The organism is Nocardioides luteus (genome assembly GCF_014648595.1).
GTDB classification, from domain to species: domain Bacteria; phylum Actinomycetota; class Actinomycetes; order Propionibacteriales; family Nocardioidaceae; genus Nocardioides; species Nocardioides luteus.
On record NZ_BMRK01000013.1, the window covers coordinates 56,241 to 112,751 of the forward strand.

Sequence of the window (56,511 nt, forward strand, 5' to 3'; positions counted from 1 at the left end):
TCCCCCGGCTCACCCCCGACGGCTCCGCCGACGTGGTCACGGTCCTCGGCAACCTGGTCGACAACGCCGTCGACGCGGCGGCGCTGGTCGGGCCGCTCGACGGCCGGGTCGGCGTACTGCTGACCGCGGAGCGTCAGACCGTGACCGTCCGCGTCTCCGACACCGGCGGTGGGGTGCCGGCCGAGCGCATGCCGGAGATCTTCCGGCGCGGCTTCAGCACCAAGCCGCGCGATGCCAGCGGCCGCGGGGTCGGGCTCGCGCTGGTGCAGCTGGTGTGCCGTGCGCGCGGCGGCGAGGTCGAGGTGGAGAATACCGGCTCGGCGGAGCGGCCCGGAGCGGTCTTCGTCGCGACCCTGCCGGGCGCCGCGCCGCTCTCGCCGCCCGCCGCCGCTGCCCCTGATCCTGATCCTGCCACTGAGGAGTACCGATGACGCCGACGCCCGAGCTCACCGTGCTCGTGGTCGAGGACGACTTCATGGTCGCCTCGATCCACACCCGGTTCGTGGAGCGGGTCGACGGGTTCCGGGTCGTCGGCGTGGCCGCGACCGGCTCCCAGGCGCTCGACGAGGTCGCCCGCCTCTCCCCCGACGTGCTGCTGCTCGACGTGCACCTGCCCGACTTCAGCGGCATCGAGCTGCTCCGCCGCCTGCGCGGCCGAGGGGACGACGCCGACGTCATCGTGATCACCGCGGCCCGCGAGGCCGACACGGTGCGCGCGGCTGCCGCCGGCGGTGCCGCCCACTACGTGGTCAAGCCATTCCCGTTCGAGGACCTCGCCGCCCGGCTCGAGGACGTACGTCGCTCCCGCGAGGCGCTCGCCCGCATCGACGAGCGCGGCGACGGCGTCGAGCACCGCGACCGGGTCCAGGCGGGCATCGACGAGGTGTTCAACCACCAGGCCAGCGGCCGGGAGGCACGCGAGCGGCTGCCGAAGGGGCTGAGCGCCGAGACCGCCCGCGCCGTGCTCGCCGCACTCGAGTCGGCCGGTGAGCTCAGCGCCACCGAGTGCGCCGACGCTGTCGGCGTCTCCCGGGTCAGCGCCCGGCGCTACCTCGAGCACTTCGCGAGCACCGGCCGGATCGGCGTACGCCTCAACTACGGCACCGCCGGCCGCCCCGAGCGCCGCTACCGCGGATAACCCCACCCCGACCCGTCGAAAATCGACGCCGAGAGGTCAGAAATCGCCACCGAGACGTCACTTCTCGGCGCACTCGCTCCCGATATTCGACCTCTCGCCGTCGAGTTTTGACCACTCGGAGGGGTTTGAGATCGGCCGGGCGGCCTTCAGGCCGAGTCGCGGACCACCAGGGTCGTGGGGAGGACCACGGCGGGCTCGACCTCCTCCCCCGCCACCAGGCGGAGGATCTGCTCGGCGAGGCGGGTGCCGATCTCGTGGATCGGCTGGTGGACGGTGGTCAGCGGCGGGTCGGTGAACCGGGCCGTTTCGACGTCGTCGAAGCCGATCACCGCCACGTCGTCGGGCACCCGGCGGCCGAGCCGTCGCAGCGTACGCAAGGCACCGTCGGCCATCAGGTCGGAGGCAGCGAAGACGGCGTCGATGTCGGGTTCGCGCTCGAGCAGCCGCTCCATCGCCTCCATGCCCGACTGGCGCATGAAGTCGCCTTCCTCGACCAGCGGCGCGGCGCCTTCGAGTTCTTCCAGCCCGGCGAGGTAGCCGGCCAGCCGCTCCCGTCCGGCGACCATGTCCTGCGGACCGGAGATGGTCGCGATCCGGCGGCGGCCGAGGCCGATGAGGTGGCGCATCGCCGCCTCGACCCCGCTGGCGTGCTCGACGTCGATGTAGGGCACGGTGGCCTCGCCGAGCGGTCGGCCGCTCGTGACGACGGAGACGCCCGCGAGGCGCAGCTCCTCGGGAAGGGTGTCGGCGCCGTGCATCGAGGCGAGCACGACACCGTCGACGGTGCGGCCGTGGACGTACCGGAGGATCCGGTCGTGGCTCGACCTGGTCGAGGCGAGCAGCAGCACCAGCTGCTTGTCGGCCTTCTCCAGCGCCTCGCCGACGCCGCGGATCACGCCCGGGAAGAAGGCGTCGTCGGAGAAGACCCGGGTCGCCGACTCCGGCAGGATCAGCGCGATGGAGTCCGTACGCTGCGTCACCAGGCTCCGCGCCGCCGGGTTGGGCACGTAGCCGAGCTCGGCGATGGCCCGGCGGATCCGTTCCTCGATGTCCGGTCGCACGGTGGTGGAGCCGTTGACGACGCGGGAGACGGTCGCTCGCGAGGCCCCGGCCGCCCGCGCCACTGTCTCCAGCGTCGGCCGGCCGGCCGGGGTCTGCTTCATGAGTGGAACCTATCGCCTCCCGCTCATCGGGAGAACGTGAACCAGTTGATGTTGACGAAGTCGGCCGGCTGGCCGCTGGTGAACCTGAGGTAGACCGTGTGCGTGCCGGTCACGTCGCTGATGGCGCCGGGGACCGTACGCCAGCTCTGCCAGCCGCCGGTGTTCGCGACCGAGAAGCTGCCGACCGGGGTGCTGTTGACGTCGTCGAGGCGTACCTCGACCAGACCGCTGACCCCGCTCGGAGCCCCGGAGGCGACGCGGGCCGAGAACGTGTGCGCCGCGCTGGATCCGAAGTTCACCCCGTCGTAGCGGAGCCAGTCACCGTTGGAGAGGAACCCCACGTCCTGGCCGCCGCCGGCGTCGCTGGTCGTCTCCGTCTGGGTGCCGCTCTGGGCGTCGTAGGACTCGGCCTGGATGGTGGAGTAGGCGTCGCGGTTGCCGGGTTCCGGCGGGTCGGTCGGGTCCGGCGGGTCCGTCGGATCGCTGCCGCCGCCCTTGGAGTAGACCGCGACGTAGTCGACCAGCATCGGTACGCCGGAAGCGGTCGACGCCGTCGGGCTGCCCGGCCAGCCGCCGCCGATCGCGACGTTGAGGATGATGAAGAAGCCGTGGTCGGTCGCGTTGTTCCAGGTCGTCGCGTCGACCTGGTCGGAGCGGACCGTGTGGTAGAGCACGTCGTCGACGTAGAAGCGCAGCTGCTGCGGGCTGGTGCTGCGGTCCCACTCCATCGCGTACGTGTGGAACGACGACTGGCAGCTCGAGCCGGGGCAGCCCTGGATCGTGCCGCCGATGCCGGTGGTCTCGTTGCACGGGCCGCCGGGCGAGGTGCCGCAGTGCAGCGTCGCCCAGACCTGGTTGGCGCCGTTGACGTTCTCCATGATGTCGATCTCGCCGATGCCCGGCCAGTTCCAGTAGTTGCCGCGGAACGGCTCGCCCAGCATCCAGAACGCCGGCCAGATCCCCTGCGCCGCCGCGCCGGTCACGTTCGGCATCTGGATACGGCTCTCCACCCGGAGCACACCGCCCGACGGCGGCTGGAAGTCGCTCCGCGTGGTCTCGATGCGCCCGGAGGTCCAGTTGCCGGAGCCGTCGCGGATCGGCTTGATCGCGAGGTTGCCGTTGCCGTCCTGGTAGACGTTCTGGGTGCTGTCGGTGTGGTACGCGATCTCGCCGGTCCCCCAGTTGGGCGCGCCGCCCGGGTAGGAGTGACCGATGTCGTAGATCCAGTCGTCGGTGTTGATCCGCGACCCGGCCGACCCGGTGAAGTCGTCGCTCCACACCTTGGTCCACCCCGCCGGCGTACCGGGCTCCGACGCCTGCGACGCCTGCCCTATCGAGCTCAGCGGGATCGCCAGAGCGACCACCCCGACCGCGACGACCGCGGCCCCTAATGCCTTGAGACTTCTCATGTTGACTCGCTTTCCGAATGAACGAGCGGTGAGTCCCTGCGACTCGTGAGAGCGCTCTCTCGAGGACACATGATGTCAGCACGATGTGACCCACGTCACCCGTTGAGCAAACTCTTAACCCACCCATGCATCGCCGAGTCGGCGCATCTGCCCCAGAATTTCGTGCCCAGTCGGCGCGTCTGCCCCACGTACGGACGCCCAGTCGGCGCAACTGCCCCGCCCAGGAGCGTCGAGCCGGCGCATCTGCCCCAGAAGTCGAGGCAGATGCACGAAGCGGGCGCCCGATGTCGGGGCAGATGCGCCGACTGGGCGCGTACGAGCGAGGCAGATGCGCCGACTGGGCGCTCAGATTCGGGGCAGATGCGCCGACTCGGCACGTATGCGTGAGGCAGACGCGCCGACTCGGCGACTTCAGATGGGGCAGATGCGCCGACTCGGCGGGGTGGGGGTCAGTTCGTCGTGTAGGTGCGCTGGGCGGGCTCGCCGGTCTTGCCAAGGGCGCGGGCCTTGCCGTCGCCGACGGAGACCTTGAGGGAGCCGTCGGAGGTCTGTACGCGCAGGGGCGGGGTGACCTGGAGCTGCTTGGACTCGCCGAAGGCGAGGTCGCCGCTGAAGACGACCTTGCCGCGGGAGTCGCGTACGACGACGTGGGCACCGCCGCCGGCAGCGGAGATGGTGACGGACACCGGCGTGGACTTGCCGTAGGGGCTGTCGGTGCCGGCGGAGCCGTCGAGCTGGATCGCTCCGGCCTCGGGCTCGCGCTGGGTGCCGTCGATGACCAGTCGGGCGACCGACCAGACGAGGATGACCGCCATCACGGCGGCGACCAGGACGGACCATGAGGGGCCGCCGCGCATCCGCCGCACGGGGCGTACGGCTGCGCTGTGAGCCAGTTCGGCCTCGAAGACGGCGCGCGGACTGACCGGGCCGGAGGCGAACTTCTCGTCATAGGTGCGCAGCAACGGCGCGACCTCGATGCCGAGGACGCGCGCCAGGGTGCGCAGGTGACCGCGGGCGTAGAAGTCACCACCGCACGGACCGAAGTCGTCGACCTCGATCGCCTCGATGACGTGGGGACGGATCCGCGTCCACTCGGCCAGACCCTCGATGTCGAGGGCGAGCCGGCGGCGGGCCGCCGCGATCTCGGCACCGATCTCTGGAGCCTTGGGCGGCATCTGCTCGGTGACCTCGTCGTCGATCCCGTCGATCGAGATCACGCCGGACGCATCCTCGGTCTCGCCGATCGCCCGCACGCCCTCGTCTTCGTCCTCGAAGTCGTCGAAGGTCTCGAAGACGGGCTCGAGCCCGGCGACCTGGGTCTGGTCCGAGACGTCCTCGGCGCCGAGTTCGGTCTCGATCGGGTCGAGCCGGAGGGCGTTCGAGCCCTGTACGGCGACGGTCTCCTGCGGTTCCTCGGGCACGTAACGTACGTCCACCCGGACAGCCGACGACGGCTCCCGCAACGGCGCGACCGGCTCACTCTTCTCCGAGGCCCGTGCGTCGGCCTCGTCGGCGGTGGTCACCTCGGTCTCGGGGTCGGTCTCGAGCGTCTTCTCGTCCTGCTCCGTGTCCCGGTCCACCTGGTCCTGCTCCGCCTCGTCCACCACGTCCGCGGCATTGATATCAGGCTCGTCCAAGACCCTGAGCATGCGGGGGTTGGTGTCACCGGCGCGCCCGGACAGCGGCGGTCGGATCGCGGTGTCGCCGTCGTCGTCGGAGGGGATCTCGGCGACGCCGTCGTCGGTGTCCTCGTCGACGCCATCCGGCTCCGGATCCGGCTCCTCGGCGGCGACCCCGGGGTCGATCTCGACGACCTCGACACCGTCGGCGGCGACGTACGCGATCGCCTCGGTGACATCGTCACCGGCACCGAGGACACGGGTCGAGAGGCCGAGCGGGATCGAGAACGGCAGACCGTAGAGCCGCTCGGTCAGCATCGCCTGGCGACGAGCGGTCGGCGAGAGCTGATCGAGCACCTCGTCCTCGTCGTGGAGCAGTACGCCGATGCGACCGTCCTTCCAGAACCGCTCGAAGCCCGCCGGACGCGGGGTGTGCTCGACGGACTCGATCTTGGACCACGGGATGCCCTGCCAGGTCGCCCCGAAGCGCAGGCGTACGCCCTGCTCGTCGACGAGCAGCAGCGGCAGCCGGGAGTCCCAGGCCGTCCAGCCCTGCACCGCCGCGACGGCGATCAGGATCAGGCCGACGAGGTAGCCCTCGATGCCGCCGCGCAGCACGAAGGCGACGCCGACCAGCAGCGAGGCGAGGGCGACGACCAGCGCGAGGCGGCCGTTGCGGCGTACCTCGACGACGTCCACCTCGGCGGTCTCGCCGGCGCCGGCGGTCTCGAGATTCGTGGCAGCCTCGACGTCCCGATCGGTCTCGGCAGGGTCGACGGTCTCCACCGCCGGTGACTTCTCGCTCACATCTCCCCCTGGATCGTTGCGATGACGCCGTCGACCTCGTCCGGCTTGACGAGTACGTCGCGCGCCTTGGAGCCTTCGGAGGGGCCGACCACGCCGCGGGACTCGAGGATGTCCATGAGACGGCCGGCCTTGGCGAACCCGACGCGGAGCTTGCGCTGCAGCATCGAGGTCGAGCCGAACTGCGTGGAGACGACCAGCTCGACCGCCTGCACGACCAGATCCATGTCGTCGCCGATGTCGTCGTCGAGCACCCGCTTCGACTCCGCCGGCGCCGTGACATCCTCGCGGTAGACCGGCTCCAGCTGGCCCTTGACCGACTTCACGACGGCGTTGACCTCCGACTCGGAGACCCAGGAGCCCTGCACACGGATCGGCTTGGAAGAGCCCATCGGCAGGAACAGACCGTCACCCTGACCGACCAGCTTCTCCGCACCCGGCTGGTCGAGGATGACGCGGGAGTCGGCCAGCGACGAGGTCGCGAAGGCGAGCCGCGAGGGCACGTTGGCCTTGATCAGACCGGTGACGACGTCGACCGAGGGCCGCTGGGTGGCCAGCACCAGGTGGATGCCGGCGGCGCGCGCCAGCTGGGTGATGCGTACGACCGCGTCCTCGACGTCGCGCGGGGCGACCATCATCAGGTCGGCGAGCTCGTCGACGATGACCAGCAGGTAGGGGTAGGGCGAGAGCACCCGCTCGGAGTCGGGCGGCAGCTGCACCTTCCCCGCGCGGACGGCCTTGTTGAAGTCGTCGACGTGGCGGAAGCCGAAGTTGGCCAGGTCGTCGTAGCGCATGTCCATCTCGCGCACGACCCAGGCCAGCGCCTCGGCGGCCTTCTTCGGGTTGGTGATGATCGGCGTGATCAGGTGCGGCACGCCTTCGTAGCTGTTCAGCTCGACCCGCTTGGGGTCGACCATGATCATCCGCACCTCATCAGGCGTGGCCCGCATCAGGATCGAGGTGATCATCGAGTTGATGAACGACGACTTACCCGAGCCGGTCGCACCCGCGACCAGCAGGTGGGGCATCTTCGCCATGTTGGCGACGACGAAGCCGCCCTCGACGTCCTTGCCGATGCCGGTGATCATCGGGTGGTGGTCGCCACGCGCGGCGTTGGAGCGCAGCACGTCGCCGAGGGTGACCGTCTCCTTGTCGGAGTTCGGGATCTCGACGCCCACGGCTGACTTGCCGGGGATCGGCGAGAGGATGCGTACGTCGGCGGAGGCGACCGCGTAGGCGATGTTCTTCTGGATGCCGGTGATCTTCTCGACCTTGACGCCGGCGCCGAGCTCGACGATGTAGCGGGTGACCGTCGGTCCGCGGGTGTAGCCGGTCACGGCGGCGTCGATGTTGAACTCCTCGAGCACCGCCTGGAGCCGGTTGACGATGTCGTCGGAGGCCTTCGAGCGGGCCTTGTGGGGCGAGCCCGGCTTGAGCAGGTCGCTGGAGGGCAGCGTGTAGGCGACGTCGCCGGCGAGCGTGAGCTGCTCGACGCGCTGGGGCAGCTCGGCGTGCGGAGGCGGCTCGAGCTCGCCCTTCTGGTCACGCTTCTGTCCGGGCCTCGGCCCGGTCTCGGAGACCGCCGGCATGAGCCCCGCGGCGTCGCTGGGCGCGGCCTCGTCGGGCTGGGTGTCGGCGTCGTCGTCGAGGGCGAGCGCGATGTCGAGCCCGTCCTTCTTCCGCTTCTTCTTCGGCTTCTCCTCCTCGAGCAGCGGCGTCTCGTACGGCTCGAAGCCCTCGCGGTCGAAGGTGTCCTCGTCGGCGAAGAGCTTGCCGCCGCGGCGCACCCGGCGGATGTTGGTGCCGCTGTCGCTCATCTCCTCGGGCGGGGTCAGACCGAGCGCCCGGTCGCGCAGCTCCACGAGCCGGCGCGGCACCTGGTAGAGCGGGGTGCCGGTGATGACCAGGATCCCGAAGACGACCATGAGCGAGAGGAGTACGACCACCACGGCCGTCGAACGCAGCACGTCGAGGAGCAGGCTGGCCACGACGTAGCCGATCGCGCCGCCGGCCCACTGGAGCTCGCTGCTGTCGCCGGAGGTGGGCTGCGGGTTGCCGTTGGCGATCTGCACGATGCCGAGCGTCGCCATCAGGAACGCGGTCCAGCCGATCGCGACACGGCCGACCGGAGCGGCGTTGACCGGGTCGCGCATCAGCCGCGCGCCGGCGACGACGAGACCGACCGGCACCAGCCAGCCGACCTTGCCGACCACACCGGCCACCGCGATGCGGACGATGTCGAAGAACTGGCCGCCGAGCTGGAACCAGACGCCGGCGGCGACCAGCACGGAGAGGCCGATCAGGAAGAGGCCGGCGCCATCACGGCGGTGCTCCGGCTCGAGCTCGCTGGCCGCCTGGCCGCTGACCCGGAAGATGGCCGCCACGGCCCCGGCGATCGCCAGCCACAGGCTCGCGATGGTCGAGAAGACGGCGTCGAAGAGGACTGCGATCGGGCTGGGCCCGTTGCGTACGGCACGCGGTGGCGTGCGGTTCGCCGGCCTCCGGTTGGGAGACTTTGCGGCGGGACGGCGCTTGTTCTGGCCCTTGTTCGGCGCTGCCTTGGAGCGGGCCCGGCTCGTGGCCGTTGCTCGCTTTGTCGTGGTCGTACTCCGGGGACGGGTGCTCTTGCTGGTGGTCGAGCTCCGCGAACCCGGCGGGGAAGACGTACGGGTCGCCATACAAGCAGGGTATTTGACCAGGGGCTTCACCTCCGGGACCCCGTGGGGGTGTGTTGCACCGGTGTAGTTTGCCGCCATGCTGAGCCTGACAGTGTTGGTCGCCGTTCTCACCGCCGCCGATGCCGTGGCGGACTGGGCCTGCGTGTGGTTCGGCAGGCGACGGATCCACTACCTGACCAAACCGCTGGTGATGGTGGGGCTGATCGCGCTCACCCTGCTCGTCGGCGACGGCGAGCGTGCCGCCTGGTGGCTGGTCGTCGCGCTCTTCTTCGGCATGCTCGGCGACATCTCGATGATCGGCTCCTCGCCCCGCAGGTTCCTCGGCGGCGTGGCCCTCTTCTTCGTCGGCCACCTGGCGTACGCGGCGACCTTCCTCGCCCTCGGCCTCGACGCCCGCACGTGGTCCTGGGCAGGCTTCGCGGTCGCGGTGGTGCTCGCGATCCCGATGGGGCGGGTGCTCCGGGGCGCCCGCCAGATGGGTGGGCCGCCGATGGCAGTGGCCCTGGCTGCGTACGCGCTGGTGATCGCGACCATGCTGGTGCTCGGCTGGCTGACCGGGAGCGTGTGGATCGCTGTCGGTGCGCTGGTCTTCGTGGTCAGCGACACCCTGATCGGCCTCAACCTGGCCGAGCACGGCAACGCGCCGCCGCGCCTGACCAACGTGCAGATCATGGTGACCTATCACGTCGGCCAGGCGCTGATCACGGCTGGCGTGCTGCTTGCCCTGGTCTAGGCCTCGATGACGACCGGGATGATCATCGGCCGGCGGCGGTGGGTGCTGGAGACCCAGCGCCCGAACGTACGCCGGATGGCCTGCTGCAGCTGGTAGGTGTCGGTCGCGCCCTCGGAGATGGCGCGGTTGACGGCCTTGACGATCGGCTGCTTGATCGGGTCGAACGCGTTGTCGGGCCAAGCGTGGCCGCGGGCGTGGATCTCGGGCCCGCTGGCGACCGTGCCGTTGACCGAGTCGACGACCACGATGATCGAGACGAAGCCCTCCTCGCCCAGGATGCGGCGGTCCTTGAGCTCGGACTCGGTGACATCACCGACGGTGGTGCCGTCGACGAACACGTAGCCGCACTCGACCTTGCCCGCGATCTCGGCCTTGCCGTCGATGAGATCGACGACGACACCGTCCTCGGCGTAGACGACGCTCTCGACGCCGGTCTGGCGGGCCAGGTCGCCGTTGGCGAGCAGGTGGCGCACCTCGCCGTGGACCGGCATCACGTTGCGTGGGCGGACGATATTGTAGCAGTAGAGCAGCTCGCCGGCGCTCGCGTGGCCGGAGACGTGGACGAGGGCGTTGCCCTTGTGGACCACGTTGGCACCGAGGCGGGCGAGGCCGTTGATCACCCGGTAGACCGAGTTCTCGTTGCCGGGGATCAGGCTGCTGGCGAGGAGGACGGTGTCGCCGGGCTCGATGTGCACGAAGTTGTGGGTGCCGTTGGCGATCCGCGACAGCGCCGACATCGGCTCGCCCTGCGAGCCGGTCGAGACCATGACGACCTTCTCCGGCGGCAGCTCGGCGAGCTCCTTGGCGTCGACGATGACGTCCTCGGGCACGTGCAGGTAGCCCAGGTCGGAGGCGATCTGCATGTTGCGGACCATCGAGCGACCGACGTACGCCACCTTGCGCCCGTGCGCGACCGCACTGTCCAGCACCTGCTGGACGCGGTGCACGTGGGAGGCGAAGCAGGCCACGATGATGCGCTGGTCGGACTCGCGGAAGACCTGCTCGATCGCAGGCGAGATCTTCTTCTCGGCGGTCGTGAAGCCGGGGACCTCGGCGTTGGTGGAGTCGGTGAGGAAGAGGTCCACGCCCTCCTCGCCGAGCCGGGCGAACGCACGCAGGTCGGTGATCCGACCGTCGAGCGGCAGCTGGTCCATCTTGAAGTCACCGGTGTGCAGCACGAGACCGGCGCCGGTGCGGATCGCGACCGCGAGCGCGTCCGGGATGGAGTGGTTGACGGCGACGAACTCGAGCTCGAACGGCCCGAAGGAGATCGTGTCGCCCTCGCGTACCTTGTGCTGGACGGTCTCGCGCAGGCGGTGCTCGCGCAGCTTGGAGCCGAGCAGCGCCAGGGTCAGCTCGGAGCCGACCAGCGGGATGTCCTGGCGCTCGCGGAGGAGGTAGGGCGTCGCGCCGATGTGGTCCTCGTGACCGTGGGTCAGGACCAGCGCCTCGACGTCGCCGAGACGGTCACGGATCGGGCCGAAGTCGGGCAGGATCAGGTCGACACCGGGCTGCTGCTCCTCGGGGAAGAGGACGCCGCAGTCGACGATCAGCAGCCGACCGTCGTACTCGAAGACGGTCATGTTGCGGCCGACCTCGCCGAGGCCCCCGAGCGGGGTGACGCGCAGGCCGCCCTTCGGGAGCTTGCCGGGTTCGGTCAGCTCCGGGTGTGGGTGAGACAAAGGCATTCCTTCTAGAGAAGGCCAGAGGCCTCCAGCCCGGCTCGCAGCGCCTCGACCTCGTCGTCGTCGAGCGCCGCCAGGGGCCCTCGCACATTGCGGTTGTCGATCACGCCGGTCAGCTCGAGAGCGGCCTTGGCAGTGGTGGCTCCGTAGTTCGGGACGCCCATGATGGCGTCGATCGCGGGGAGCATCCGCGCATAGGTCTTTCGGGCGGTCTCGATGTCGCTCGCCGCGAAGGCGTCGATCATCGTCCGCGTCTGGTCGCCGAGCACATGGGCGGCCACGCTGATCACGCCGACGGCGCCGTGCGCCAGCCAGGCGAGGGTGAGGGCGTCGTCGCCGGAGTAGATCGCGTAGCCGAGGTCGAGCAGCTTGGTGCCGCGCGCGAAGTCGCCCGCGGCCTCCTTGACGGCCACGACGGTGTCCCAGGTGATCGCCTCGCGGTAGGTCTCGAGGCTGATCGGGGAGGCGGTGCGGCCGGGGACGTCGTAGAGCATCAGCGGCAGGTCGCTGGTGGAGGCGACGGTGCGGAAGTGTTCGCGGATCCCGCGCTCGCCCGGCTTGCTGTAGTAAGGCGTCACCAGCAGCACGCCGTCGGCGCCGATGGACGCGGCCTGCTTGGCGAGATGCACGGTGGTGCGGGTGTCGTTGGTGCCGATGCCTGCGACGATCTTGGCGCGGTCGCCGACCGCGTCCTTGACCGCCGCCAGGATCTCGCCGTCCTCGTCCGGAGTCGTGGTCGGCGACTCCCCCGTGGTGCCGGAGACGACGAGGCCGTCGTGGCCGTGTTCGACCAGGTGCTTGGCGACTTTCTGGGTCTGCTCCAGATCGACCGAACCGTCATCGTTGAAGATGGTGACCAGTGCTGAGAGCACGGTGCCGAATGGAGCATCAGTCATGGCGTACAGACTATCCTCAGACGCGCGCCATGACCTCCTCGGCCACGAGCGCGAGATGGTCGAGGTCCCTCAGGTCGAGCACCTGGAGGTAGATGCGGCTCGCGCCCGCGTCCTCGAGCCTCTTGATCTTGGCGACCACCTCGTCCGGGGTGCCGGCCAGGCCGTTCTCGCGCAGCTCGTCGGGCTCGCGTCCGATCGCCTGCGCGCGCCGGGCGATCTCGTCCTCGTCGCGGCCGACGCAGAGCACCTGCGCCGCGGAGTAGATGATCGAGTCGTCGCGCCCGGCGGCCTCGACGAAGCGTCCGACGTTCTCGAAGAGCGTCTGGGACTCCTCCACCGAGACGAACGCAGCGTTGAACTCGTCGGCGAAGGTCGCGGCCAGCGTCGGGGTGCGCTTCTTGCCGCCACCGCCGACGATCACCGGGATCGATCCGGCGTGACCACGGGTCTGCACCGGCTTCGGCAGCCCCGGGCTCTCCTTGATCGTGTAGTGCTTGCCCTCGAAGCTGAAGGTCTCCCCCGGCTCGGTCGCCCACAGCCCGGTGATGATCTCGAGCTGCTCCTCGAGCCGGTCGAACCGCTCACCCAGCGCCGGGAACGGGATCCCGTACGCCTCGTGCTCCTCTGCGAACCACCCCGCACCCAGTCCGAGCTCGACGCGGCCGTCGGACATGTCGTCGACGTTGGCGGCCTGGATGGCCAGCACTCCGGGGAGCCGGAAGGTCGCGGAGGTGACCAGCGTGCCGAGGCGGATCGTGCTGGTGTCACGGGCGAGGCCGGCGAGCGTCGTCCAGGCGTCGCTCGGACCGGGCAGACCGTCGACCGACCCCATCTTCAGGTAGTGGTCAGATCGGAAGAACGCCCCGAACCCGAGCTCCTCGGCCTTCTGGGCGACACCGAGGATGTCGGCGTAGGACGCCCCCTGCTGGGGTTCGGTGAAGATGCGCAGCTCCATGGTGTTTACCTTAGAGGGATCCCTCCCCTACTCGCGCGTCAGGGAGCGAAGATGGCCCACTGAGGCCATCTTCCGCCGCCTGCGCTCGTCTGCGGCCTCTGCCTGGTAGTTCGCGCTCAAGGGGTCTGCACGCAGCGGCGTCGTCACCGGCGCTCCCCACAACGTCCAGACCGGTCCGTTGCCGATCGGCAGCCAGGTGTCGGTGAACTCGGCTGCCCACTTCCCCGGCGGCTCGAGCCTTAGGTCTGCCCGGTCGAGGCCGACGAGGTCGGCGGTGAAGACCGCCCAGGCTCCGAGAGTTGCCACGAACGGGACGGGCTTGCGAGCGTCGATCCGGAACGCGGTGAGAAGTGGGAGGTGCCAGGCTGGTGCCATCACAACGGCCTGTTCCTCCCACGGGGCGTCCAGGTCGATCGGTCGCTGTCGGCCGACCCGGGCGATGAACGGCTGCCATCGATCCAATGTCTGCTGAGCGCACCGTGGCCGCGCGAGCAGCTTCTCGAACTGCTCCGCGTCGTAGAAGTTCGCCGATCCTGCTCGGTGTGGAGCGCCGGCCAAGCCTGCGCGCAGCACGCGCTTGGCCTGGTTCTCGCCGAGGAGATGGATGTCGGCGAGCCTGGCTACGGCTTCGGTCGTGGAGATCCACATGGGATGAAACTAGGCGGGAGCACCGACATGTCTTGGGTGACTCTCGACAAGCTCGACCTCCGCCCCGCTCGCTATGACCGAGGGTCCGACCTTGTGAACGCTTCACAAGCTCGGACCCTCGGTCATAGCGAGCGCTTACCCATCACCACGTTCTCGGTGCCTGGGACCTGCGCGAGCGGGCGCCAGCCTTCGCTGAGGTAGAGGCGGTGGGCTGGGGTGGGGTCGTCGTCGGGGTCGGCGGCTAGGGGACCTCAGGCGCGGGTGAGGAAGACACGGTCGTACGCCTCGTGGGGCTCGCGCTTCGTCTCGACCCACTCGGACGGGTCGAAGGATGGGTAGAGGACGTCGCCGTCGGGGGTCAGGTGGACGTAGGTGATCACCTGGTCGGTGGCGTGCGGGAGGGCGGCGGCGTAGACCTGGGCACCGCCGGCGATGATCGTGTCGCCCTGCTCCTTCTCAGCCAGGGCGAGGGCGGTGTCGATGTCGTGAGCGACCAGGACGCCCTCGTACGACCAGGTCTGGTCCCGGGTCAGGACGACGGTGGTGCGGCCCGGGAGGGGGCGGCCGATGGAGTCGAAGGTGGTGCGGCCCATCACGAGGGTGTGACCCATCGTGATCGCCTTGAACTCGGCCTGCTCGCCGGGGATCTTCCACGGGATGTCGGGGCCGTCGCCGATCACGCCGTTGTCGGCCATCGCGGCGACCATGACGATGCGCCGTCCGTGGTGGTCGAGCTTGTCGAGACCCTCAGACGGCAACGGGAGCCTTGATTCCGGGCGCCGGGTCGTAGCCCTCGACGGTGATGTCGTCGAGGTCGAAGGCGTCGATGTCCTTGACGTCGGGGTTGAGGCGGAGGCGCGGTAGCGGCCGCGGCTCCCGGGTGAGCTGGAGGCGGGCCTGCTCGATGTGGTTGCTGTAGAGGTGCGCGTCGCCGAGGGTGTGCACGAAGTAGCCCACCTCGAGGCCGGTCACCTGGGCGACCATGTGGGTGAGGAGGGCGTAGGAGGCGATGTTGAACGGTACGCCGAGGAAGACGTCCGCCGAACGCTGGTAGAGCTGCAGGCTCAGCTTGCCGTCGGCGACGTAGAACTGGCACAGCGTGTGGCACGGCGGCAGCGCCATGTCGTCGATGTCGGCCGGGTTCCAGGCCGTGATCACGTGGCGGCGGCTGTCGGGATCCTGCTTGATCTGGTCGATGATCCGAGCGATCTGGTCGACGTGACGACCGTCGGGGGTCGGCCAGGAGCGCCACTGGTAGCCGTAGACCGGGCCCAGGTCGCCGTTCTCGTCGGCCCACTCGTCCCAGATCGAGATGCCGCGCTCCTGCAGCCAGCGCACGTTGGTGTCGCCGCGCAGGAACCACAGCAGCTCGCCGAAGACCGACCGCGTGTGCACCTTCTTCGTGGTCAGCAGCGGAAAGCCCTCCGCCAGGTCGTAGCGGGTCTGGTGACCGAAGACGCTGATCGTGCCCGTCCCGGTGCGGTCGGACTTCTCCACTCCCTCGTCGAGGATGCGGTTCAACAGATCAAGATAGGACTGCACAGCCCCAGCCTAGGTCAGATCTCCCGGCTAGATCTCGACGGTGCCACGGATGGTCGTCAACGTGTCCCCGCCCACCCACACGGTCCGCCCGGTGGTCGAGCCTGTCGAGACCTCTTCAGAAGCCACATGCACCCGCCCCCGCCGCTTCAGGACGGTCCCCTGCGAGGCGACGTACGACTCGGGCAGTTGCCGTCCTGCCAACCACTGCCCCAGCGCCGCGTTGAGCGAGCCGGTGACCGGGTCCTCGAAGGCGACACCGTCGGCCGGGAAGAAGGCGCGCACCTCGACCGCGCACTCGCTGCCTTCCGGGTAGCGGCCGACCAGACCGACCTTGTGATCCCCGAGCACGCCATGGTCCGGAACAACCGCCAGCACCGCCTCGGCGTCGGCGAGCATCACCCCGATCCAGCCCGGCCCGTTGTCGCACCACTGGGCGTCCAAGATGGCCTCGCGCTCGATCCGCAGCCCCTTCGCGATGGCGACGAGTGACTCCTCCTCGACCGAGCCGCCGCGGATCAGCTCGGGCGCGCCGAACGCGATCCGGTCTTGGTGACGGAGCTCGACCAGGCCGACACCGCACTCCTGCACGAGACGATCACCGCGAGGCTTGCCGCCGGCCTCGAGCCAGGCGTGCGCCGACCCGATCGTCGGATGACCTGCGAAGGGCAGCTCACCGCTGACCGTGAAGATCCGCAGCCGGTAGTCGGCGGCCGGGTCCGTGGGCTCCAGCAGGAAGGTGGTCTCCGAGAGATTGGTCCACCGCGCGAACGCGGCCATCTGCTCGTCGCTCAGACCGTCGGCACCGTGGACCACGGCGACCGGGTTGCCCTTGAGGGGCTCGGAGCTGAAGACATCGACCTGGCGGAACTCGAACGCAGTCACACGCCGACCCTATCCGGGCCCAGCCGGGCACAGACCTCAGGAGGCGGAGAGCTTCATCGGGCCGTAGACCTGCCGGTCGTGCTCGTAGAGCACCACCGCGGCCACGCCCACGTCGAGGAGGTCCTGCCAGACCTCGCCCACCCACGACTCGGCGTCGCTCTGGTTGGCGAACCGCTGGCCGGCGAGGTCGCCGTCGACCGGCACCTCGGCTCCGGAGGCGTCGACGAGCTGCCACCACCACGGCCGGTCGGCGGCCGTGGGCTGCTTGAAGACGGACGGTACGTCGGGGATGCCCATCAGCCCTCCCGAACGTGCGACGGGACGAAGGGCGGCTTGGTGAGCTGGAAGATCTCACGCCGGCCGCGTACGTCGATGCCGATCTCGGCCTCGGGGTTGACCGTGGTCGAGACGAGCACCAGGCCGACGCCCTTCTTCAGCGTCGGCGAGAAGGTGCCGGAGGTGACCTCACCGACGGGTACGTCGGCGGTCAGCGACGCGGTCATGTGCGGGCGCGGGATGCCGCGACCGACTGCGACGATGCCGCGCAGGGCGCGCTTGGCCCCGGCCTCCTTCTCCGCGACCAGCTTCTCGCGGCCCCAGAACGCCTCCTTCTTCCAGCCGACGGCCCAGCCGAGGCCGGCCTCGTTGGGGGTGACGTCGATGGTGATGTCCTGGCCGTGGAGGGGGTAGCCCATCTCGGTGCGCAGGGTGTCGCGGGAACCGAGGCCGCAGGGCATCACGCCGAGATCTTCACCGCGCGAGAGGAGCGCGTCCCAGAGCGCGCCGGCGGCCTCGTTGGCGACGATCAGCTCGTAGCCTCGCTCGCCCGAGTAGCCCGAGCGGCACACCACGACACCGATCTCCTCACCGAGCACGTCGGGGGCGGCGGCCTCGACGAAGGACATGTACTCGTGGCCGGCCGGCAGCCCGACCGCCTCGAGCAGCTCGTCGGACTTCGGCCCCTGGACCGCGAGCACCGCGTAGTCGCGGTGGTGGTCGGAGAGGGTGATCCCCTCGGGGGCGGCGGCCTCGAGGCGGCGTACGACCTCGGGGGTGTTGGCGGCGTTGGGGACGATCAGGACGTGCTCGGCGTCGCGGTAGTAGGCGATCAGGTCGTCGACGATGCCGCCGGTCTCGTCGTCGCAGCAAAGCGTGTACTGCGCCTTGCCGGGCTTGATCCGGTTGAGGTCGTTGGTGAAGGAGGCGTTGACGAAGTCGGCAGCACCCTCGCCACTGATCATGACCTTGCCCAGGTGGCTGACGTCGAAGACACCGACGGCCTCGCGGACCGCGGTGTGCTCCTTGACGACGCCGGCGTACTCCAGCGGCATCGACCAGCCGCCGAACTCGCCGAACTTCGCACCGAGTCCCTGGTGCTTTTCGTGCAGGGGGGACTGGAGCAGCTCCGACCCGCCCCCCATGGAGGTCTCATCAGCCATGCTGCGAACTTATCGCACCGGGCCGACACAGCCAGGTCCGCGCCCCCTCCGGGCGTGCCACACCTACACTGCACTGCGTGACCCTGCCTGACATCGCTTACACCCTGCGTACCGCTTCTCCTGCCAAGACTCGTGCCGAGGCGGTCGTCGTCGGTATCGGTCAGGGCCGCAAGGACGTGGAGCTCGCCACGGGCGCCGAGGACGTCAAGGCCGCCTATGGACGCAGATGGCGCGGGCTGCTCGCCACCCTCGGCGTCACCGGCAAGGCCGGCGAGGTCACCCGTCTGCCCGCGGGCTCCGAGCTCGGCGCCCAGCTCCTGGTGCTGGCCGGCCTCGGCAAGGCCGACGCGGACGGCAACCACTCCACCGATGCGGTACGCCGCGCCGCCGGCGCCGCCGCCCGCGCGGTGCCCAACGCGACCTCCGTCGCCGTGGCCCTCCCGGCCGACACCCCCGAGCTCGTGCGAGCGGTCACCGAGGGCTACCTCCTCGGCGGCTACACCTACACGGCCTACAAGTCCGGCGGGGACAAGAAGGAGGACAAGGGTCCGAGCGACGTCGCCTTCTTGAGCCCGATCGCGCGGCGCGACGACGCGGTGACCGCCTTCGAGGAGGCGCAGGTCGTCGCCCAGGCGGTGGCCGGCACCCGCGAGTGGGTCAACGTCCCGCCCGCCGACCTGACTCCCCCGGCCTTCGCCGAGGCCATCACCCACGTCGCCGACCTCGTCGACGGCGTCGAGGCCACCGTCCTCGACGAGAAGCAGCTCGCCGAGCTCGGCTGCGGCGGCATCCTCGCCGTCGGGATGGGCTCGGCCGCGATGCCGCGCCTGGTCGAGCTGACCTACTCCCCCGAGGACGCGCGCGGCCACATCGCGCTCGTCGGCAAGGGCATCACCTTCGACTCCGGCGGTCTCACGATCAAGCCCGGCGGCTCGATGTCCACGATGAAGTCCGACATGGCCGGAGCCGCCGCCGTCGCCCAGGCGACCTTCGCGATCGCCCGGCTGGGGCTTCCGGTCAAGGTCTCCGCGTTCGTGCCGATGGCGGAGAACATGGTCTCCGGCTCGGCCTACCGGCCCGGCGACGTCGTCACCCACTACGGCGGCAAGACCGTCGAGGTCTCCAACATGGACGCCGAGGGCCGGATGATCCTCGCCGACGCCCTGGTGCGGGCGACCGAGGTCTCTCCTGATGTGATCCTCGACGTCGCCACCCTCACCGGCCACATGGTGATGGCGCTGGGTGACAAGGTCAGTGGAGTGCTCGGTTCCGAGGAGATCGTCGACAGCGTCCTCGCCGCCGCGAAGGTGGCCGGCGAGCAGATGTGGCCGATGCCCATCCCGGAATGGATGGAGGAGCGGATCCGTTCCTCCAAGGTGGCCGACCTCAACCAGCACGACTGGATCCGCTGGGGCGGCGGACTGTACGCGGCAGCGTTCCTGCGGGAGTTCACCAACGGCCTCCCCTGGGCCCATCTCGACATCGCCGGGCCCTCGTTCAACAGCGGCGGTGCCGCCGGTCACCTCACGCCCGGAGGCACGGGTGTGGCGGTGGCAACACTGGTGGACTACGTACGCAACATGGCTACCGATCAGTAATGGTCCGGTTGACACAGTCTTCTGGGGGTAGTGACAAGATGGGCAGCGTGATCGACGCCCTTGGCCGCTCTTCCGGCGGCATCATGAGTGCGTCGGGCAGGTGTCGGCTCAGACCGACGCGCCTCTCTCTTCTCACAGAGTCTTCTCGGCGGGCCGTCGTGCCTCGTCGTGGCGGCGCGCGTGTCCGGACATACAAGTAGAGCAACGAACAGACGTAGAACGAAGGAACCCATGGCCACCGAAGTAACTCTCCCGGCACTCGGCGAGTCCGTCACCGAGGGCACCGTCACCCGCTGGCTCAAGCAGGTCGGCGACACCGTTGCGGTCGACGAGGCCCTGCTGGAGGTCTCCACCGACAAGGTCGACACCGAGATCCCCTCGCCGGTCGCCGGCACCGTGCTCGAGATCAAGGCGGCCGAGGACGACACCGTCGAGGTCGGTGGCCTGCTCGCCATCGTCGGCGCGGACGACGAGGCCGGCGCCTCTCCGGCCCCGGAGCCCGAGCCTGCGCAGGACGAGGCCGCTCCGGCCGCTGAGCCCGAGGCCCCGGCCGAGCCCGAGGCTCCCGCCGAGCCCGAGGCCCCCGCCGAGTCGAGCGCTCCCGCCGAGCAGGCCCCGGCCTCAGGCGGCGGTGGCAACTCCACCGAGGTCGTGCTCCCCGCGCTGGGCGAGTCGGTCACCGAGGGCACCGTCACCCGCTGGCTCAAGCAGGTCGGCGACGAGGTGGCCGTCGACGACGCGCTGCTCGAGGTCTCCACCGACAAGGTCGACACCGAGATCCCCTCGCCCGTGGCCGGCACCCTGCTCGAGATCAAGGTCGAGGAGGACGAGACCGTCGAGGTCGGCGCCGTGCTCGCGGTCGTCGGTGACGCCGGTGCCGCCCCGTCCGGCGACTCCGCTCCCGCCGAGCCCGAGGCCCCGAAGGCCGAGGCCGAGCCCACGCCCGAGCCGGCCCCGGAGCCCGAGCCGGAGCCCGAGCCCGCACAGGAGCCCACCCCCAAGGCGGAGACCTCCGCTCCCGCGGCCGAGAAGCCGGCGGAGAAGCCCGCCGAGGAGAAGCCCGCTGAGAAGCCGGCCGAGGCCGCCCCGGCCCACGCCGCTCCGTCCACGGAGAGCTCGCCCGCGATCCAGCCCGGTGGCTACGTCACCCCGCTGGTGCGCAAGCTCGCCGCCCAGCACAACGTCGACCTCGACTCCGTCAAGGGCTCGGGCGTCGGTGGCCGCATCCGCAAGGAGGACGTCCTCCAGGCGGCCGCCGCCAAGGCGGCTCCGGCCCAGGAGGCCCCGGCTGCTCAGGCTGCCCCGGCTCCCGCCTCGTCGGCCTCGTCGGCTCCCGCCGCCCCCGCGTCGCCGTCGCCGCTGCGTGGCACCACCGAGAAGATCTCGCGCCTGCGCAAGGTGATCGCCCAGCGGATGACCGAGTCGCTGCAGACCTCGGCCCAGCTGACCCAGGTCATGGAGGTCGATGTCACCAACATCGCCCGCCTCCGTGAGGCCAACAAGGCCGGCTTCCAGCAGCGTGAGGGCGTCAAGCTGACGTACCTGCCGTTCTTCGCCAAGGCCGCCATCGACACGCTCAAGGTGCACCCGAAGCTCAACGCCGGGATCGACACCGAGGCCGGCACGGTCAGCTACTACGACCGCGAGAACATCGCCTTCGCCGTGGACACCGAGAAGGGTCTGATCACCCCGGTCGTCAAGGACGCCGGTGACCTCTCGATCGCGGGTCTCGCCAAGAAGATCGCCGACGTGGCCGACCGCACCCGCAACAACAAGATCAGCCCCGACGAGCTCTCCGGTGGCACCTTCACGATCACCAACCTGGGATCGTTCGGCGCGCTCTTCGACACCCCGATCATCAACCAGCCGCAGGTCGCCATCCTCGGCCCGGGTGCCGTGGTGAAGCGTCCGGTCGTCATCGACGACCCCGACCTCGGCGAGACGATCGCGGTGCGCTACATGGTCAACATCGCGCTGACCTACGACCACCGCCTGGTCGACGGCGCCGACGCCGGTCGCTTCCTCCAGGACGTGAAGAAGCGCCTCGAGGCCGGTCAGTTCGAGATCTGATCTCGTTCTCCGCCAGGTGCCCCGGACCCATCGCGGTCCGGGGCACCTGCCATGTCTGCCGAGCTTGACGGGCACTTCATGGACTTGACGGGTGTTCCAGTGCCCGTCAAGTCCATGAATACCCGGTCGACCGGGTATCCCACACCCGGCGAGGCGTACGATCACAGCTGTGACTGAGCTGCGCTTCGTTGAGGTCGGGACGATCGACTACCTGGACGCCTGGGAGCTGCAGAAGCAGATCCACCAGCGCGTCGTGGACCGTGAGGAACCCGACACCGTGCTGCTGCTCGAGCACCCACCGACCTACACCGCCGGGAAGCGTACGAAGCCGGAGGACCGCCCTGCCGACCCCGGCGGCGCGCCGGTGATCGACGTCGACCGGGGTGGCGAGGTGACCTTCCACGGGCCGGGCCAGATCGTCGCCTACCCGATCGTGCGGCTGCCGGAGAAGGTCAAGGTCGTCGACTTCGTACGCCGCCTCGAGCAGGCGATGATCCGCACCTGCGCCGAGTTCGGCGTCACCGCCTACCGGGTCCCCGGCCGCAGCGGCGTGTGGCTGCCCGAGGGCGAGACCCCCGACGGCGTACGCCGCCTGGAGCGCAAGGTCGGCGCGATCGGGCTGCGGGTCAGCCAGCACGTGACGATGCACGGCATCGCGCTCAACTGCGACGTCGACCTGGGGTGGTACGAGCGGTTCGTCCCCTGCGGGATCTCCGACGCCGGGGTCACCACGCTCTCCTTGGAGACCGGTCGCCGGATCACCAACGAGGAGGCGATGCCGGTGCTCCACGAGCAGGTCGCCGAGATGCTCTCCTGGCGCGACTACGAGCCCGGCCCGAGCCTGGAGCCCAAGCCGGACCCCGCCAAGACTCCGCGGGTCCCGCTGCTCTCCCCCAGCCTGGGGTGAGCCGGCACGGGTGACCGGCGAGTAACCGCCTGGCTTCGAGGATCTCCCCGCCCCGGCGTACGCTAATGGGGTGACTCAAGCTCCTGCCCCCGAAGGTCGCAAGCTCCTCCGTCTCGAGGTCCGCAACGCGCAGACTCCGATCGAACGCAAACCGGAGTGGATCAAGACCAAAGCGAAGATGGGGCCGGAATACAAGGAGCTCACCGCGCTGGTGAAGTCCGAGGGTCTCCACACGGTGTGCCAGGAGGCCGGCTGCCCCAACATCTTCGAGTGCTGGGAGGACCGCGAGGCCACCTTCCTCATCGGTGGCGACCAGTGCACCCGGCGCTGCGACTTCTGCCAGATCGACACCGGCAAGCCGACTGCTCTCGACCGTGACGAGCCGCGCCGCGTGGCCGAGTCCGTGCAGACCATGGGCCTGAAGTACGCCACCATCACCGGCGTCGCCCGCGACGACCTCGCCGACGGCGGCGCCTGGCTCTACGCCGAGACGGTCAAGCAGATCCACGAGCTCAACCCCGAGACCGGCGTCGAGAACCTGATCCCCGACTTCAACGGCATCCCCGAGCTCCTCACCGAGGTCTTCGAGTCCCGTCCCGAGGTGCTCGCCCACAACGTCGAGACCGTGCCGCGGATCTTCAAGCGCATCCGCCCGGCCTTCCGCTACGAGCGGAGCCTCGACGTGATCACCCAGGCGCGCAACTTCGGCCTGGTCACCAAGTCCAACCTGATCCTCGGCATGGGCGAGACCCGCGAGGAGGTCTCCGAGGCCCTGCGCGACCTGCACTCGGCCGGCTGCGAGCTGATCACCATCACGCAGTACCTTCGCCCCAGCGTGCGTCACCACCCGGTCGAGCGGTGGGTCAAGCCCGAGGAGTTCATCGAGCTCCAGGCCGAGGCCGAGGAGATCGGCTTCTCCGGTGTCATGTCCGGTCCGCTGGTGCGTTCGTCCTACCGCGCCGGTCGGCTGTACCGTCAGGCGATCGAGGCGCGCGGCGCCTCCTCCGTGGCCTGAGTCCCTGCGTACGAAAACTGAAAGAGGAAGATGTCCCAGACCGACCCGAGCAACATGAGTCGCCGCCAGCAGATGGTGGAGACCTACAAGCTCACCAAGCAGTCAGACCCCAAGATCGGCCTCATCCTGGCCGCGGTCTTCGTGGTCGTCGCCGCCGTCGCCGGCGCGATCTTCTGGCTCCTGCCCGGCGAGGGCGTCTTCTCCTGGATCTTCACGATCGTCGGCGCGCTCCTGGCCGGTCTGCTGGCCGCCATGATCGTCTTCTCGCGGCGCGCGCAGAAGGTCATGTACTCACGCCTCGAGGGTCAGGTCGGCGGTGGGTACGCAGCCCTGACCATGCTCCGCAGGGGCTGGACCGTCACCCAGGCCGTCGGCGTCGAGCCGCGCAGCCAGACCCTCGTGCACCGCGTCGTCGGCCCTCCGGGAGTAGTCCTGGTCGGTGAGGGCAACAGTCCCAGCAAGGTCCGCTCGCTGCTGGCCAGCACCAAGCGCACCCACGCCCGCGTGCTGGGCGAGGTGCCGATCACGACCGTCGTCGCCGGCAACGGTGACGACGAGGTGCCGCTGCCGCAGCTGACCAAGCACGTCACCAAGCTCGGCCGCAACGTCGCCGGCCCCGAGATCACCGACATCATCAACCGCCTCAAGGCGGTCGACGCCACTCGCGGCACCCTGCCGATCCCGAAGGGCCCCGTCCCGACGTCGATGAAGGGTATGCGCGGCAACCTCCGCGGTCGCTGATCCTTCACTCTCGCAACATTCGATCGGGGCGTTCCGGCCCGCCGCTCACGAGCGGTGCAGAGCTGGAACGCCCCGATTCGTCGTGTCGAGGACGCCTGCTCAGCAGATCGACGAGACCGGGCTGGAGGCTCCATAGGCGCATTCACTCTCGAGCGTCTCGTTCTCCGAGAGCTGCGGCCACTCCACCCCGTCGGCCAGTCCGTCCTCGCCGCCGAGATAGACCACGACCATCCCGTCGCGGTCGAGCGCGACCACGTCACCGTAGTGATCACCGTTGACGTCGCTGGCAGCGCGGGTGAGCAGCCCCTTGTCCTTGAACTCGGTCTTCGACGACTGGGAGATCTCCCAGTCGCCCTCGGAGAACGAGTAGGTGTCGTGCCAGCCGTCCAGACCGATCTTCACCAGCTCGTCGGAGCCGTCGCCGTCGACATCGACAGATGCGGCCTGCATGCCGTCCTGGTCGGCGAGGGTGTTCCCTCGGTCGCCCTCGTTCAACATGACGTCCGTCAACTCGAGCACCGCACCCGTCTCGAAGGACTTCCCCGTCGACAGCGCCGGAACGCCGGTGAGGACTCGTGACGCACCCTCGGCGTCGGGGGTCTCCTTCTCCGGATGGATGGAGGTTGCGAGCAACAGGTCGGTCTTGTCATCACCGTCCCAGTCACCTGCCAGGAACTCCCCGCTGCGACCGTTCTCGTCCACCTTCATCTCGACCCACTGCTGCGGGTCCTTCCAGGTGCCGGACTCGGACTGGCTGAGAACGTAGGCGCGGATCGTCGACGGCTTCTCGGGATTGGCGGCGGAGAGCGCGAGGTCGACGCGCCCGTCGCCGTCGAAGTCACCGCAGAACGTCTGCGAGACCTGCCAAGCCGGGTCACTCGTGCCCAGCGGTATCGGCGCCGACTTCTTGCCGGTCTGGTAGAACACGACGTAGCCCTCGGAGCCCACCTGAGCCGTGTCGAGCTTGCCGTCGGCGTCGAAGTCGCACACCACGGTCCCAGCGGTCTCGGTCCACTCGCCCCAGCCGTCCGGGTCGCTCGAGGGCTAACTTACGCAATCGAATACACCTCCGAGAATGGCGAACGAAACATGGGAACTAGGCCATGTCACGGCGCCACTCGGACGACCTCGGAGTCGGAGGCCTACACCCTGCGGGCCCGGATCGCGTAGAGCAACGGGATCCGGGGAGCGTCCTCGGGCAGCCTGAACCAGCCGTCTTCCCCCGCCTCCATCGATGGGAACCGCGGCCACGGCAGCCGCTCGTCCTCGCGGACGACCTCGACCCGCAGGCCCGCGCCGGCGAGCGCGGTGACCACCTCGCCGATCCCGTGACGCCACTCGTACGCGGTGGTGTCACTGCTCAGCGCGGGCCCGTCGGTGTAGGTGTGGGTCGAGTCCTTGGCGATCGCGCCGCGGCCAGCCAGATAGTCGTGGCGCAGCTCGAGAGAGCCCTCACGCCCCGGCTCGGGCACCTCGCCGAGCGCATCCAGGAGCGGGTGGAACTCCGCCAGATAGACGAATCCGCCGGGCCTGAGCAGGTCGTGCACGATCCTCGCCCACAGGTCGATGTCGGGCAGGTAGCAGACCGCGCCCTTGCCGGTGTAGACGACGTCGAACCGGTCCGCACCCAGCACCTCGACGGCGTCGTGGACGTCGGCCTGGTGGTAGTCGATGTCGAGACCGCGGTCGGCGGCGATCCGGACCGCGGCGGCGACGGCCTCGGCCGAGATGTCCAGGCCGGACGTCACCGCGCCGCGCTGGGCGAAGGCGACCGTCTCGGTGCCGAGATGGCACTGCAGGTGCACGACCTCGCGACCGGCGAGATCACCGAGGTCGGCCCACTCGTAGTCGGCGAACCAGGACTCGGCGGGCCGGGAGCCGTCGATGCCGTAGAAAGCGCTGGCGACGTGGATCGGCGTCCGCGCGTCCCAGTTGGCTCTGTTGGCCTCGATCTGACGAACGCTTTCGGGGTCGAGAGTCACGTGACCACAGTGCCACGAAATGCAGAGGGCCGGTCCCCCTTCGGGGACCGGCCCTGGTGCGTACCTGACTGCTTCGAGCTGTCAGGCTGCCTGGGTCAGCCGGCCATGCTCGGCATGTCGGTGACCTGGTCGGCGGGCGGCGCCTCGATGGTCACGTCCTCGCCGTGCTTGGTGAGGACCATCTCGACCTTGCCGGTCTTGCCCATGCCGACCTCGGCCTTGCGAAGCTGGCCGTCGGAGTCGACCCAGATGTCCTGGTCGATGGTCTCGGGCAGGCCGGCGGTGCTGTCGGAGCCGAGGTTCTTGGCGAGCCCGGCGGAGTCGACCTTGAAGCTGTAGTGCTCGGTGTCGGTGCCGTCGACCTTCTCCTCGCCCTCGAACTTCGCGGACTTGATGGACTCCTCCATGCCGTCGAAGAAGGCGAGCGGGTTGCTCATCGACTCCAGGCTGGTGCCACCCATCTTGGCGAGCTGGTCAGCGGTCGCGGTCACCCACGAGTCGCCCATCATGCCCTTGATGTAGATCTTGTCGTCGAGCAGGATCGTCTCGATGTTCATGTTCTGGCCGCCACCACTCATCTTCATGGTGGAGTGCTGCGCCGGCGGCTCCTTCTGGATGTCGCCCTCGCCGGTCATCGACACCTTCTGGCTACCACTGGCCGCATCGATCTTGGTGGTGAAGTGAGCCGTGTCGATGTCCGCGGCCTTCTTCATGACCTCCGACATCTCCTCGGCCGAGACCGACTCACCCTCGCTGGCGCCGCCGGCGCCACTACCACCGCCGCAGGCCACCAGGCCTGAGAGCGATACGGCCAGCACACCCGCAGCAGCGGCGCGGCGCAGGAGGCCACGTGGCCCGAGAGTTCGGTTGTGCGTCATTGAGCTTCCCTTCATGTTTGCCGCTGCTCGCGGCCGGACCGCTCCAACCTACCCGTGGATGAGCCTCAACTCACACGACGAAACACGTGTCGATAGGTCTGCAGTGTGACGGTCGCGGTTCCGGCGGCCAGATCGTGCAGACCGCGCCGGTCGGGGCGGAAGACGAGCGGGGGTACGACGAGGACGACCAGGATCTGTCGGGCGATGCTCCGCAGGGGATCGAGCGGGCGCGCGTCGGGCTCCCCGGGAGTCACCCGCACCGTACGCAGCCGGGTGACGAGCTTGCCGAAGGAGCCGCCGCCGAGGCTCGTGAAGACGGCGGTCTGCAGGATGAAGACGACCAGGATCCACAGGTTGTCGCTCGGCCGCGGGTCCACACCGGCGATCAGCGAGCCGAAGGGGAGCGCGCGGGGGCCGAGGAAGACGGATGCCACCAGCGACGACGCGAGCCAGTCCACGAAGAGCGCCAGGACGCGTCGCCCCCAGCTCGCTGTGGGATAGGGCAGAGTAGGAGTCGCAGAGGTGGTGGCGGGGCCGGTCACAGCGACAAGCGTAGGCGGAGACGTCTTGAGGGATGAGATCGGGATGGTTGCCGATCAAATCACACAACCTGTTACATGCCTGAAACATTTGCGACACTCCTGTGCAACCGTCCATTCGTAGTTTGCGTGGCACGGTCGGGTCCATGAGGGCACGACCTCGATCGCTAGAGACCTATCTGGCTCACCCGCCCGGGTAGAGCCAAGGAGGATTGATGTTCAGCACTGACGACGAACTCATGAAGTTCATCTCTGACGAGGGAGTCGAGTTCGTCGACATCCGTTTCGTCGACCTGCCCGGCGTCCAGCAGCACTTCACCGTGCCGGTGTCGTCGTTCAACCTGGAGCCGATGGCGTTCGACGGCTCGTCGATCCGTGGTTTCCAGACGATCAACGAGTCCGACATGGCGCTCTACCCGGACGTCACCACCGCGTACATCGACCCGTTCCGCACGGCGAAGACCCTCGCGCTGATGTACTTCGTGCACGACCCGATCACCGGCGAGGCCTACTCGCGCGACCCGCGCAACATCGCGCGCAAGGCGCTGGCGTACCTCGCCTCGACCGGCATCGGTGACACCGCCTTCTTCGCGCCCGAGGCCGAGTTCTTCATCTTCGACAAGGTCGCCTACAACACCTCCGAGGGCGAGTCGTTCTACAAGATCGACTCCGTCGAGGCCTGGTGGAACTCCGGCAACGACAAGAACCCCGACGGCTCCGACAACCTCGGCTACAAGACCCGTTACAAGGGCGGCTACTTCCCGGTCTCCCCGACCGACCACTTCGCCGACCTGCGCGACACGATGGTCAAGAACCTCGAGGCCTCCGGCCTGCTCGTCGAGCGCGCCCACCACGAGGTCGGCACCGCCGGCCAGGCCGAGATCAACTACAAGTTCGACACCCTGCTCAAGGCTGCCGACGATGTCATGAAGTTCAAGTACATCGTCAAGAACACCGCCTGGGAGGCCGGCAAGACGGTCACCTTCATGCCGAAGCCCGTCTTCGGTGACAACGGCTCGGGCATGCACGTCCACCAGTCGATCTGGAACGCCGGCGAGCCGCTGTTCTACGACGAGACCGGCTACGGCGGCCTCTCCGACATGGCCCGCTGGTACATCGGCGGTGTGCTCAAGCACGCCCCCTCGGTGCTCGCGTTCACCAACCCGACCGTGAACTCCTTCCACCGCCTGGTGCCCGGCTTCGAGGCTCCGATCTCGCTGGTCTACTCCTCGCGCAACCGCTCCGCCGCGGTCCGCATCCCGATCACCGGCACCAACCCGAAGGCCAAGCGCGTCGAGACCCGGTTCCCGGACCCGTCCTCGAACCCCTACCTCGCCTTCTCGGCCCTGCTCCTCGCCGGCATCGACGGTATCCAGAACAAGATCGAGCCGCCCGCGCCGATCGACAAGGACATCTACGAGCTCCCGCCGGACGAGATGGCCGAGATCAACCAGGTGCCGACCTCCCTCGGTGCCGTCCTGTCGGCTCTGGAGAACGACCACGACTTCCTCACCGTGGGCGACGTCTTCACCCCCGACCTGATCGAGACCTGGATCGACTACAAGACCAACGACGAGATCCTCCCGATCCAGCTCCGCCCGCACCCGCACGAGTTCGAGCTCTACTACGACATCTGAGCACGAACCGCTTGCTGATCTGCTGATTCGCGGTAGACCCTGGATCCGCAGTCAGCACGTGGCACGCACGAGCCGTCATCGCCTTGTCGATGGCGGCTCGTGCGTTTCTCGCCAGCATTGGGAAGCCGAGTGCAGATCGTCCACCGCGGGCCGATGCAGAGCCGTGGTGCACCCCGATGCACATATCCGCGCCGGTGCGCGGGTACGTCGTTGCCGTGGCCACCCCTACGAACGCGCCTCACCGCAAGACGATGCCGTCGAAGGCATCCGGCCTGCTCTACGGACTGGGATTCGGAGGCTTCGTCGACGGCATCGTTCTTCACCAGATCCTGCAGTGGCATCACATGGTGAGCCACGTGGAGGGTTACCCGGCGGACACGGTCGCCGGCCTGGAGGTGAACACCCTGGCCGACGGCTTCTTCCATGTGGCGACCTGGCTCCTCGTACTGGCCGGCTCGATCACCGCCATCAAGGCGTGGCGTGAAGGACGTCTCGCTCCCAGCTGGGCATTCCACTTCGGTCTCGTCCTGGCCGGCTGGGGCATCTTCAACGTCGTCGAGGGCGTCGTGAACCACCATCTGTTGGGCGTTCACCACGTCCGCGACGACGTCGGGTCACCGATGTCGTGGGACATCGCCTTCCTGGTGTTCGGCGTGCTACTGATCGCCGGCGGTTGGCTTCTGCACGCACACGGAGTGCGGGCGATGGAGCGACGCACGACCGCAGACACGAGGCCCGAAGGCGATGACGCGACGTCCGAACCGTGACGCCGGCCTCACTCGCGGTGCGTGCTCGGGTCCTCCCCGCGACGCATCACGCCTCGGTGTTCCACCCAGGCGGCGCCGCACGCCAAGGCCTGGCTCGCGATCTCCATCCGTGAGCTTCCGCGGCGGCGTGCGCCGGCATCGAGGCGGTCGCGACCACGGTCGAGGACAGACCGCGTCCTGGCCCGACCCCGCAGGCGTGGCTTCGAGCTCCTCCAGCAACTGGTCCAGCTTGATGTGATCGCGGCGCTGTCGGACGAGGACGCTGAATCGTCCGCCCAGCTGAGTCTCGCTCTGGTGAGCAATGGATTGCACGGAATGACTCCTCACACGCGGGCTTGATGCGCGTCGTCCGGGCCGACGACCACCGTCCGGTACCCCTCAGCGTTTGAGCCACCCCCGGTCCGGGCATGTCCGGTCACCTACCGTGTCGCGTCCCGGCTCGGGTGTCAGCAGCATCGTCAGGTCCAGGGCGGGCGCGCTGTGCGTCAGCGCGCCGACCGAGATGAGGTCGACGCCTGTCTCGGCGATGGCGCGGACGCTGTCCAGACGGACGGTGCCGGAGGCTTCGAGCAGGATCCCCGACGTCTCGGTGTGCTCGGCCCGGATCTTCACGACCACCTCGAGGTCGGCCACCGACATGTTGTCGAGCATGATCCAGCGGGCCCCGGCGTCGAGGGCCTCGACGGCCTGGGCCACGGTCTGCACCTCGACATCGGTCTCCACCCTCGCGCCGGTGCGTTCCATCCCGCTCCGGACGGCGTCGAGCGCTGCGGTCACGCCGCCCGCTGCGGCGATGTGGTTCTCCTTGAGCAGCACCATCGCCGCGAGGTCGCGCCGGTGGTTGTGGCCGCCGCCGACGGTCACCGCGTACTTGTCCAGGGCGCGCAGGCCGGGTGCGGTCTTGCGGGTGTCCAGGATGCGCGCTCCGGTGCCGGCCACGGCCTGCACGTAATGGTCGGTGAGCGTCGCGATGCCGCACATGCGCTGCAGGAGGTTCAGCGCCGTACGCTCGCCGGTGATCAGGCTGCGCGCCGGACCCGACAGGCGCACCAGGACGTCGTCGCCGCTCAACCGGCTGCCGTCGAAGACGAGCATCTCCACCCGTACCTCCGGGTCGACCTGGGCGAAGACCTCGGCGACCACGGGAAGGCCGCCGGCGATACCGGGCTGCCGGGAGCGGATCTCGGCACAGGCCATCAGATGCTCGGGGACGCTCCACGTCGTGGTGATGTCCTGACTCGCCCGGTCCTCGGCGAGCGCGGCAGCGACGGCGGCTCGCGCCTCGGAGGCCGGGAACTCTGTGATGGTCGACCTCTCCGTCCCGGTGACCATCAGAGACCCTCGACGACGCGGAAGTCGCGCTCGAAGCCGTCGGGAAGCGCGGCCAGTGCCTCCTGGTAGGCAGCGCTCTCGCGGGCGGCGACCGCCTGTTCGAAGCTGTCGAACTCGATCAGGACGACGCGTTCGGCGATCCCGGCTTCGTACGCCTCGATCCGGCTGCCGACGCTCGCGAGCACCCGCCCGCCCATGGCCGCGACGGCTCGGCCCGCGAGCCTGTTGTAGCCATCGAGCCTCGCAGGGTCCTCGATGGTCGGGTAGACGCTGACCCAGTAGCCCTTGGACATGGAACCTCCAGTGTCGGGATGAGTGGTGTGGGTTGACTCAATGTGCGGAGAGCGGCGCCGTGCCGGGCTCGAGCGGCAGGCGGAGCGCCCGGACCGCGAACGAGATGGCGTGATACCAGCCGCAGACCAGCACGAGATCGAGCGCGCCGTCCTCCCCGACGACATCGACCAGGCGTGTCCAGGTGTCATCGGCGAGGTCGAAGGTCGAGTGGAGCTCGTCGACGGCTTCGAGCACCGCGCGATCGGCGCCGTCCCAACAGCCGTCCGTCGGCAGGCCACGCGCGAGCGAGGTGAGCTGAGCCGCGTCGAGTCCTGCCTTCTCGGCAAAGGTCGTGACGTGCACGGCCCACTCGTAGTCGGCGCCGCACAGCGCGGTCGTCCGGTCGATGACCAGCTCACGCTGGCGCACCGTGAGAGCCGAGCGACGGGAGAAGTAGTAGCTCCCCCACCCCGCGATGGCCCGAGCGAGCGCCGGCCGGCGGGCCCACACCCGGAACAGCTGGATCGGCGAGTGTCCGAGAGCCACGAGGACCTCCTTCGCCTCGTCACCGAAGGGCGGGGAGAGCGGCCGGATGCGCGGTTGCTTCGATTTTCGAGGCATAGCCGGGACGCTAACATTAGCGCTTCGGAAAGGAAAGCGATTTGCCGAAGCCGACACCACTCCCCGGCCGCCCGGTCCGCGGCTCACACACAGGACGCCCGATCATGGCGCTCCTGGACCTCTTGGGCCGCCGCTGGGCGATGCGGATCCTGTGGGAGCTTCGAGAGGACTCCTACCCGACCTTCCGCGAGCTCCAGCAGCGTTGTGACGGCATCTCGTCGAGCGTTCTGGCCGACCGGCTTCGTGAGCTCGGGCAGGCCGACTTGGTCGAGAACACGGGCGAGGGATACCTGCTCACCGAGCAGGGGCGAACCCTTCGAGAGACCCTTCTGCATCTCGACGAGTGGGCCTCCCGCTGGCAGCCCAGGGCGGAGGATTGAGATGGCCTGCACGCTCGAGCTGCCAGGTGACACGATGCCGGCATGACCGATCTCGCACAGGCGAGGCAGGGAGGCCGATCGCTACGAGGTCGACCTCGTATATAACCGACGCCCTTGGATACCGGAACAGTCGTGTCCGATCGGATCGCCGACGTCTACGGAACCCGCACGCCGCACTCGAGAGGGACTGTCTGGCCCGCCAGGGTCGACCAGTTCCTCGATCCCGACGTCGACGAGGCCGACGTGGAACGCTGGGTGCAGTCGGCCTGTCTGCTGTGCAGCAACGGCTGCGGCGTCGACATCGCGGTCAAGGACGGCCGGATGGTCGGCGTACGCGGCAGGGCCACCGATATGGTCAACCACGGCCGCCTCGGACCGAAGGGGCTCTACGGATCGACCCGCTGGGCGAACGCCGGTGACCGGCTCACCCGGCCGCTGGTCCGCGAGGGCGGGCGCCTCGTCGAGACCGACTGGGAGACGGCGATGGGCCGGATCGTCGAGCGGTCGAAGGCGCTCCTGGAGGAGAAGGGGCCGCTCAGCCACGGCTTCTACACCTCGGGACAGCTCTTCCTCGAGGAGTACTACACGCTCGCCGTCATCGGGAAGGCCGGGCTCGGCACTCCCCACATGGACGGCAACACCCGGTTGTGCACGGCGACCAGCGCAGCGGCGTTCAAGGAGTCCTTCGGGGCCGACGGCCAGCCCGGGTCCTACACCGACATCGAGCACTGCGAAGCGGTCTTCCTCTACGGCCACAACATGCCGGAGACGCAGACCGTGCTGTGGGCGCGCATCCTGGACCGTACGCGCGGGGAGGATCCGCCGAAGGTCGTCTGCGTCGACCCGCGCCGCACCCTGGTCGCGCTCGAGGCCGAGCGCACCGGCGGCGTACATCTCGCTCCTCGGGTCGGCACCAACATGGCGCTGATGAACGGCCTGACACGCGAGCTCTTCGAGCACGACTGGATCGATCACGAATGGGTCGCCGAGCACACCCTCGGCCTCGACGACCTCCGCGAAGTCGTGGAGCCCTACACGCCCGAGCACGTCGCCGAGATCTGCGGCATCGACCCCGAAGAGCTCCGCCGGGCGGCCCGCATCTTCGGCGAGAGCGAGGCCGTGCTCTCCACCGTCCTCCAGGGCTTCTACCAGTCCCATCAGGCGACTGCGGCCTCCGTGGCTGTCCACAACCTGCACCTGCTGCGCGGCATGATCGGGCGACCCGGCGCCGGCGTGCTCCAGATGAACGGGCAGCCGACCGCGCAGAACAACCGCGAGTGCGGCGCCGACGGCGACCTGCCCGGCTTCCGCAACTGGGACAACCCGAGCCACGTGCAGCAGCTGGCGGAGGCCTGGGACGTCGACCCGATGACGATCCCGCACTGGGCGCCCCCGACCCACGCCATGCAGATCTTCTCCTACGCCGAGGCCGGCACGATCGGGCTGCTGTGGATCTCGGCGACCAACCCCGCGGTCTCGATGCCGGAGTCCGCCCGCATCCGCCGGATCCTCGGTGGCGACCAGTGCTTCGTCGTCGTGCAGGACCTCTTCCTCACCGAGACCGCCGAGCTGGCCGACGTCGTGCTGCCCGCCGCGGGCTGGGGCGAGAAGACCGGTTGCTTCACCAACGTCAACCGCACCGTCCATCTCTCCGAGAAGGCGGTCGAGCCTCCCGGCGAGGCCCGCAGCGACCTCGACATCTTCTTGATGTACGCCGACGCGATGGGCTTCACCAACAACTCCGGCCGCCCGCTCATCGGCTGGCGCACCGCCGAGGAGGCCTTCGATGCGTGGGCCGCGATCACCGGCGACCGGCCGGTCGACTACACCGGGCTGTCCTATGCCAAGCTGCGCGGCCCCACCGGTCTCCCGTGGCCGGTGAACGAGCAGCACCCCGACGGCACCGACCGGCTCTACGCCGACGGCGTCTTCCCGACCGACACCGACTACTGCGAGACGTTCGGTCACGATCTCCTCACCGGCGGCACCGTCACCGAGCAGGAGCACCGGGCGATGCACCCGGCCGGGCGGGCGTTCCTCAAGGGCGCTCCCTACAGCCCGGCCCACGAGGAGCCGTCCGAGGCGTACCCGCTCCTCTACACGACCGGCCGCACCGTCTACCACTTCCACACCCGCACCAAGACCGGCCGATCCCGCGACCTCAACCGGGCCGCGCCCGACGCCTGGGTCGAGCTCTCCGCCCGCGACGCCGAGGCGCGCGACATCGTCGAGGGCGACTGGGTGCGAGTGGAGTCGCCGCGGGGCGCCATCGAGGTCCGGGCTCGGGTCGGCAACGTCATGGACGGCGCTGTCTTCGCGCCCTTCCACTACGGCCGCTGGGAGCCGTCCGAGGCCGACGGCGGCGGCCACCCGGACGCGGAGCACCGCCAGGCCAACGAGCTCACCATGACCGTGTGGGACCCCGTCTCCAAGCAGCCCACGTTCAAGACCGCGGCCTGCCAGGTGACGAAGGTACGCAGCGGCGACGGCCCCTCCCCCGCGCCCACCACCACCGCTTCTGCCCCTGTCCGGGAGCCGGCCGACGGTCGGCGGCGGCCGCGACGGACCGAGGGCGGAGGCCCGACGTCCAGCACCGTGCTGGACGAGACGCCCGACTATCCGCTCGATCCCAGCACGCCGGAGAGAGGCCGTTGAGATGCCGCACCTGACGACGTACGTCGGCCTGGCCGACCACAGCGAGAAGACGCTCGCCGACTCGTTCCGCGCCGTCGCAATCGGGCACGCCCACATTGCCGACGTCCACCACACCTGCCGGATGCTGGCCGACTGGTCCGACGCGAACCGGGACGCTCTCGCGCCGATCTTGGAGCGCTACGGCGAGGCCGACGACGTCGACGAGCCGGAACGGCTGCACGCCGCTGGGCTCGCCCAGACCCGCGAGGGTGAGATCGGCCTGCTGCGCGACCTCCAGGACCTGCACGTGCTCGCCAGCCTGGTGCAGACGACCTGGACGGTCATCGCGCAGGGGGCGCAGGGACTGCGCGATCCCGAGCTGCTCGAGGTGGCCCAGAGTGCCAACGCCCAGACCTCGCGGCAGCTCACCTGGCTCAACACCCGGATGAAGACCGCTGCACCTCAGGCGCTCATCGTCGCGCCCTGACCGCGAAGGAGAAACCGTGGACGTCAGCTGGGCCGCCTTCGTCGGAGTCGTGGTGCTCGCCTACCTGATCCCCGGCCCCGACTTCGTCGTCATCCTGCGGTCGGCGACCCGAGGCTGGCGCACCGGTGTCGCCGCCGCGCTCGGCGCCCAGACCGGGCTCTGCGTGCACGTCGCGCTCGCCGTGGGCGGTCTCTCCCTGGTGCTCTCACGCCACCCGGACCTGCTTACCGCGATCCGTACGGCCGGCGGTCTCTACCTGCTCTACCTCGCCGGCCGGCTCGTGCTCGCCACCTTCCGTTCCGCTCCTGGCCCGGACCGCGAGGAGCCGGCGCCTGGCCACGGCGACCGCTCGGCCTTCGGCCAGGCGCTGTTCACGAACCTGCTGAACCCCAAGGCCGTCCTCTTCTTCGCCGCCGTGCTGCCGGAGTTCGTCGGCGGCCCCGCGCCCACCTGGGCCCAGGTCAGCATCCTCGGCGCGCTCGACGTCCTCCTCGGCCTCGTCGCCTGGTCGGTTGTGATCCTGGCAGGCGCCCGGCTCGGCCGGCTCCTGAGCCGAGACCGCGTACGCCGCTGGTGGGATCGCACCACCGGGGCGACTCTGGGCGTGCTGGGCGGCGGTCTGCTCCTGGCTCGGGACTGACGAGCCTGCGATTATTTTACAGGTAAACCACCTGTTAAAGTTCTCTGGTGCGTACGCAGATCCGAGCCACTGACCCTCACCCAGCCCGGATCCGACCCGCGCTCGATCTCGCGCCGGTCTGGCGCGTGACTCGACTGCCGCACCAGCCGTGGCACAAGAACAGCCTGAGCATCCTGATCGCCGGGCTGATCCCGATCAGCGCGCTCGTCATGTTCGATCGGCTCGATCTCGCGACGTACACCTTGTCCGGCTCGCTGGTCGCGGTCTTCACCCACGCGGTCCCCTACCGACGACGCGCGGGCCTGCACCTGCGCCTGGTGGCGGCCTGGACCGCCGGGGTCGCGGTCAGTCTCACCGTGGCGGCCGCGACCACCTCGGTCGTCGTGCACATCGTCGCGGCGGCGCTGCTCGCCGCCATCGTCAAGGTGGCGTGCGAGGCCTCTGCGGTGGGTCCGCCCGGACCGATCCTGCCGATCTTCGTCTACGCCGGCATCCTCTTCGCGCCGCAGGAGTGGGACCAGGTCCTCGGACATCTGGGTCTCGCCGTCGCCGGCGCGCTGATCGGGTGGCTGGTCGTGATGGCTCCCGGCGCTTTCCGCCGCTTCGGTCCGCAGCGCCGCGCGGTCGCGACGGCGCTGTTCGCCGCGGCCGACCACGCCGGAGCGACGAACGGGAGGACTCGTGACGCACTGATCTCCGCACTCGCCGCCGCCTGGCGTTGCGTGACGGACAGCGGGGTGATCGATGCGCGCGGTCGCTCTACCCTCGCCGCGCTCGAGGACCACCTCCGGATCGCCGAGCTGGTGCTGGTGGATCCTGGCGCCGTCTCCGCAGAGCAGCTGCGCTCCGCGGCGTCGGCGATCAAGGGGAGCAACCGCTCCGTCCCGCCTCCCGCCACCGAGCTCCCGCCGGCCGGTGGCCGGCGCGCCGCCTCCGATCGTCCCGAGGAGCCCAGGACCTTCGCCGCCCGTCACCCGGTGCTCGCCGCCTTCCGGCCCGGGTCACCGGCGACGCCCTACTTCCTACGCCTGCTGGTGGCCTGCCTCGCCGCCGCGGGCCTCTCTCACCTGCTCGGCGTCGGTCGGCCCTACTGGGCGATCGTGACGGTGGCCGCGATCATCCAGCCCAACCTGTCTCTCACCTGGCACCGCGCCCCGGCCCGCGCGATCGGAGCGGTGCTCGGGGTGCTGACCTTCTTCGCTCTCGCGCCGTTGGCCCACCGTGATCCGCTGTACGCGGTCGCGCTGGTGCTCCTGCTCAACGCGGCGGTGGAGTTCGTGCTGCCACGCAACTACCTGCTCGGCCAGGGACTGGTCACTCCGATGGCACTCCTGATCACGGAGTTCGCCCAGATCCAGCCACCTACGGAGCTCGTCGTCGAGCGACTCCTGGACACGCTCCTCGGAGTGACCGTCGGTCTCCTGGCCGCCTTCGCGATCCGAAATCCGCACCTGCACCACCGAGTCACCACACAGACGGCCGCTCTGCAGGCCGCGGCGGCGCACGCCGAGGCCGTCGCCGCTGATCCGGATCCGGCACCGGACCGCATGGCCCAGGCCCGACGCAGGATCTACGATGCGTACGCCTCGCTGCTGACCGCAGCGCAGCAAGCCGCCGGCGAATGGTGGTCCCATCGTCACGACGAGGAGGCTGCCGCCGTCGCCGGCGAGCGTGCCCATCAGGCCCTGCTGGCTCTCAGGAAGACCGCCTCACCATGACCGCTCCCCCCAGGCGCGACGCCGTCGCGCGAGTCCTCGCGCAGTGGCGAGAGGTCGCCCCCGACGTGGACCTCTCGCCGATCGAGATCATCGGGAGGATCAACCGCATCTCGACCCTGCTCTCGGCGACCGACCAGCATCTGGCCGAGACCGGCCTGACCCGCGCCGAGTTCGACCTTCTGGGAGCGCTGCGCCGGACCGGGCGCGAGCTCACGCCGAGCGAGCTGGCACGGGAGACCTTCTCCTCGGGCGCGGCGGTCACCAAGCGGCTCAAGGTCCTCCACTCACGAGATCTCATCGAACGGCGCGTCGACGACCGCGACCACCGGATCTCCCGGATCAGCCTCACCAGCGCCGGCGAGCGCCTGCACGCCGCCTACCTGCCCGTCCAGCTCGACGCAGATCGGGAGCTGCTCTCGGATCTCTCCCCCGGTGACGGGGAGCGGCTCGCGGAGCTGCTCTCCGTCCTGCTCACACAGCTCGACGGGCGCGCGGGCCCGTCTCGCTGAGCTCACATCACTCGGGCGGGTAGGGCGTCTCCCGCAACAGCTCCGCGAGGTGGGCGAGGTGGCGGGCCATGGTCTTGGTCGTGCCCGCGGTGGTGTCCGGGGTCGGGTCCAGGTCCTTGAAGTCGACACCCTGCATGGCCTCACCGACCCAGTAGGTCGAGCCGGCGGCCGGGATCGTGAAGCCGACGTCGCTGAGCGCCTGGCAGAGCTCGGCGGTGACGTGGTGAGCACCGTCCTCGTTGCCGACGACGCCGATGCCGGCGACCTTGCCGTAGGTCAGCAGCCGGCCCTGGTCGTCGGTCTCGCCGAGCTCGGCGTCGAGGCGCTCGAGCACCATCTTGCAGACCGCGGAAGGCTGACCGAGCCAGATCGGCGTGACGATCACCAGGATGTCGGCGGCGAGCACCTTCTCACGAAGCTTCGGCCACTCGTCGCCGTCACCCTCGTCGGTGGTCACCCCGAAACGTACGTCGTGGTCGACGATGCGGACCATCTCGCCCTTCACACCATGGCCGAGGAGCTCGAGGAGCACCTGGGAACCGAGCAGCTCGGAGCTGGACTCGGCGGGCGAGCGCTTGAGTGTGCAGTTCAGTGTCAAGCAGCTCAATTGGGTCATACCGACAAGTACCCGTGCCAATGGACATCATGCGTGGAAAACAGCCGGGCCGACCTTCAGATGCAGCGCTTCGAGACGGTCGATGTGGTCGTCCGCTCGGCGCATGAGCTCGGCGAGCTGCTTGGGGTCGAGGCGCGGGTCCTCGTCGGCGATGGTGAGGAGCACGTGCCATCCAGCACGCTTGCCGTTGACCGCGTCACGCAGGGCTTCGATGTCGAAGAGATCAGCGAGCGCGGAGCGGCGGACGATCCGACCGTTGGGCTTGAACCGTCCGGCGAACTCGAGAGCCCGGCCGGTCGCGGTGGCGACCGGGGACGGCTTGCCTCCGGTCTGCTCGATGATGTCGCGCAGCGACTCGCGGTCCTCGTTCATCTCGGCCGCGAGCTGCCGGATCTCCGCGGCGACCTGGGGGTCGGAGTGGGACTGGCCTACGCGCCGGAACAACGCCAGTCCGGCGCTGGACCCGGCCCAATGGTGCTGGAGATAGGCCTGCAGGTTTTCGTCGTTCATTGCTGCTCCTCGTTCTGTCGGTGGCTGTGGATGGCTCTGTGTAGGTGTCACGGGTGCAGCGGCGGCAGGCCGCTCCCCGCTTTCTGCGGGATGCCCGAGAGGATCGCGTCGAGCGCGTCGGTAGCGGTGTGCCGCGGTCGCCAGTCGAGCTCGGTCTCGGCGCGGGCGGTCGACATCAGCGGCAGCTGCATGACCGCCTCCAGCAGGCTGCCGGGGACGGGCGCCAGCCGGGCGTGCCAGGCGGCGTCGAGGCCGCGCCTCATCAGCCGCGCAGGCGTCTCGACCGTTCGCGCCCCCATCAGCTCCGCGATCTCGTCGCGTCGGATCACGCCGGTCCCGGCGAGGTTGAACGCGCCGCTCACCTCGGTGGTCGCTGCGGTCGCGAGCGCTCGGCCGACGTCGCCGGCGTGCACCGCCTGGAAGCGGAGACCGGCCGGCACCGGCACCACCGGGATCCGGTTCCGGTCCAGCAGCGCCGGACGCGCCAGGGCGCCACCGAAGATACGCCGCTGCTCGCTGGCCGAGGAGCGCTGGAAGACGAAGGCGGGACGGACCCGGACCAGCCTCACCTCGGGGTGGTTGCAGGCGAAGGTGTCGAGGGCACGCTCGACGTACGCCTTCTCCCGGCAGTAGGCCGCCGGAGAGGCGCCGTCGGTCTCCCAGGTCTCGTCGACCGGGTCGTCGTGCAGGACGGGCGAGTACGCCGCAACCGACGAGACGCACACGAACGCACCGACACCGGCATGAGCAACGGCATCCAGCACCCGGCGCGTACCGACGGCGTTGGTCGCCCAGGTCTCCTCCGGCCGATGGGTGGGCTGGAACTTCCAGGCGAGGTGGACGACGGCGTCCGCCCCCTCCAGCACCGGCTCGAGGTTGGCGTTCGAGACGTCCGCCTGCCGCCACTCGACCGAGGCGTCAGGGCTGGGTTGCGGGCCGTCGGGCGACCGTCGGGCGACGGCCACCACCTCGTTGGCACCGTCCTCGGTCAGCGCCCGGATCGTGGCGCTGCCGAGGTTCCCGGACGCGCCCAGGACGACCACCTTCATGTTCTCCACACCCTCCGCTGTCGAGACCGGTCTCTTCTGCGTGGTCTGACCGGTACCCACCGAGACCGGCTTCAGCACCACAGGCAGCCGCCGCAGGCAACCCGGCTTGAAATGCCGGAACCGGGTACCGACCACGTAAACGCGAACCAAGGAGGAAGATCGATGAAGGCGGTTACCTGGCAGGGAAAGCGCGACATGCGCGTGGAGGAGGTCCCCGATCCTCACATCATCGAGGACGACGACATCATCGTGGAGGTCACCTCGACCGGGCTGTGTGGTTCCGACCTTCACCTCTACGAAGTGCTCACCGGATTCATGACGCCCGGTGACATCGTCGGCCACGAGCCGATGGGTGTCGTGGCCGAGGTCGGCCCCGGCGTCCGCGAGCTCAACGTCGGCGACCGGGTCGTGGTGCCGTTCAACGTCAGCTGCGGCACCTGCTGGATGTGCGAGCACAACCTCCACTCGCAGTGCGAGACCACCCAGAACCGCGACCAGGGCACCGGCGCCAGCCTCTTCGGCTACAGCTCGCTCTACGGCGCGGTCCCCGGCGGGCAGGCGGAGTATCTGCGTGTCCCGTTCGGCAACCAGCTGCCGATGAAGGTGCCGCACGGCCCCTCGGACGACCGGTTCCTCTTCCTCTCCGACGTCCTGCCGACCGCCTGGCAGGCGCTGAAGTACGCCGACCCGGCTCCCGAGAGCACCGTGCTGGTGATCGGTGCCGGCCCGATCGGTGACATGGCGACCCGCTTCGCCCTCCACGCCGGCCACCGCGTCCTCACCGTCGACCGCGTCCCCGAGCGCCTCGCCCGGGTGGGTCAGCGGGGTGCCGAGGCGATCGACATGAACGACGGTGACGTCGTCGAGCAGGTGCGCGAGCTCACCAACGGCCGCGGCGCCGACGCGGTCATCGAGGCCGTCGGCATGGAGGCCCACGGATCCCCGATCGCCGAGGGCATGACCAAGCTGGTCTCCAGCATGCCCGGCCCCGCCAGCCGCCCGATGATGAAGAAGGCCGGCCTCGACCGGATGGCCGCGCTCTACACGGCCTTCGACGCCGTACGCCGCGGCGGCACCATCTCGATCTCCGGCGTCTACGGCGGCGCGATGGACCCGGTCCCGATGATGCAGCTGTTCGACAAGCAGGTGCAGCTCCGCATGGGCCAGGCCAACGTACGCTCCTGGACCGAGGAGCTGATGCCGTTCCTCGAGGGCGACGACGACCCGCTCGGCGTCGAGTCGTTCGCCACCCACCACCTCCCCCTCAGCGAGGCTCCCGAGGCCTACAAGTCCTTCCAGGAGAAGGCCGAGGGGATGGTCAAGGTCGTCTTCAACCCGTGATCGCCGCCGTCGCCCGGTGCCCATGCGGGACCGGGCGACGGCGTTCGACTGAGCCGGACTCAGCGGTTGCGGAGCTTGAAGGCCTTGGAGCCGTCGGCGAGCGTGTAGGCGTCGCCGGCGTAGTAGAGCCGGTAGCTGCGCGTGCTGGGCGGGTTCCAGACGATCGCCACGGTGCCGCGCTTGCCGGCTTTGCCGGAGGTCTTCGCCGACTTCACGGTGCGCCAGGCGCCGCCCTTCTTCACCTGCAGCTTCACGGTCTTTCCGACCTGACGGGCGCCGTTGCGGGTCAGCGTGCCGCTGACCTTCCACGAGTGGGCGCCGGACTTCTTCTTCGCGGTGTACGCGATGTTCGACGCCTTGCGGGTGTTCGAGACACTGAACGTCTTCGTCGCGGTGCGCTTTGTCTCGGCGTACGTCGACCAGTCCAGGACGGACACGATGGCCTTGGCGGTGTAGGTGCCGCGCCGGTCGAGATAGTGGCAGTAGAAGGACCCGTCCAGGGTGAAGGTGTAGGTGCCGTTCTTCGAGACCGACTTGTAGCCGAAGGCGGAGTCGAAGTACGACCTGTCCGGCGCGGTGATCCGCAGCTCGACGTCGATGTCGGCGCCGTCGTAGCCGACACCGGAGACGGGCACGGTGACCTTGTAGTCCTTGCCGTAGTAGCAGCCCGTCCCATAGGACGGGAACTTGAACGACGGGGCGGACACGGAGACGGTCCCGACCGAGGCCGCCGACGCGGCCGGCACGAGACCGGGGATCGTGAAGGAGGCGAGCAGGAGCGCGACGGTGGTGGCGACACCACCGAGGATTCTTCGCATGAAATTTTCGACTTTCAGTTCACAGGACAGCCCAGACAGAAGTGGACAGTTTGCCGCGCGCCAGAATCCCGAGAAGACGTTTCCGGGCCTACGTACCCAATAAGGCGTATCTTCCCGCTTTCGCGCGCGTTTCCTTCAATCGAGACCAGGGAAGGTCGCTTCGCTGCTGGAGACGCTCACGACGTCTCGCAGATACCGAGATCCGACCCGGCGGTCGCCGCCCGCACGGATGCGCTTGACGAGCTGACTCTGGAAGCGGTCGATCTCCTTCCGCTCCAGAGCGATCCAGTGTTCGCCGGAACGCCCCTGCGGTCCCACGTCGAGACGCTCGTCGATGGACTCGGCGACGGTGGCCAGAGTGGTCGGGAAGACGTCGAGGAGCCGCACGGGTTCGCCCTCGACGAGCGGCAGGCAGGTCATCGACCGGGGTCGGGCGAAGTCAGGGTGGGTGACCGTCGCGGGAACGACCCGCCCGCTCTGGACCATCTCGAGGTCGATGAAGTCGTCACCGCACCACGCCAGCCGCTTCGGTACGACGACCGTCAAGGTGGCATCCCGGAGGCGGTCGCTGGAGAGCTCGATGCCGTCCACGCTCACGCCACCCGGTCCCCGTCCCGAACTGATCTCCAGCAGCGCCTCGGCCACCGGGAGCACGAAGTTGCGGGCGTACCCGGTCGCCAAGGCGTTGGCCACAGTGATCTGGGTGAGCGGCGCCTTGAAGAAGGAGGTCATCGGGTTGGTCGACGGGTTCTCCCCCAGCGCCTCGAAGATCGACCTCACCGTCAGCAGCCGCTGTTCGACCACCCGCCTGGAGGCCTCGACGTCGTCAAGGTCCAGGTCGAGGACCTCGAAGAGCTGGCCGACCGGGCCGTCCACGGCCCGGTCCTTGATGACGACGTCCGGCGTGCCCAGACCTTGCGCCACCGTCAGCTCGTAGATGACCTCCGGGTCGGCGTGGGTGACGTCGGCGATGACCACGTCGGCGAGCTCGAGCTGCTTGAGGTCCTCGCCGCGCAACCCGTCCGGCTCCGAGACGTACAGCGCGAGGTTCAGCTGCTCGAGGACCGGCCGCAGAATCCGCTCGCGGACGATGTCCCGTTCGGCCTCGGTGCTCGTGCTGGGCTGCAGGAGTACGCAGCGGCCGCGCGCCGGCCGCACGGCCGCGCCGACCAGCTCCTCCCAGAAGTCGACGATGCGGGCCAGCGGCATCGCGAACGCCTGGCGGCCTCCCTCGGCCTCGACCTGGATGCCGATCACCGCACCGGCGAGGTCGCTGTAGACGGCGGCGCCGCTGAATCCGGTGACCGCGAGGGTCGTCGTCTCGTACTGGAAGTAATAGGCCGCGGAGCTGCTGGTGCGCAGGTAGTTCCCCGCCGGGGTCAGGTATCCCGTACCCCCGCTCTGGGCGCTGCGGAGGTTGTCGCCGTAGCCGCGGGCGCGCACCCGGCCGTCGGCCTGCGACACCAGGGTGAACGGCAGCGGCCGCCGGCCGGCGGGCCGGTCGAGGCGGAGCACCGCGAAGTCCCGCGCAGCCGGTTTGTCGTGGACCGGCGGCACCACGAACGTCGCGCGCTCATCGGCACCGGAGTCGGGGAACCGCACCCACACCTCGTCCTGCTCCGCGAGCGGTGCGACCACGTGCCCAGCCGTCAGCAGATGACCGTCGTCGGTGCCAAGCCAGGCCGTGCCGATCGTGCGTCCTCCAGGGCCCGCCAGGACGGCACAGGTGGCCTGCGCGAGCAGTTCCCCGACTTCCATCAGGACCGATCGAAGTTCCAGGTCAACGTCGCTTTCACCGATCCCTGACCCTGCGCCTTGATCACCCAGACGTCGGCGCCGGTGGTGAACGAGAACGCCAGCTCCAACGACACCGAGCTCGGTCCGTCGGCCGAGGCAGCCAGTGCTCCGCCGAGGTCCGTCGAGACGTCTTGGAGCATCCGCTTGAGCGAGCCGTAGGCGTCCTCCATGCGGCTGCTGGTCTCGGTGGTGCCGAACTCGTCACCCCACCCGTCCACGCCGGTCGCCGGGTCCTCATCCGTCGACTCGATCAGGATGGTCGACGTACCGATCTGAACCGGCGTATAACCCAACGCTTCCTCCTCGAGTCCCGTGGAATGCAACCGTAGTGGCGCAGAGGCTGCGGCGTGGGCGAAATTCCAGGATGCGCCGCAGAGCTGCGGCGCCGGCTCAGGAACGCAGCGCGGCGAGGGCCTCGTCGGCGTGGATGTCGGCCTTGAGCATGCCCTCGACGACGGTCTTGATGCGGCCGTCGGCGCCGATGGCGAAGGTCGTACGCTGCAGCGGGCCGATCTTGCCGAGGATGCTCGGCTTGACGCCGTAGAGCGCGGCGACTGAGCCGGAGGGGTCGGAGAGGACGGGGTAGTCGAGGTCGTGGTGGGCGGCGAAGCCGGCCTGCTTCTCGATGCTGTCCTTGCTGATCCCGATCCGCTGCGCGCCGATCTCGGCGAACTCCGCGGCGAGGTCACGGAAGTGGCAGGCCTCCTTGGTGCACACCGCGGTCTCGGCGGCCGGGTAGAAGAAGATCACCACCGAGCCCTTCTCCAGGAGCGTGGAGAGGGTGACGGGCGCGCCGTCCTGGGCGGGGAGCGTGAAGTCGGGTGCGACGGCACCGGTCTCGAGCGGCATGGCGCAAAACTATCGGGCGCGTCCACTGCGCGAGGCTCACGCCAGGGCGAAGTAGCGGAGGTAGAGGTAGACCCAGGCGATGGCCAGCGAGCCGGCGGTCACCACGAGGCCGTACTTTGTGAAGCCCCAGAAGCTGATCGGCTGCCCGTTCTTGGCGGCGATGCCGAGGACGACGACGTTGGCACCGGCGGCGACGGCGGTGGCGTTCCCGCCGAGGTCGGCACCCCACACGAACGCCCACCACAGCGGGCTCTCGGCACCCGCCTGCGGCGTCACCGCGACCATGTCCTCGACGACCGGCACCATCGCCGTGGTGTAGGGGATGTTGTCGACGAAGGCGCCGAAGACCCCCGACCCGAAGAGCAGCGCGGTGGCGCCGAGCAGCTCGCGGTCGCCCATCCACTGCGCGGCCACACGACCGACCTCGCCGATGATCCCGACCTCGACCAGCGACCCGACGAGCACGAAGAGCGCCATGAAGAAGGCCAAGGTCGCCCACTCGACCTCTTCGAGGAACTCCTCCGGAGTCGTACGCGACACCAGCACCGTCGCACCCGCACCCAGCATCGCCACCACCGCCGGGTCCAGGTGGAGCACCGTGTGCAGCCCGAAGGCGAGCATGACGAGGGCGAGCACGATCAGGCAGCGCACCAGCAGGCGCATGTTGGTGATGGCGTCGCGCGGGTGCATGTGGCCGACGACCTTCTCGACGTCGACGGTCGTGCGCAGATGGCGCCAGAAGAGCAGCCGGGCGAAGAGCAGGTAGGCGACCAGCAGGATCAGCGTCAGCGGCAGCGAGTGGACCAGGAAGTCGTTGAAGGTCAGCTCGGCGCGGCTGGCGATGATGATGTTCGGCGGGTCGGCAATGAGCGTGGACGGGCCGGTGAGGTTCGCCGTGAGGATCAGCGAGACCAGGTAGGGCATCGGCGAGAGCCCGAGCTGGCGGCAGACCGAGAGGGTGACCGGTGCGACCAGCAGCACGCAGGTCACGTTGTCGAGGATCGGTGCGACCGCGGCGGTGACCAGCACCAGCAGGACGAGCAGCAGGTAGGGCCGGCCGCCGGAGGTCCGCGCGGCCCACAGCGCCAGGAACTCGAAGAGGCCGGTCTGCTTGAGCACGCCGACGATGACCATCATCCCGAAGAGCAGGAAGATGACGTTCCAGTCGATGCCGGTGTGCGGGTTGGTGAAGGCGGTGTCGGCATCGACCAGCCCGATCACGGTCATCGCCGCCACGCCTCCGAGGGCGGCGGCGACGCGGTGGACCCGCTCGGTCGCGATGAGGGCGTAGCTGACCAGGAAGATCGAGAGCGCGGCAGCGGTGAGGATCACGCCGATCGCCTCCGTACGCCGAAGGCGTCGGCCGAGTTCGCCTCCATCCCCGCATACCAGCCGGCGAGGCGGCCATAGCGGCTCACCATCATGAGCCGGTCCTCCACCGCCGCGACCTCGGCCATGGAGGCCACGACGAGCACCTGGTCACCCGAGCGCAGCACCATGTGCGGGTCGGGCACGATGACCTCGCTGCCCCGGGTCACCAGGGAGACCGCCGACCCCGACGGGAGCCTGAGCTCGTCGACCTCGACGCCGGCCAGCTTCGACTCCGGCTCGACCTCGAAGCGCAGCATCACCGCGTCGAGACGGTCGAGAGTGGCGTACCCGATGGAGACCTTGTGGACGAAGCTGCCCTTCTCCGCCCAGCGCGGCTGACGGCCGCGTCCGATCACCAGCCCGATCGAGAACCCGATCGCGGCGCAGATCATCCCGGCCGAGATCGCGAGCTCGATCTCAGGCCACCCCATCACGCGCTGTCCCCCACGTTCATCACACTGAAATTCAACGTGGCTGTGTGTCCGACTTGTATGGGTGCTGACACCCATCTTCCGGCACTATGGCGCCATGCCCGCCAGACCGACCTTGCCTCGCGGCGTACGTCTCGGTTACGGCTCGGGCTCGGTGGCGACCGGCACCTTCGGCACCATCCCGGGGCTGATGCTGCTCCCCTACCTCACCGACAGCCTCGGCATCGCGGCGCTGGCGGCCGGGTTCATCGTGTTCGCGCCGAAGGCGTGGGACGTCGTGCTGAACCCGATCGCCGGGCGGATCAGCGACCGGACGGTGGACTCTCGCGGCCCGCGGCGGCCCTGGTTGCGCCGGGCGGGGATCGCGCTGGCGATCACGTTCGCGCTGCTGTTCGCGGCGCCGTCGATGGCCACCGGGCTCGAGGCACTGTGGGTGCTGGTCGTGTTCCTGGCCTGCGCCACCGCGTACGCCTTCTTCCAGGTGCCCTACGTGGCCATGCCCGCCGAGCTGACCGAGTCCTACGACGAGCGCACCCGGCTGATGACCTGGCGGGTGGCGATCCTGGCGCTCACCATCCTGCTCGCCGGGGCCACCGCGCCGATCATCCGCGACGCGGTCGGCGGTCGCGACGGCTACCGCGTCATGGGTGTGGCGATGGCGGTGCTCATCCTGATCGGAGTGTTCAGTGCGTACGCGGGCACCCGCCGCGCGCCCGTCCACACCGTCGAGCCGGGTGCCGGCACCCTGCGCGACCAGCTGCGGATCGTGGCGACCGCCCCCGACTTCCGCCGGCTGCTGATCACCTTCGTGGTCCAGGCGGTCGCGTTCGGCGCGATGCTCGCCGGCGTCGACTACCTGGCCAGCCACGTGCTGGGCCGCGCGGGTGCGGCGACGGTGCTCTTCGTCTGCTTCGTCGGACCCGCGCTGCTGCTCACCCCGGCGTGGGCGGCGCTGGGCGCCCGGATCGGCAAGAAGAGCGGGTACGTCGCGTCCTCGCTCGTCCTCACCGTCGGCGCGCTCCTGGTCGCGACCGCCCAGAGCGCGCCCGCGGGCCTGGTCTACGCCGCGGTGGTGCTGGTCGGCGTGGGCTATGCCGGCTGCCAGGTCTTCCCGATGGCGATGCTCCCCGACGCGGCCGCGGTCGACGCGCGTCGCAGCGGGTCGAGCCGGATCGGCGTCTACACCGGCGTCTGGACGGCGGGCGAGACCCTCGGCCTCGCGCTCGGGCCCGGTGTCTACGCAGCGGTGCTCGCGCTCGGCGGCTACCGCTCCTCGACCGAGGGCGCCGTCGCCCAGCCCGACTCGGCGCTGACCGCGATCACCCTCGGTTTCTCGGTGCTGCCGGCAGCACTGGTGCTCCTCAGCCTGCTGTGGCTGCGGCGCTACTCGCTCACCGCCGACGACGTCGAAGGAGACGTGACCGTATGACCGACGCCCTCACCCAGCTCCGCGCGATGCAGTCCGCCGACCTCCCGGTCCACGGTGGCCGCACCCTCGCCTACGTCTACGACTCCGGACTGCCCGACATCGACCGGATCGGGCGCGAGGCGGTGGCCGCCTATGCCGGGTCCAACGGTCTGGATCCGACCGCTTTCCCGAGCCTGCTGCGGATGGAGAACGAGGTCGTCGGGATGGCGGCCGACCTCCTCGACGCCCCCGGCTCGGTGGTCGGCACGGTCACCTCCGGCGGCACCGAGTCGGTGCTGCTCGCGGTGCAGACCGCGCGCGACGCACGCCCGGACATCGAGCGGCCGCGGATGGTGCTGCCGACGACCGCGCACGCCGCGTTCCACAAGGCCGCGCACTACTTCGGCGTCGAGCCGGTGCTGGTGCCGGTCGGACCCGACTTCCGCGCCGACCCGGCGGCGATGGCCGCGGCGATCGACGAGCACACCGTGCTGGTCGTGGCCTCGGCGCCGTCGTACGCGCAGGGGGTCGTCGACCCGGTCACCGAGATCGCCGGGGCTGCTGCCGCGCGCGGCGTCCGCTGTCATGTCGACGCGTGCATCGGCGGGTGGGTGCTGCCCTACGCGGCGCGGCTCGGGCGGGACGTACCTGCCTGGACGTTCGCGGTCGAGGGGGTCACCTCGATCTCCGTCGACCTGCACAAGTACGCCTACGCACCCAAGGGCACCTCGGTGCTGCTGCACCGGACGGCTGAGCTTCGCCGGCCGCAGTTCTTCGCCTCGGCCGCGTGGCCGGGCTACACCATGCTCAACTCCACGATGCAGTCGACGAAGTCGGGCGGGCCGCTGGCCGGTGCCTGGGCGGTGATGCGCTCGCTGGGCGACAGCGGCTACGAGAAGGTCGCTCGCGACGTCTTCGAGGCGGTCGACCTGATCCGTGCGGGCATCGCCGAGATGGCGGAGCTCGAGGTGGTCAGCACTCCCGACTCCACGCTGATCGCGCTCACCACCGACGGCAGCTGCGACCCGTTCACGGTCTGTGACGAGATGGCCGAGCGCGGCTGGTACGTCCAGCCGCAGATGGCTTACGCCGGGTGCCCGGCCACGATCCACCTCTCGGTGAGTGCGGCGACGCTCGCCCACGTACCCGAGCTCCTCGAGGCTCTCGGCGAGGCCGTCGGTGCGGCCGTGGCGTCCGGGCCGGTGACGGTCGACCCCGAGGTGGCGGCGTTCATCGCAGCGCTCGATCCGCTCGCCCTGACGGACGAGGACTTCGACGGGCTGCTCGCCGCCGCTGGACTGGTCGGCTCAGCCGGCCCGGAAGGCGACCTCGCCCTGCCACAACGCATGGCCGAGGTGAACGCGATGCTCGACCTGGCCTCCCCCGCGATGCGCGAAGCTCTGTTGGTCGCCTTCCTGGACCGGCTGGCCCGTCCGAGTCGGTCGGTCTAGCCGACCTTGTTGCGGCGCTTCTTCCTGGCGATCAGGAGTACCAGGCCGAGCAGGACCGCTGCGGCGATGCCACCGCGGACCTGGACGTCACGCGACCTGGCCGCGACCTGAGCGCTCTCCTTGACCTCGTGGGCCTTCTGCTTCCCGCGGGTCTTCACGTCGAGACGTGAGGCGAGCTCGTCAAGGGTGTCGGCCAGCTCGTGACGTGTGCTGTCCAGGTCGGCCTCGACCGCGGCGATGCTGTCGCCGCCGTCCTTGCCGGGCTGAGTGCCGTTGTGCGTCATGACTTGCTCCTCACCACGGGGCCATCGTCGTGGCCGCGGTGCTTGACCGCCTCCACGTCCCTCTTGACGTTCTCGGTGGCACGCTCGGGCTTCATCGGGGTCCCCTCGGAGACCTGCTTCTTCCCGACCATGGCCATCACGCCCGCGATCACCAGGAGGACGACTCCGACGATCAGCGCGGCCAGCCAGGCGTCCATGACGAGCGCCAGGGCGAGGATCGCGGTGGCGATCAGGACGCCGAGGCCGTAGAGCGCGACCAGACCGGCGCCGCCGAAGGCGCCTGCACCCTTGCCGGCGTGCTTGGCCTTCTCGGTCAGCTCCAGGCGAGCGAGCTCCATCTCACCGCGGACGAGGCTGGACATCTCCTCGGAGAGGCGCGAGACCAGCTCGCCCATCGACGCGTTGCTCTGCGCCGAGCTGGGGTTGGTCGTCGTCGACTCCGAGGGAGTCACGTTCGGCCCCCTGGCAGTCAGATCGTCGTGGTGGACCGCGCTCGGCGGTGTCGTGGTGGTGCCGGGCTGCTGCGTCGGCGAGACCGGGCGACGTTGTTCACCCAAGGTCCCGTCGCGCTCCCCCGCTCGGTGGGTGGTCACGACTCCCACCCCCGCGGCGTACCCGTCACCGGGTCGGCGTTCGTGCTCGGGCTCGGCGGGGTGATGGGTGACGTCTGGTCAGCCGCGGCCGAGCTGGACGCCGTGCTCGACGTCGGAGTCGAGGACGAGGTCGACGTCGAGGTGGGCGTCGATGTCGAGCCGGAGCTGGAGCTACCGGGCATCTTCTCCTGGACGGTCTCCCGAGCGACCTCGGCCTTCTGCTTGGCCATGGAGCCAGCGCGGTGTGCCTTGTCCTGCACCCGCGGGTCGTGCCACATCTTCTGAGCCTTGGCGGCGAGGGCGTCGTACCGCTCGCGTCCGGCGCGGGCGCCGAGCACGTAGCCGATGCCGAAAGCCGCCATCAGTGCTGATTTCTTGAACATGTGCTCCTCCTCATCGCTTACACCAGCGCGGTACCCACGTGATGAGGAGATAAACGGGCGCAAACGAACAGGATCGAGGGACCGCCCGTACGCCGCGCCTAGGCCGCTGCTTCGTAGCGCCCGCTCACGTGCACGAGCGTCCCGCTCGGGTGCAGCGCCTCCGCGCCCAGGAGGCTCCGAGCGACGGCGAGCATCGGAAGGTTGTCGGACTGCACGTCGCCGACGAGCGTCCGGATGCCCTCTCGGCGTGCCCGCAGGGCGAGCTCTCGCAGCATCCGCACGCCGAGACCGTGGCCCTGCCAGGCGTCCTCGACGAGGACTGCGACCTCCGCGGCGCTCGGGTCGTCGGCGCACCGGTGGTAGCGAGCCACGGCGACCACCTCTCCGTCCACGACCGCGACCAGGGCTTCGTGATCGCGATGGTCGACGTCGACGAGGTAGCGCCGGAGCTTCAGCGAGAGCCGCCGCTGCACCGGAGCATGGAAACGGCGATAGATCGTCTCGGCGGACAGGCGGCACCACATCCGCTCGAAGGCGCTCAGGTCGGTGACCTCGACCGGGCGGGTGGTGATCGTGGGTGTCGCGATGAGGAGTTCTGAGTTCATATTCTGAACTCTCCGCGCAGGCGCTGAGTTCGTCAAACGAATTCAGGAACGTAAACTGGTTCTGTGATCACGGACGAGATCGACCGCACCCGCTGCTCGGTCGCCGGCACCCTCGCGGTCGTCGGCGAGAAGTGGAGCCTGCTCGTGCTCCGCGAGGCCTTCCTCGGCGTACGCCGCTTCGCCGACTTCCAGCACAACCTCGACGTCTCCCGCGCAGTCCTCACCGACCGCCTCAACACCTTCGTCGACCAGGGCGTCCTCGCCCGCGTCCCCTACCACGACGAGGGCCAGCGTGCGCGTCACGAATACCGCCTCACCCAGAAGGGCCTCGACCTCTACCCCGCCCTCGTCGCGCTGATGGAATGGGGCGACCGCTACCTCGGCGACCGCCCTGCTCTCGCGCTCGAGCATCGGGACTGTGGCGGTGAGGTCCAGCTCTCGCTCACGTGCTCGGACGGGCACACCCTCGGTGGGCCGCGGGAGGTGCGGCCGGTGGCGTTGGGGGGCTGACTTTCGCCACCGGTGGTCGAGCCTGTCGAGACCCCCTTCGCGGTCGCACCAGCCCCCCGGTGGTCGAGCCTGTCGAGACCCCCTTCGCAGACACACCAGCCCACCGGTGGTCGAGCTTGTCGAGACCACGTGCGTGCGGACATCGCTTAGCGACTGTGTTTTCGCTCCCGGGTTCGCCGCCGACCCGATCTCCGAGTGTTTCTCGATCACGCACCGCGTCAAGGACGCCTTCGGCGCCGGCTTCGCCGGCCGCTTCGCGGTCCTTGACCCGGCACCCGATCGAGAAAAGATTTCCGCCAATATCGGGGCGGCGGCGCGGAGTGTGGCGCGGGCTCATGAATCTCCGAAAGAGCCGGCGCCGAGTCGGGGCAGAGACCGCTCGCCCCGCTGGTCGAGCCGCCGGAGCCGCTAGGCGAAGGCGTGTCGAGACCAACACCGTCGTTCGCCGACCGCTCGCGTCGCAACTGAACCCGCGGAGGTCTCCACCGGTGGTCGAGCTTGTCGAGACCCCCGCGTGCGGACATCGCCAAGCGACTGTGTTCTTCGTTCCCAGGTTCGCCGCCGACCCGATCTCTGAGTGTTTCTCGATCACGCGCCGCGTCAAGGACGCCTTCGGCGCCGGCTTCGCCGACCGCTTCGCGGTCCTTGACCCGGCACCCGATCGAGAAAAGATCTCCGCCAATATCGGGGCGGCGGCGAGGAGTGTGGCGCGGGCTCACGAGGCTTCGCAAGAGCCGACGCCGAGCCGGGGCAGGGACCCCTCGCCCCGCTGGTCGAGCCGCCGGAGCCCCTGGGCGGAGGCGTGTCGAGACCAACACAGTCCGGGCCGAGGACGATCGCCCTGAGCCCGGACACCGGAGGTCGAGCCTGTCGAGACCCCCATCGCGAACACACCAACCCACCGGTGGTCGAGCTTGTCGAGACCACCCTCTGAGCAACAGATCAAAGCCACTAAAAAGACGGCCTGACCAGGATAAACAGGTAGCATCACTGCCTCGTTTGGCATATAATGAAACGCATGAACGAGACCCCCGACCAGCTCCTCACCGGACCACCCCCAGGTGCCTCCGAAGCAGAGCTGATCGACTGGATCACCGGTCTCGAAAACCTCAAGTGCCGTGCCGAGGCGATCCAGGCCGAAGCGGCCGTACGCCTCGACGAAGCCACCCGAACACGCCATGCCGAGGCCGGCGTCCCCACCCGCAAGCTCGGGGACGGCGTCGCTTCCCAGATCGCCCTCGCCCGCCGAACCTCACCCGCCAAAGGCGCAAAGCTCCTCGGCCTCGCCAAGATCCTCATCACCGAGATGCCCCACACCTTCGCGCTGATGAAGGCCGGACTCTTCTCCCAATGGCAGGCCACCATCCTCGCCCGCGAAACCGCATGCCTCTCACTCCAGGACCGCCGGGTCATCGATCACGAGCTCTGCGCGCCCGGCTTCGACGGCGAGGCGCCGAATGTCGTGACGATGGGACTGCGGCAGCTCGAGAACGCGGCCAAGAAGCTTGCGATCTCCTTGGACCAGGAGTCAGTCGTCGCCCGCGCCGCCAGCGCGGAGAGGGACCGCCGTGTCGGCCTCCGCCCCGCACCGGACACGATGACCTGGCTGGGCGCCCTGCTTCCAGTCAAGGACGGCGTCGCCGTCTTCGCCGCACTCGACCAGGCAGCCAAAACCGCGCAAGCCGCCGGCGACCAGCGCACCAGGGGCCAGGTCATGGCCGACACACTGGTCGACCGCGTCACCGGCAGGGAAGCCGGCGTGAAGCCGAAGATCGAAGTCAAGATCGTCATGACCGCCGACTCCCTGACCAACAACGCCAACCAGCCCGCCATGGTCGAAGGCTACGGACCCGTCCCCGCCAGCTGGGCACGCGAAGCACTCACCGACGCCGAGGCCTTCGTCCGCCGCCTCCTCACCGACCCGGCCGGCCAACTCATCGCCATGGAATCCCGGTCACGCAAAGCACCCGACGGCCTCGCCGAGTTCATCAACACCCGCGACGAAGGCACCTGCCGCACCAACGGCTGCGACGCCCCCATCCGCAACATCGACCACATCGAACGCCACGCAGACGGTGGCAAAACGACTGCCGAGAATCTCCAGGGTCTCTGCGAAAGATGCAATCAGGCGAAAGAATCGCTCGGCTGGCAAGCAAGACCAGGACCCGACGGCAGCATCACCACCATCACACCAACGGGCCACACCTACACGAGCCCACCACCCGAGGCCTGGTATGCGGCACCACCGCTCTCGCCCGCTGAGATCAGACTCCGCAACGTACTCGCCGCCCATCGCGCCGCCGCCTGATTCGAGCGGCACGAATTGTCCGCATCCTGCTGCGCCCGAGGCGTCGACATGGTCCACTGTGACGCACATCCCACCCGGCTGGGCTCGGCGGCCTCACTCGCGGAGGACACACAGTGAACGACTCGGTCCTGCTCTCGGTCGGTCTGCCGATCGCGCTGGCGATCATCATGTTCGGGCTGGGGTTGAGCCTGACGCCGGGGGACTTCCGTCGGGTCGTACGTACGCCGAAGGCGGTGTTCGTGGCGCTGACGCTGCAGATCCTGGTGCTGCCGCTGATCGCGTTCGGGCTGGTCGTGGTGGCGGACGTGGATCCGCTGATCGCGGTGGGGGTGATGCTGCTGGCGGCCTCGCCCGGCGGGACGACGGCGAACCTGTTCAGCCATCTGTTCCGCGGGGACGTCGCGCTCAACGTGACACTGACGGCGGTGAACTCGGTGCTCGCGGCGGTCTCGATCCCGCTGATCACCAACGCGGCGATCGTCTACTTCGGCGCTGGAGACACGTTGGGGCTGCAGTTCGGCAAGGTCGTCCAGGTGATCGCCATCGTGCTGGTGCCGGTCGGGATCGGGATGCTGGTGCGGAGCCGCTCGGCGACCTTCGCGGCGCGGGCGGACCGCCCCGTACGCGTCTTCTCGATCGTCGTGCTGGTGCTGGTCTCGCTCGGAGCGATCCTCGGCGAGCGGGAGAACATCGCCGGCTACCTCCAGGAGATCGGCGTGGTGGTGACGCTGTTCTGCTGCGCGAGCCTGTGCCTGGGCTACCTCGGTGCGCGCGTGTTCAAGCTGGGTCGGGAACAGGCGATCGCGACTTCGATGGAGGTCGGGATCCACAACACCACCGTCGCCCTGACGATCGCGCTCAGCGTGCTCGACAACACCGCCGTCGCGATCCCGGCGGCGGTCTACAGCATCGTCATGTACGTCCTGGCGACCCTCTTCGGCCTCGTGATCACCCGCTCCCGCACCGCCCGGACCACAGCGCAGCACGACGTCACCGCCTGAGCCGGCAAGCACGGCCTCAGTCGAGCATCTCCTTGGTCATCCCGACCTCACGACACCGAGCGAGTGCGACCTCGTCCCGCGCCGACGGAGGAACCGAGCCATCGTCGCGGCGCGGGAAGGAGTACCAGGCGCCGACCGCCCCCAGCGCGAAGAGGAAGAGACAGACCAGCGTGAAGGCGGAGTTGACCGCGTCGACATCTCCGGGCGGCACGCTCGCGGCGAGGACGGCCTCACCGAGCCCCGGCGCGAGCAGCGCTGTCAGGAGCGTGAGCGCGATCGCGAGGCTGAGCACGTTGCCGGTGTTCTGCAGCATCAGGCGGGTGGCGTTGACGACCCCGAGCGAGTCGTCGGGAGCCCGCTCGAGCAGGACCGTCGCGTTGGTGCCGATGAACAGACCGGTCGCCAGCCCGACGATCGCGAGCGTCGCCATCACCAGCCCGGTCAACTGCAGATGGATGGCGAGGGCGACCAGCCCGACACCGCACGTGCCCACCACCGAGCCGCGGAACATGATCTGGTGCGCCGTCCAGCGTCGGGACAGCCAACCCAGGGTGAGCGACGCCGTGATCATCCCGATCGGCATCGGCAGCAGCATCATCCCCGCCCTCCCGGGCGCGACGCCGGCGACGCCCTGGAAGTAGAGGCTGGCCAGCACGATCAGCGGAAACCGCCCGGCACCGGTGAAGAACCCGGCGAGGAAGAGCTTTCCGACCCGGCGCAGGACCGCGACTTCGAGCACGGGAGCGGTCGCGCGTCGCTCGACGAACAACAGGATCGGGACGAGCAAGACCGATCCGGCCACGCACCCGACCACCAGCGGATGTCGCCACCCAAGGTCGGTGAGCGAGGTGATGCCGAGCGTCAGCA

Annotated in this window: 56 protein-coding genes (2 of these 56 running past the window's edge); 22 read left to right on the top strand and 34 right to left on the bottom strand. The window is 69.4% G+C overall.

What is annotated here, in order from left to right; translation table 11 throughout:
* Positions 1-431: the final stretch of a sensor histidine kinase gene (locus IEY81_RS16215; protein ID WP_189119520.1), read on the top strand. Its footprint begins 1,255 nt before the window's first position; only the last 431 of its 1,686 coding nucleotides appear in the window; its start codon lies beyond the left edge, outside the window; it ends in the stop codon at positions 429-431.
* Positions 428-1,138 carry a response regulator gene (locus tag IEY81_RS16220; protein WP_189119521.1) on the top strand — a complete coding sequence of 237 codons (711 nt, stop codon included), beginning with the start codon at positions 428-430 and terminating at the stop codon, positions 1,136-1,138. The genes IEY81_RS16215 and IEY81_RS16220 overlap by 4 nt, the downstream gene beginning before the upstream one ends.
* 146 nt (positions 1,139-1,284) lie before the next feature.
* Here IEY81_RS16220 and IEY81_RS16225 read toward each other — a convergent pair whose 3' ends face one another.
* From IEY81_RS16225 to IEY81_RS16240, 4 genes are all read right to left on the bottom strand, one after another.
* Positions 1,285-2,301, bottom strand: coding sequence for a LacI family DNA-binding transcriptional regulator (locus tag IEY81_RS16225; protein WP_189119522.1), 1,017 nt, complete (start codon positions 2,299-2,301; stop codon positions 1,285-1,287).
* Between the two features lie 23 nt (positions 2,302-2,324).
* Positions 2,325-3,710: a glycoside hydrolase family 16 protein gene (locus tag IEY81_RS16230; protein ID WP_189119523.1), complete on the bottom strand. Its 1,386-nt coding sequence runs from the start codon at positions 3,708-3,710 to the stop codon at positions 2,325-2,327.
* 449 nt (positions 3,711-4,159) lie between these two features.
* A complete protein-coding gene (locus IEY81_RS16235) occupies positions 4,160-6,136 on the bottom strand; it encodes a helix-turn-helix domain-containing protein (protein WP_189119524.1) in 1,977 nt (658 codons plus the stop codon).
* Positions 6,133-8,811 carry an FtsK/SpoIIIE family DNA translocase gene (locus IEY81_RS16240; protein WP_189119525.1) on the bottom strand — a complete coding sequence of 893 codons (2,679 nt, stop codon included), beginning with the start codon at positions 8,809-8,811 and terminating at the stop codon, positions 6,133-6,135. Before IEY81_RS16240 ends, IEY81_RS16235 begins: the two co-directional genes overlap by 4 nt.
* A 76-nt stretch (positions 8,812-8,887) precedes the next feature.
* Between IEY81_RS16240 and IEY81_RS16245 the strand changes: the two genes are divergently transcribed.
* The gene (locus tag IEY81_RS16245) at positions 8,888-9,544 is read left to right on the top strand and encodes a lysoplasmalogenase family protein (protein WP_189119526.1); all 657 of its coding nucleotides are present in this window, start codon (positions 8,888-8,890) and stop codon (positions 9,542-9,544) included.
* Here IEY81_RS16245 and IEY81_RS16250 read toward each other — a convergent pair.
* The 9 genes from IEY81_RS16250 to gcvT form a co-directional block, all read right to left on the bottom strand.
* Entirely contained in the window at positions 9,541-11,226 is a 1,686-nt protein-coding gene (locus tag IEY81_RS16250; protein ID WP_229787919.1) for a ribonuclease J, read from the bottom strand. The genes IEY81_RS16245 and IEY81_RS16250 overlap by 4 nt on opposite strands.
* A gap of 11 nt (positions 11,227-11,237) precedes the next feature.
* Positions 11,238-12,125 carry a 4-hydroxy-tetrahydrodipicolinate synthase gene (gene dapA / locus IEY81_RS16255; protein ID WP_189119528.1) on the bottom strand — a complete coding sequence of 296 codons (888 nt, stop codon included), beginning with the start codon at positions 12,123-12,125 and terminating at the stop codon, positions 11,238-11,240.
* A 16-nt stretch (positions 12,126-12,141) separates the two neighbouring features.
* Positions 12,142-13,080, bottom strand: coding sequence for an LLM class F420-dependent oxidoreductase (locus IEY81_RS16260; protein WP_189119529.1), 939 nt, complete (start codon positions 13,078-13,080; stop codon positions 12,142-12,144).
* Between the two features lie 27 nt (positions 13,081-13,107).
* Complete coding sequence (locus tag IEY81_RS16265) at positions 13,108-13,728, bottom strand: hypothetical protein (protein WP_189119530.1); 621 nt, start codon at positions 13,726-13,728, stop codon at positions 13,108-13,110.
* Positions 13,729-13,979: 251 nt separating this feature from the next.
* On the bottom strand, positions 13,980-14,486 hold the full coding sequence (locus IEY81_RS16270; protein WP_229787920.1) for a dihydrofolate reductase: 507 nt from the start codon (positions 14,484-14,486) through the stop codon (positions 13,980-13,982).
* Entirely contained in the window at positions 14,476-15,270 is a 795-nt protein-coding gene (locus tag IEY81_RS16275) for a thymidylate synthase (protein ID WP_189119531.1), read from the bottom strand. Before IEY81_RS16275 ends, IEY81_RS16270 begins: the two co-directional genes overlap by 11 nt.
* A 27-nt stretch (positions 15,271-15,297) precedes the next feature.
* Positions 15,298-16,152 carry a PhzF family phenazine biosynthesis protein gene (locus IEY81_RS16280; protein WP_189119532.1) on the bottom strand — a complete coding sequence of 285 codons (855 nt, stop codon included), beginning with the start codon at positions 16,150-16,152 and terminating at the stop codon, positions 15,298-15,300.
* 36 nt (positions 16,153-16,188) lie between these two features.
* A complete protein-coding gene (locus IEY81_RS16285) occupies positions 16,189-16,449 on the bottom strand; it encodes a hypothetical protein (RefSeq protein ID WP_189119533.1) in 261 nt (86 codons plus the stop codon).
* The gene (gene gcvT / locus IEY81_RS16290) at positions 16,449-17,591 is read right to left on the bottom strand and encodes a glycine cleavage system aminomethyltransferase GcvT (RefSeq protein ID WP_229787921.1); all 1,143 of its coding nucleotides are present in this window, start codon (positions 17,589-17,591) and stop codon (positions 16,449-16,451) included. The genes IEY81_RS16285 and gcvT overlap by 1 nt, the downstream gene beginning before the upstream one ends.
* A 77-nt stretch (positions 17,592-17,668) precedes the next feature.
* Here gcvT and IEY81_RS16295 point away from each other — a divergent pair, with 77 nt between their 5' ends.
* From IEY81_RS16295 to IEY81_RS16315, 5 genes are all read left to right on the top strand, one after another.
* Entirely contained in the window at positions 17,669-19,189 is a 1,521-nt protein-coding gene (locus IEY81_RS16295; protein WP_189119534.1) for a leucyl aminopeptidase, read from the top strand.
* Positions 19,190-19,420: 231 nt separating this feature from the next.
* Positions 19,421-21,259, top strand: coding sequence for a 2-oxoglutarate dehydrogenase, E2 component, dihydrolipoamide succinyltransferase (sucB, locus tag IEY81_RS16300; RefSeq protein WP_189119535.1), 1,839 nt, complete (start codon positions 19,421-19,423; stop codon positions 21,257-21,259).
* 169 nt (positions 21,260-21,428) lie between these two features.
* Positions 21,429-22,166, top strand: a complete 738-nt coding sequence (gene lipB, locus IEY81_RS16305; RefSeq protein ID WP_189119536.1) for a lipoyl(octanoyl) transferase LipB — start codon at positions 21,429-21,431, stop codon at positions 22,164-22,166.
* A gap of 70 nt (positions 22,167-22,236) precedes the next feature.
* The gene (gene lipA, locus IEY81_RS16310; RefSeq protein ID WP_189119537.1) at positions 22,237-23,181 is read left to right on the top strand and encodes a lipoyl synthase; all 945 of its coding nucleotides are present in this window, start codon (positions 22,237-22,239) and stop codon (positions 23,179-23,181) included.
* Positions 23,182-23,211: 30 nt separating this feature from the next.
* Complete coding sequence (locus IEY81_RS16315; RefSeq protein ID WP_189119538.1) at positions 23,212-23,922, top strand: DUF4191 domain-containing protein; 711 nt, start codon at positions 23,212-23,214, stop codon at positions 23,920-23,922.
* Positions 23,923-24,021: 99 nt separating this feature from the next.
* Here the strand turns inward: IEY81_RS16315 and IEY81_RS16320 are convergent, their stop codons facing one another.
* The 4 genes from IEY81_RS16320 to IEY81_RS16335 form a co-directional block, all read right to left on the bottom strand.
* Complete coding sequence (locus IEY81_RS16320; protein ID WP_189119539.1) at positions 24,022-24,912, bottom strand: FG-GAP repeat domain-containing protein; 891 nt, start codon at positions 24,910-24,912, stop codon at positions 24,022-24,024.
* 152 nt (positions 24,913-25,064) lie between these two features.
* Positions 25,065-25,904: a class I SAM-dependent methyltransferase gene (locus tag IEY81_RS16325; RefSeq protein ID WP_189119540.1), complete on the bottom strand. Its 840-nt coding sequence runs from the start codon at positions 25,902-25,904 to the stop codon at positions 25,065-25,067.
* A gap of 95 nt (positions 25,905-25,999) precedes the next feature.
* Complete coding sequence (locus tag IEY81_RS16330; protein WP_189119541.1) at positions 26,000-26,782, bottom strand: SCO4651 family lipoprotein; 783 nt, start codon at positions 26,780-26,782, stop codon at positions 26,000-26,002.
* 65 nt (positions 26,783-26,847) lie between these two features.
* Positions 26,848-27,324 (bottom strand): RDD family protein, encoded by a 477-nt coding sequence (locus IEY81_RS16335; protein WP_189119542.1) that lies wholly within the window; start codon positions 27,322-27,324, stop codon positions 26,848-26,850.
* 212 nt (positions 27,325-27,536) lie between these two features.
* Between IEY81_RS16335 and glnA the strand changes: the two genes are divergently transcribed.
* Positions 27,537-28,958: a type I glutamate--ammonia ligase gene (glnA, locus tag IEY81_RS16340; RefSeq protein ID WP_189119543.1), complete on the top strand. Its 1,422-nt coding sequence runs from the start codon at positions 27,537-27,539 to the stop codon at positions 28,956-28,958.
* An 89-nt stretch (positions 28,959-29,047) separates the two neighbouring features.
* A complete protein-coding gene (locus IEY81_RS16345; RefSeq protein ID WP_229787922.1) occupies positions 29,048-29,725 on the top strand; it encodes a DUF2243 domain-containing protein in 678 nt (225 codons plus the stop codon).
* A 378-nt stretch (positions 29,726-30,103) separates the two neighbouring features.
* Here IEY81_RS16345 and nadC read toward each other — a convergent pair whose 3' ends face one another.
* From nadC to IEY81_RS16360, 3 genes are read right to left on the bottom strand one after another with little or no spacing between them, the layout of a single operon-like run.
* The gene (gene nadC / locus IEY81_RS16350; protein WP_189119544.1) at positions 30,104-31,057 is read right to left on the bottom strand and encodes a carboxylating nicotinate-nucleotide diphosphorylase; all 954 of its coding nucleotides are present in this window, start codon (positions 31,055-31,057) and stop codon (positions 30,104-30,106) included.
* Positions 31,057-31,350 carry a DUF1330 domain-containing protein gene (locus IEY81_RS16355; RefSeq protein ID WP_189119545.1) on the bottom strand — a complete coding sequence of 98 codons (294 nt, stop codon included), beginning with the start codon at positions 31,348-31,350 and terminating at the stop codon, positions 31,057-31,059. Before IEY81_RS16355 ends, nadC begins: the two co-directional genes overlap by 1 nt.
* A gap of 37 nt (positions 31,351-31,387) precedes the next feature.
* Positions 31,388-31,951: a carboxymuconolactone decarboxylase family protein gene (locus IEY81_RS16360; RefSeq protein WP_189119546.1), complete on the bottom strand. Its 564-nt coding sequence runs from the start codon at positions 31,949-31,951 to the stop codon at positions 31,388-31,390.
* Positions 31,952-32,055: 104 nt separating this feature from the next.
* On the opposite strand from IEY81_RS16360, the gene IEY81_RS16365 reads away from it, so the two are divergent.
* The 6 genes from IEY81_RS16365 to IEY81_RS16390 all read left to right on the top strand — a co-directional run bounded on the left by IEY81_RS16365 (position 32,056) and on the right by IEY81_RS16390 (position 38,319).
* Complete coding sequence (locus tag IEY81_RS16365) at positions 32,056-32,331, top strand: winged helix-turn-helix transcriptional regulator (protein ID WP_189119547.1); 276 nt, start codon at positions 32,056-32,058, stop codon at positions 32,329-32,331.
* A 132-nt stretch (positions 32,332-32,463) separates the two neighbouring features.
* Positions 32,464-34,986 carry a molybdopterin oxidoreductase family protein gene (locus IEY81_RS16370; protein WP_189119548.1) on the top strand — a complete coding sequence of 841 codons (2,523 nt, stop codon included), beginning with the start codon at positions 32,464-32,466 and terminating at the stop codon, positions 34,984-34,986.
* Between the two features lies 1 nt (position 34,987).
* Positions 34,988-35,452, top strand: a complete 465-nt coding sequence (locus IEY81_RS16375) for a hypothetical protein (protein WP_189119549.1) — start codon at positions 34,988-34,990, stop codon at positions 35,450-35,452.
* Between the two features lie 16 nt (positions 35,453-35,468).
* Complete coding sequence (locus tag IEY81_RS16380) at positions 35,469-36,092, top strand: LysE family translocator (RefSeq protein WP_189119550.1); 624 nt, start codon at positions 35,469-35,471, stop codon at positions 36,090-36,092.
* Between the two features lie 125 nt (positions 36,093-36,217).
* Positions 36,218-37,810 carry an FUSC family protein gene (locus IEY81_RS16385; protein WP_189119551.1) on the top strand — a complete coding sequence of 531 codons (1,593 nt, stop codon included), beginning with the start codon at positions 36,218-36,220 and terminating at the stop codon, positions 37,808-37,810.
* Positions 37,807-38,319: a MarR family winged helix-turn-helix transcriptional regulator gene (locus IEY81_RS16390; protein WP_229787923.1), complete on the top strand. Its 513-nt coding sequence runs from the start codon at positions 37,807-37,809 to the stop codon at positions 38,317-38,319. Before IEY81_RS16385 ends, IEY81_RS16390 begins: the two co-directional genes overlap by 4 nt.
* 7 nt (positions 38,320-38,326) lie before the next feature.
* Here IEY81_RS16390 and IEY81_RS16395 read toward each other — a convergent pair whose 3' ends face one another.
* The 3 genes from IEY81_RS16395 to IEY81_RS16405 are packed head-to-tail and all read right to left on the bottom strand — an operon-like array spanning position 38,327 to position 40,554.
* Complete coding sequence (locus IEY81_RS16395; RefSeq protein WP_229787924.1) at positions 38,327-38,917, bottom strand: flavodoxin family protein; 591 nt, start codon at positions 38,915-38,917, stop codon at positions 38,327-38,329.
* Between the two features lie 45 nt (positions 38,918-38,962).
* On the bottom strand, positions 38,963-39,445 hold the full coding sequence (locus tag IEY81_RS16400) for a hypothetical protein (RefSeq protein WP_189119554.1): 483 nt from the start codon (positions 39,443-39,445) through the stop codon (positions 38,963-38,965).
* Between the two features lie 47 nt (positions 39,446-39,492).
* Complete coding sequence (locus IEY81_RS16405; RefSeq protein WP_229787925.1) at positions 39,493-40,554, bottom strand: NAD-dependent epimerase/dehydratase family protein; 1,062 nt, start codon at positions 40,552-40,554, stop codon at positions 39,493-39,495.
* A gap of 102 nt (positions 40,555-40,656) precedes the next feature.
* Here IEY81_RS16405 and IEY81_RS16410 point away from each other — a divergent pair, with 102 nt between their 5' ends.
* The gene (locus IEY81_RS16410) at positions 40,657-41,835 is read left to right on the top strand and encodes an alcohol dehydrogenase catalytic domain-containing protein (RefSeq protein ID WP_189119555.1); all 1,179 of its coding nucleotides are present in this window, start codon (positions 40,657-40,659) and stop codon (positions 41,833-41,835) included.
* Positions 41,836-41,894: 59 nt separating this feature from the next.
* Here IEY81_RS16410 and IEY81_RS16415 read toward each other — a convergent pair whose 3' ends face one another.
* From IEY81_RS16415 to IEY81_RS16440, 6 genes are all read right to left on the bottom strand, one after another.
* On the bottom strand, positions 41,895-42,653 hold the full coding sequence (locus IEY81_RS16415) for a hypothetical protein (RefSeq protein ID WP_189119556.1): 759 nt from the start codon (positions 42,651-42,653) through the stop codon (positions 41,895-41,897).
* A 135-nt stretch (positions 42,654-42,788) separates the two neighbouring features.
* On the bottom strand, positions 42,789-44,411 hold the full coding sequence (locus IEY81_RS16420) for an STING domain-containing protein (protein ID WP_189119557.1): 1,623 nt from the start codon (positions 44,409-44,411) through the stop codon (positions 42,789-42,791).
* The gene (locus tag IEY81_RS16425) at positions 44,411-44,743 is read right to left on the bottom strand and encodes a CU044_2847 family protein (RefSeq protein ID WP_189119558.1); all 333 of its coding nucleotides are present in this window, start codon (positions 44,741-44,743) and stop codon (positions 44,411-44,413) included. The genes IEY81_RS16420 and IEY81_RS16425 overlap by 1 nt, the downstream gene beginning before the upstream one ends.
* Before the next feature lie 97 nt (positions 44,744-44,840).
* Positions 44,841-45,299, bottom strand: a complete 459-nt coding sequence (locus tag IEY81_RS16430) for a peroxiredoxin (RefSeq protein ID WP_189119559.1) — start codon at positions 45,297-45,299, stop codon at positions 44,841-44,843.
* Positions 45,300-45,335: 36 nt separating this feature from the next.
* Positions 45,336-46,631 (bottom strand): ArsB/NhaD family transporter, encoded by a 1,296-nt coding sequence (locus tag IEY81_RS16435; RefSeq protein ID WP_229787926.1) that lies wholly within the window; start codon positions 46,629-46,631, stop codon positions 45,336-45,338.
* On the bottom strand, positions 46,628-47,101 hold the full coding sequence (locus IEY81_RS16440; protein ID WP_229787927.1) for a TrkA C-terminal domain-containing protein: 474 nt from the start codon (positions 47,099-47,101) through the stop codon (positions 46,628-46,630). The genes IEY81_RS16435 and IEY81_RS16440 overlap by 4 nt, the downstream gene beginning before the upstream one ends.
* A 97-nt stretch (positions 47,102-47,198) precedes the next feature.
* Between IEY81_RS16440 and IEY81_RS16445 the strand changes: the two genes are divergently transcribed.
* Together IEY81_RS16445 and IEY81_RS16450 are read left to right on the top strand one after the other, a co-directional pair.
* The gene (locus IEY81_RS16445) at positions 47,199-48,530 is read left to right on the top strand and encodes an MFS transporter (protein WP_189119561.1); all 1,332 of its coding nucleotides are present in this window, start codon (positions 47,199-47,201) and stop codon (positions 48,528-48,530) included.
* Positions 48,527-49,960: a pyridoxal phosphate-dependent decarboxylase family protein gene (locus tag IEY81_RS16450; RefSeq protein ID WP_189119562.1), complete on the top strand. Its 1,434-nt coding sequence runs from the start codon at positions 48,527-48,529 to the stop codon at positions 49,958-49,960. The genes IEY81_RS16445 and IEY81_RS16450 overlap by 4 nt, the downstream gene beginning before the upstream one ends.
* On the opposite strand, the gene IEY81_RS16455 is transcribed toward IEY81_RS16450, so the two are convergent.
* The 4 genes from IEY81_RS16455 to IEY81_RS16470 all read right to left on the bottom strand — a co-directional run bounded on the left by IEY81_RS16455 (position 49,957) and on the right by IEY81_RS16470 (position 51,825).
* The gene (locus tag IEY81_RS16455) at positions 49,957-50,244 is read right to left on the bottom strand and encodes a DUF3618 domain-containing protein (RefSeq protein WP_189119563.1); all 288 of its coding nucleotides are present in this window, start codon (positions 50,242-50,244) and stop codon (positions 49,957-49,959) included. The genes IEY81_RS16450 and IEY81_RS16455 overlap by 4 nt on opposite strands.
* Positions 50,241-50,837 carry a phage holin family protein gene (locus IEY81_RS16460; protein WP_229787928.1) on the bottom strand — a complete coding sequence of 199 codons (597 nt, stop codon included), beginning with the start codon at positions 50,835-50,837 and terminating at the stop codon, positions 50,241-50,243. The genes IEY81_RS16455 and IEY81_RS16460 overlap by 4 nt, the downstream gene beginning before the upstream one ends.
* Positions 50,834-51,220 carry a hypothetical protein gene (locus tag IEY81_RS16465; RefSeq protein ID WP_189119564.1) on the bottom strand — a complete coding sequence of 129 codons (387 nt, stop codon included), beginning with the start codon at positions 51,218-51,220 and terminating at the stop codon, positions 50,834-50,836. The genes IEY81_RS16460 and IEY81_RS16465 overlap by 4 nt, the downstream gene beginning before the upstream one ends.
* A gap of 98 nt (positions 51,221-51,318) precedes the next feature.
* Positions 51,319-51,825, bottom strand: coding sequence for a GNAT family N-acetyltransferase (locus IEY81_RS16470; protein WP_189119565.1), 507 nt, complete (start codon positions 51,823-51,825; stop codon positions 51,319-51,321).
* Between the two features lie 63 nt (positions 51,826-51,888).
* On the opposite strand from IEY81_RS16470, the gene IEY81_RS16475 reads away from it, so the two are divergent.
* The 3 genes from IEY81_RS16475 (at position 51,889) to IEY81_RS16485 (ending at position 55,644) form a co-directional block, all read left to right on the top strand.
* Positions 51,889-52,335 carry a winged helix-turn-helix transcriptional regulator gene (locus IEY81_RS16475; RefSeq protein ID WP_189119566.1) on the top strand — a complete coding sequence of 149 codons (447 nt, stop codon included), beginning with the start codon at positions 51,889-51,891 and terminating at the stop codon, positions 52,333-52,335.
* A gap of 1,018 nt (positions 52,336-53,353) precedes the next feature.
* Entirely contained in the window at positions 53,354-54,643 is a 1,290-nt protein-coding gene (locus tag IEY81_RS16480) for an HNH endonuclease (RefSeq protein ID WP_189119567.1), read from the top strand.
* Between the two features lie 113 nt (positions 54,644-54,756).
* Positions 54,757-55,644: a bile acid:sodium symporter family protein gene (locus tag IEY81_RS16485; RefSeq protein ID WP_189119568.1), complete on the top strand. Its 888-nt coding sequence runs from the start codon at positions 54,757-54,759 to the stop codon at positions 55,642-55,644.
* Positions 55,645-55,660: 16 nt separating this feature from the next.
* Here IEY81_RS16485 and IEY81_RS16490 read toward each other — a convergent pair whose 3' ends face one another.
* Positions 55,661-56,511 carry the 3' portion of an MFS transporter gene (locus IEY81_RS16490; protein ID WP_229787929.1) on the bottom strand. It continues 646 nt past the right edge of the window, so the window shows 851 of its 1,497 coding nt (coding positions 647-1,497); the start codon falls outside the window, past its right edge — the gene reads right to left on this strand; its stop codon occupies positions 55,661-55,663.

Excerpts from the sequence above, each read along its gene's own strand:
- IEY81_RS16220 (WP_189119521.1), top strand. The coding sequence starts at position 428 with ATGACGCCGACGCCCGAGCTCACCGTGCTCGTGGTCGAGGACGACTTC.
- IEY81_RS16225 (WP_189119522.1), bottom strand. The coding sequence starts at position 2,301 with ATGAAGCAGACCCCGGCCGGCCGGCCGACGCTGGAGACAGTGGCGCGG.
- IEY81_RS16230 (WP_189119523.1), bottom strand. The coding sequence starts at position 3,710 with ATGAGAAGTCTCAAGGCATTAGGGGCCGCGGTCGTCGCGGTCGGGGTG.
- IEY81_RS16240 (WP_189119525.1), bottom strand. The coding sequence starts at position 8,811 with ATGGCGACCCGTACGTCTTCCCCGCCGGGTTCGCGGAGCTCGACCACC.
- IEY81_RS16245 (WP_189119526.1), top strand. The coding sequence starts at position 8,888 with ATGCTGAGCCTGACAGTGTTGGTCGCCGTTCTCACCGCCGCCGATGCC.
- dapA (WP_189119528.1), bottom strand. The coding sequence starts at position 12,125 with ATGACTGATGCTCCATTCGGCACCGTGCTCTCAGCACTGGTCACCATC.
- IEY81_RS16260 (WP_189119529.1), bottom strand. The coding sequence starts at position 13,080 with ATGGAGCTGCGCATCTTCACCGAACCCCAGCAGGGGGCGTCCTACGCC.
- IEY81_RS16265 (WP_189119530.1), bottom strand. The coding sequence starts at position 13,728 with ATGTGGATCTCCACGACCGAAGCCGTAGCCAGGCTCGCCGACATCCAT.
- IEY81_RS16285 (WP_189119533.1), bottom strand. The coding sequence starts at position 16,449 with ATGGGCATCCCCGACGTACCGTCCGTCTTCAAGCAGCCCACGGCCGCC.
- gcvT (WP_229787921.1), bottom strand. The coding sequence starts at position 17,591 with ATGGCTGATGAGACCTCCATGGGGGGCGGGTCGGAGCTGCTCCAGTCC.
- sucB (WP_189119535.1), top strand. The coding sequence starts at position 19,421 with ATGGCCACCGAAGTAACTCTCCCGGCACTCGGCGAGTCCGTCACCGAG.
- IEY81_RS16315 (WP_189119538.1), top strand. The coding sequence starts at position 23,212 with ATGTCCCAGACCGACCCGAGCAACATGAGTCGCCGCCAGCAGATGGTG.
- IEY81_RS16330 (WP_189119541.1), bottom strand. The coding sequence starts at position 26,782 with ATGACGCACAACCGAACTCTCGGGCCACGTGGCCTCCTGCGCCGCGCC.
- glnA (WP_189119543.1), top strand. The coding sequence starts at position 27,537 with ATGTTCAGCACTGACGACGAACTCATGAAGTTCATCTCTGACGAGGGA.
- IEY81_RS16345 (WP_229787922.1), top strand. The coding sequence starts at position 29,048 with ATGGCGGCTCGTGCGTTTCTCGCCAGCATTGGGAAGCCGAGTGCAGAT.
- nadC (WP_189119544.1), bottom strand. The coding sequence starts at position 31,057 with ATGGTCACCGGGACGGAGAGGTCGACCATCACAGAGTTCCCGGCCTCC.
- IEY81_RS16355 (WP_189119545.1), bottom strand. The coding sequence starts at position 31,350 with ATGTCCAAGGGCTACTGGGTCAGCGTCTACCCGACCATCGAGGACCCT.
- IEY81_RS16360 (WP_189119546.1), bottom strand. The coding sequence starts at position 31,951 with ATGCCTCGAAAATCGAAGCAACCGCGCATCCGGCCGCTCTCCCCGCCC.
- IEY81_RS16365 (WP_189119547.1), top strand. The coding sequence starts at position 32,056 with ATGGCGCTCCTGGACCTCTTGGGCCGCCGCTGGGCGATGCGGATCCTG.
- IEY81_RS16375 (WP_189119549.1), top strand. The coding sequence starts at position 34,988 with ATGCCGCACCTGACGACGTACGTCGGCCTGGCCGACCACAGCGAGAAG.
- IEY81_RS16390 (WP_229787923.1), top strand. The coding sequence starts at position 37,807 with ATGACCGCTCCCCCCAGGCGCGACGCCGTCGCGCGAGTCCTCGCGCAG.
- IEY81_RS16400 (WP_189119554.1), bottom strand. The coding sequence starts at position 39,445 with ATGAACGACGAAAACCTGCAGGCCTATCTCCAGCACCATTGGGCCGGG.
- IEY81_RS16410 (WP_189119555.1), top strand. The coding sequence starts at position 40,657 with ATGAAGGCGGTTACCTGGCAGGGAAAGCGCGACATGCGCGTGGAGGAG.
- IEY81_RS16415 (WP_189119556.1), bottom strand. The coding sequence starts at position 42,653 with ATGCGAAGAATCCTCGGTGGTGTCGCCACCACCGTCGCGCTCCTGCTC.
- IEY81_RS16420 (WP_189119557.1), bottom strand. The coding sequence starts at position 44,411 with ATGGAAGTCGGGGAACTGCTCGCGCAGGCCACCTGTGCCGTCCTGGCG.
- IEY81_RS16430 (WP_189119559.1), bottom strand. The coding sequence starts at position 45,299 with ATGCCGCTCGAGACCGGTGCCGTCGCACCCGACTTCACGCTCCCCGCC.
- IEY81_RS16440 (WP_229787927.1), bottom strand. The coding sequence starts at position 47,101 with ATGGGGTGGCCTGAGATCGAGCTCGCGATCTCGGCCGGGATGATCTGC.
- IEY81_RS16445 (WP_189119561.1), top strand. The coding sequence starts at position 47,199 with ATGCCCGCCAGACCGACCTTGCCTCGCGGCGTACGTCTCGGTTACGGC.
- IEY81_RS16450 (WP_189119562.1), top strand. The coding sequence starts at position 48,527 with ATGACCGACGCCCTCACCCAGCTCCGCGCGATGCAGTCCGCCGACCTC.
- IEY81_RS16455 (WP_189119563.1), bottom strand. The coding sequence starts at position 50,244 with ATGACGCACAACGGCACTCAGCCCGGCAAGGACGGCGGCGACAGCATC.
- IEY81_RS16465 (WP_189119564.1), bottom strand. The coding sequence starts at position 51,220 with ATGTTCAAGAAATCAGCACTGATGGCGGCTTTCGGCATCGGCTACGTG.
- IEY81_RS16470 (WP_189119565.1), bottom strand. The coding sequence starts at position 51,825 with ATGAACTCAGAACTCCTCATCGCGACACCCACGATCACCACCCGCCCG.
- IEY81_RS16480 (WP_189119567.1), top strand. The coding sequence starts at position 53,354 with ATGAACGAGACCCCCGACCAGCTCCTCACCGGACCACCCCCAGGTGCC.